The sequence below is a fragment of the Photorhabdus temperata genome (assembly GCF_025384845.1).
In the GTDB taxonomy this organism is placed as follows: Bacteria; Pseudomonadota; Gammaproteobacteria; order Enterobacterales; family Enterobacteriaceae; genus Photorhabdus; species Photorhabdus temperata.
In genome coordinates, this window is the sequence record NZ_JAJAFX010000043.1 from 1 (window position 1) to 43250 (window position 43250).

Here is a 43250-nt window from a genome sequence, read left to right on the forward strand (position 1 = left end):
TGATGAATACATAACTGTTCCGGATAGGTGTGCTCCGTTGCATTCCACGTCTCCAGCTGTAACCTGCGCTCTTCTGATGTCAGAAGATCCACTTCATCTACCCGTTGATCGTGCTCTGCTACCATCGCTTTCAGCATTGTCTGCAAATACCCAGCATGCCGCTCTATTGTTGTGCGATCAAACAATGCTGTTGCATATCCCATACCGCCAACAATCTGACCATCCTCCTCGGATAAAGCCAGTTCAATATCGAATTTGGCAGTATCATGCACTTGCTCTACCGGAGAAATAGCGATACCAGGAAGATGCAGTTCCGCACTATCATTGTTCTGTAAAACAAACATAACTTGAAACAGCGGGGTATGCGCCAGACTTCTTACGGGTTGCACCACCTCGACAATTTGTTCAAACGGCAGCATTTGATTATCCTGTGCCGCCAGCACAGTACACCGCACCCGATTCAGTAACTCAGAGAGACTTGGGGAACCTGTTAAATCTATACGTAATGGCAACATATTGACAAAGAAACCTATCAATGACTCAGTTTCCAGCCGGGACCGATTCGCACTCGGCGTGCCAATAATCAAAGCCTCTTGCCCTGACAAACGAGAGAGAACGGCTCCCCATGCCGCCAATAGTGTCATAAATAATGTGCATTCATGCTCTACACTCAGGTGTTTTAACGCTTGAGTCAGTTCCCTGTCTAAATTGATCGGAACCATATTCCCGGTAAATGACTGTTCAACAGCGCGTTCCCTGTCCGTTGGTAAATCCAATAATGCAGGAACCTCTGACAACTCACTGCGCCAGTAGTCTGACAGTTGTTTTCCTCGTTCAGCCGAGAGCCATTCACGCTGCCAAACTGCATAGTCCGGATACTGAATATCCAGTAATGGCAGTGGATCAGGTTCCCCCTGTAAGAAAGCGGTGTAAAGTACGCTAAATTCCCGCAGCAATATCCCATACGACCAGCCATCCGACACAATATGATGCTGAGTCAGTAAAAGAATACTTTCATTCTGATGCTCAAGGATCAACCGGCCCCGAATAAGTGGACCATGGCATAGGTCAAACGGCGCATGGGCTTCTTCTTCAATGAAATGTGTTATTTTAGTTGCCGCATCCTTTACACCCCGCAAGTCATGCAGGTGTAGAAGAAAACCCCTATCCGGCGATAGAATCTGAACCTGAGGCTCCCCCCCGACACTGACGAATACAGTGCGCAAACTTTCATGCCGGGCAAACAAAGTATCTAAAGCCCGCTGTACAGCTTCAACATCAATATTTCCCTGTAAACGTAAAGCCAGAGGAATATGATAAGCCTCGCTGCCTCCTTCAAGTTGAGCCAGAAACCATAACCGTTGTTGAGCAAATGAGAGTGGTAATACACCGCCTCGCTTAACCGGCTTAATCGGTGGCAATATCTCCTCTGTCGGTTGCTGTTGTTTTCTAAAGAGTTCAGTAAACATAGCCAAAGAAGGCGCTGAAAATAATGAGGCTAATGGTAATTCCACGCCCAGCGCATTGGCACGATTCAACATTCTGACTGCAAGTAATGAATGCCCTCCCAGCACAAAGAAGTTATCATGCCGGCTTATTTGTTCTACCCCCAGCAACTCACACCAGATAGCGGCCAATGTACACTCTATTTCTCCCTGTGGTGCTTCATAAACCTTATGAGCCAAGGCAGTCTGCTCAGGAACCGGCAGCGCCCGGCGATCCAACTTGCCGTTTCGGGTCAGTGGGAAAGCATCCAGCCTGACAAACGCTGACGGTATCATATATTCGGGTAATCGGGCTGACAGATACAAACGCAAGTGTTGAGCAAGTTCTTCCTCAGCCTCGGCGACCACATAGGCCACCAGGTGTTTCTCTTCTCCTTCACCGAGGAGGATAACCAGTGACTCCCGAACCGAAGGATATTCCATTAAACAGGCTTCTATCTCTCCCGGCTCTATACGGAACCCGCGAATTTTCACTTGTTGATCATTGCGCCCGACATAAACCAGGTTGCCATCAGGCAGATAACGGGCAAGGTCACCTGTCCGATACATGCGGGCGCCCGGCATCGCTGAAAATGGGTCATCCAGGAAACGTTCTGCGGTCAGATCCGGTCTGTTCAGATAACCACGGGCGACACCCGTTCCACCGAGATATAACTCACCCACTGCACCCAGCGGCACAGGCTGCCCCTGTACATCAAGCAGGTAGACCCGCGTGTTGTCTATCGGTTTGCCAATTGGCGGTGTATGACGCCAATGTGTCAAAGTCCCATCCAATCGATAGTCTGTAGCAACATGCGTTTCTGACGGCCCATATTGGTTGTATAAATAACATTGGTGCTGCAAAACAAATGATTTGATTTCCGGCGAAATGATTAGCTGTTCGCCAGAAGCAATCAATTCTTTCAGGCTTGGGATTGAGATCTGCGCATCAATAAATGTGCTGAGAAAACCAGCCGGTAAATAAACACGTTCAACAGCATGTTTATTTAAATAATCAAACAGCTTTTTGATATTTAGTTTTATCTCAGAGGGGATCATGACTAACGTCAAACCAAAAGAAAGTGCAGTCAGGACTTCCTGCAAAGAGACATCAAATCCCTGAGCCGCAAATTGCGATGAGGATTTCACTTTCTGATAGCGTCGGTGCTGCCACTGCACCAGATTACTCAAGACCTGATGGTGTACCATGACACCCTTCGGCTGCCCGGTTGATCCTGACGTGTAAATCACATAGGCCAGATTTTGTGATGTTAACTCAGCCAAAACCGGATTACTCTCTGCCATGTCTGCAATAGCCGGACTGTTGATCGCCAGACCTGTCGCCACATCATCAATGGCTTCTCCCAAAACCTCTTTGCCCAGTGCATCGTACAGCACCAAAACCGGTTCTACATCATGAAGAATATAATGTAAGCGTTCTTGCGGATAAGTCGGATCGAGAGGGATATAGCCTGCCCCGGTTTTTAATATTGCCAATAGACCAATCACCATTGTTACACCGCGATCAACGCAAATTGCGATCCGTTCTTCGGGCTTCACACCCTGTGCAATTAAATAATGGGCCAGTCGATTAGCTTGTTGATTTAATTCAGCGTAAGTCAACCGCTCATCGTTATAGACAACCGCGATCGCCTGTGGTGTTTTAACAGTCTGTTGCTCAAATAAGTAATGTATGCAGCCATCGTAATCATTATCAAAACAGGTCGCATTTTGTGCTTCCAACAGAAACTGGCGTTCTGCATGAGGTAAAATATCCAGTGTGTTTACTGCTCGAGCAGGTTCCCTGTTTAACCATAAGGCAAGCTGAGTCAACGCTTGCTGCATATAGCGACAAATTCTCTGTGCATTGAGAGAATTCACCGTTTGTGCCGTTAGTGCCAGTGTATCGCCATCATCATCAATGGAAAGAATAATGGGGTAATTAGTTTTGTCCTCACCATCGATAATATCAATTCCCTGTAAAGATTGAGTGTCCAACTCGCTGTCACTTCGATTATTGCGATAGTTCAACAATGCCGTGAATAGTGGTGTTGATGCACTGACACCACTGCAACGATGGGCTTCTAATAACGGCGTATGTTCATAGGAAAGTAACTCAGATAACTGTTCATGAGTTCGGTAAACTGCATCAATGACTGTCATATCATCAATATCCAAACGCAAGGGAAGCGTGTTAATAAACAGTCCCATTCCCTGACCATTCCCATCTTCACCAAACAGACGACCAAATAAAACGGTCCCCGTGACTACGGCCTCCCGTGCACTGCATTTAGCTAATACCACTCCCCAGGCTAAATGACATAAACTGGCCAGACTAACACCTAATTGACGTGCTTGATTGCGTAACTGTTGGTTCACCTCTTCAGATAGGGCGATACGATCTTCATTAACTTTTCCCATATCGCCTTTTTCATCATAGATATTGAATGGTGCTGTTGGCTCATCAATATCACCGAGCATACGCTGAAAATAGGGCTCATAAGCTTTTTCTGCGTTAGCTTGATTGACATAAGCAATAAAATGGCGAAAAGGAATAACGGGGGGCAGCGCTTCTGTCTTTCCTGACAAGATAAGGCTAATTTCCTTATGCATTATCGCCAGCGTCGTATGGTCACCAATTAAATGATGCAAAATTTCTAATGCAAACCAACATTGGCTTTTAGGATCTTGAGCAATAAAAAAACGTAACAACGGCGGTCGGGATAAATCCATTCGATGCCGGTTTAAATCATAATATTCAGCTAATTGGTCAATGTAAGGTTCAGTACCTTCAGGATCAAGCGTCACTTCTGTCACCGACAGAATCGCCGTTCTTTGTACCACCTGCAATGACCCACACGTTAGATTTTCCCAAAAAAAGCCGGTACGTAAAATATCATGCCGTTCGACAACCTGCTGAATTGCTTGTAAATATGCAGTCAGACGCTGACGATCACTGAATTCCATTTTAAAGATGACCTGATAGGGGTCACCCTGTTTAGCTAAAAGATGATGAAATAGAATTCCATCCTGTAATGGAGAGAGTGAATAGATATCCTGAATATTGTTAATTCCGTTATCCACCAGAGAAACAACCGTGTCGATATCAGTTTGAGTCACTTGAACTAACGGCAGCAATTCCGGTGTGATATGCGTGGTTTCTGGCCCGATCTGATTTGGGGGGAGGGATATCTGCTGCGCTTTCCTGAGTAATGCAGCCTGCTGGGACAAGATCGGAGCTAAAAAGAGATCGCCTGCATTGATAGTATAGTGCCGCTGTTTCAACATGCTCATGAGTTGCACAACCAACAGGGAATGTCCGCCCAGCGTGAAAAAGTTATCGTGCCGGCCAATATTCTGTATTTTCAGCAACTGGCGCCAAATCGTTGCCAGCATGTATTCGGTATCATTGATCGGTTCTTCATACGTTTGATGTTCATAATCCGTATCCGCTGGCGCTGGCAGTGCATGGCGATCCAGTTTGCTATTTGACGTCAGAGGCAAATTATCCAGCACCACAAACGCCGACGGCAGCATATAATCAGGTAGTGTCGCTGACAGGTAATTTCGCACCCGTCCCGCTACCGGCTCCTTTTCCTCAGGAGATTTAAGCGTAATATAGGCAATTAAACGAGGGATATTATCATTTTCAAGCGTAACAACTGCCGCTTCGCGAATGGCCGGATGGGTAACCAGCCGATGTTCAATCTCCCCCAATTCGATCCGGAAACCCCGCACTTTTACCTGATAATCGTTACGCCCAATGTATTCAATACTACCGTCCTGACAGTAACGCGCCAAATCACCACTTTTAAACATTCTGGCACTTGGCTGCGGATTAAAAGGATCAGGCATAAAACCTGCCGCTGTCATCTCAGGCTGGTTCAAATATCCTCGGCTAACACCACTACCGCCAATATACAGTTCTCCTGTCACCCCTAAAGGCACTGGGCGTCTCTGTTTATCCAGTAAATAAATACGCGTATCGGCAAGCGGCCTGCCAATACAGTCAATATGTCTATCCTGTGATTTGGGAAAGTGTAATGTTGCTGTGATTGTTGTTTCCGTCGGTCCATAGCAGTTGACTAGTTTTATCCGGCTGGCACGGCTATTCAGCCAGGCTTTGATCGCACTGGCTGAAACTTTCTCTCCACCGATACAGATACACTGTAAACTTGAGTGTTCTTGCGGAAATCCTGTTTCAATCAGCTTTTTCCAAAATTGAAATGGCAGTGAAACATGGGTAATGGCGTATTTTTCACACTCCTGCCAGAATTGTGTCAAATCACGTCTATTCTGATTATCAATCAGGTAAAGTGTGCCACCAGCAATCAATGGACCAAAGAATTCGGATACAGACACATCAAACGAGAAATTACAGAATTGCAGCACTTTGCTGGCGTGATTAATGGCTAATGCTTTTCCCAGTGTCAGCAATTTTCGCGCCGCAGAGACATGCTCAACCATCACGCCCTTAGGCTGCCCGGTCGATCCGGAAGTGTAGATAACATAGGCCAGATGGCGTGGGGTCAATAAGCTGATATCCGGGTTTTTCGTTGGCGTTTGTATTGCGGGAAAATGACGCAGATCCAGCATGGTCAGCTCTTGCCTACAAGTTAATGCCAGCGCTTTTGCGCCTGCATCATCATGTAACACCAATCGCGGAGCCGCGTCCTGGATAATACAGTCCAGCCGTTCCTGGGGAGATGCCGGCTCCAAAGGAATATAAGCCCCTCCCGCTTTCAAAACCGCCAACAGACCTATCACCATTTCCGGACTTCTGTCAGCGCAAATCGCCACCCGATCATCCGGCCTTATACCCTGAGAAATCAGAATATAAGCCAGTTTATTAGCTCTATCATTTAATTCCGCATAGGTTAACGTTGTGTCATTAAATACTAAAGCGGCTGCATCCGGTTCAATAGCAACACGCTGTTCAAATAGAGAATGAATAGTCTGTTCATTCGAATGGATCACCACATGATTCCACTCGTTTAACAATAGATTGCGTTCCTGATCGGAAAGAAGATTAATATTTTCGATATATTGCTGGCTATCCTGTGTAAGCGCCTTGAGTACCGCATAATAATAACCAAGATGTCTGGCAATTATCTCCTTATCAAAAAGATCAACAGCATAATTGATGCCGCCACTGATGCTACCAGTCTGATGAGATAAAAACAGTTCCATATCAAACTTGATGCTTTCAGCGCAATCTTCACAAGCGACGACATCAATATCATTAAAAGTCATTTTGCCTTCGTCAAACTCTTGCCAGGAAAACAGTACTTGAAATAATGGTGAAAAAGACAAGCTCCGTTCAGGATTAATCAATTCTACGATACGATCGAAAGGAATATCTTGATTATCCTGCGCACTAATAATGCGGGTCTTCACCTGCTGCAAAAGCGTGCCTATCGTCATTTCCTGACTGAAATCAATACGAACTGGCAAAGAATTGACAAAAAAGCCGATCATATTCTCAACTTCACTCATCCCCCGATTAGCTGAAGGTGTGCCAATAACAATACTATCCAAACCAGAAAGACGATGAAGAACAATTGACCAGGCAGCCATCATGATCATAAACAACGTCATTCCCTGTTGCTGACCGAGTTGCAATAATTCTTCGCTCAAATGCTTATCGAGAGTAAAAGGAAGTGTCTCCCCCCGCTGTGAAGGCTTCTCTGGCCGGGCTGAGTGAGTAGGTAAAGTTAATAATGGAGGAATATCAGCAAGTTGAGACTGCCAATATTCCAGTTGGCCCGACAATCGTTCATCAGTCAAATAACGGTTTTGCCAAATTGTATAATCTGTATACTGTAATTCTACTGGAGCCAGTGAAATCTCTTTATGGTGAATAAGGTCATGATAAAGAATACTAAGTTCGTTGAAGAAGATACCGATAGACCAACCGTCGGTAATGATATGGTGCTGATTTAATATAAATAGAAAATTCTCATCAGACTCTTTAATAAGGTGAGCCCTGATTAAAGGCCCTTGTGTAAAATCAAATGGCTCAGATATCGTCTTCTCAATAATCTCCTCTATTAATACCTGTCTGTTTTCTTCATGGCTTAGGTTTGTAAACGCCAGAGGAAAACAGATATTCTTGTTTAACAGATTAACAAACGGAACACCTTTTTCTACCTTAAAGTAAGATCGTAACGAATCATGCCTTCTAATAAGTTCGTCAAGTGATTTCCTAAAAACATCAACGTTCAGATTACCACCAAATTTATAGATTGAAGGTACATGGTAAGCGACTGAATGCTTATCCATTTCATAAAGTAACCACAATCTTTTTTGAACAAAACTCAAGGGAATATTAGTGACCACATTTGTTTTATTTATTATATTTATTTCATTACGTTCAATATTGAAATCGGTTTTATCATCGTAAAGTTTAATGTTATCTTGCTGTACTTTTTTCAATAGCGTACCAAGTTTAAATTTCTTCATTCCGTCATTCTGCATAATATTAAACACCTTACTTATAGAATATAATTGACATAGTAAAACAATATCCATTTATCCAATGGGTAGTTTATTTTTCAAATTAAAGAGTGCGATGAATTAATAATTGAAAATTATTCACCACCATGAACAATTGACAACCGATATAGATATTCAGACATGCTTTTCAGCGTGGAATATTTAAATAAATTACTCATTGAAATTTTATATCCAATTTCACTTTGTAAAATAGATATCAGTTTTACCATGCTTAAGGAATGACCACCCAGTACAAAGAAATCATCATTACGCCCAATTCTTTCTATATTAAGCAGAGTACTCCATATTTCAGCCAATATTTCTTCTAATTCGTTTTGAGGCGCCTCGTAAACTTGTTGTTCATAATCAGCATCAGTGGGTATCGGCAACGCTTGGCGGTCTAATTTACCATTTGGTGTCAATGGTAAATGCGCCAGGACGACAAACGCTGATGGAACCATATAATCAGGTAATGACGCAGATAAATACTTACGCAATATTTCAGCAACTTGTGGTATTTCTTCTCTTTGCTTAAGCGTAAGATAAGCGACAAGTCGAGGAATATCATCAATATCACGACGGGCAATAACGGCAGTTTCATAAACGACGGGATGTGAAGTTAACAGTTGTTCGATTTCACCTAACTCGATCCTGAAGCCACGTATTTTTACCTGGTGATCATTACGCCCAATATACTCTATGCTGCCATCCGGATAGTAACGGGCTAAATCACCGCTCTTATACATACGGGCCCCCAGCTGAGAGCTGAAAGGATCTGCCATAAAATGTTCAGCCGTCATTTGTGGCTGGTTTAGATATCCCCGGCTGACACCGTTTCCGCCAATATAGATTTCCCCGATCGCCCCCAATGGCACTGGTCGCTGATATTTGTCTAACAGATAGATACGGGTATCATCAAGGGGCTTGCCAATACTGTCGATATATTTATCGTGTCGCTCAGGGCAGTATAATGTTGCTGTAATGGTCGTTTCAGTCGGCCCATAACAGTTAACCAATTTAATGCTGCCGGCACGACTCTCCATCCACCTGTTGATGGCATCAGCCGGAATCTTTTCACCACCAATACAAATAGATAATAAGCTTGAGTTAGGCTCAGGGAACCCGATCTCCGTAAGACTATTCCAATACTGAAACGGCAACGACACATGAGTAATTCCCTGTTGCTTACACAACGCCCAAAATTGTGTCACATCCTGACGCGACTCGTTATCAATCAGGTGAAGCGTCGCGCCATTGATTAACGGACAAAACAGCTCAGAAACGGATACATCAAACGAAAAATGACAAAACTGTAGGATATGGCTGGCCTGGTTGATACCCAACGAGTGACTCAACGTCAGCAACTTTGGCACTATAGACGAATGTTCAACCATGACGCCTTTAGGCCGTCCGGTCGAGCCCGAAGTGTAAATAACATAAGCCAGATGATGCGGCAAAAATGAAGCAATCTGAGGGTTATGTTCTAATTCGGTGGTTTCTGCATGATCATCAAGCGACTGCATTGGCAATCCATGTTCCAGCAACTGTAACGCGCTTTTACCGACTTTATCGTGCAGTATCAGTACTGGAGCCGCATCCTTAACGATAAAATTGAGTCGATCCTGTGGATAATCAGGATCAAGGGGAACATACGCTCCACCTGCTTTCAAAATAGCTAATAAACCCATCACCATTTGCGGATTTCTGTCAGCGCAAATCGCTATCCGGCTATCAGCCTTGACGCCTCGGGCAACGAGTTGATGTGCCAGCCTGTTTGCCCGGCGATTCAGTTCTTCATAAGTGATGACCCGATCTTTAAAAGCAAGAGCGACAGCATCCGGCACAGCAGCGGCTTGCTGTTCAAACAGGAAATGAATACCACATTTGCGATAATCATTGGTCACCGGCGGATTCCACGTCTCCAGCAATAACGTCTGTTCCGCAGGCGGTAACACATCGATCAGACAAACCGGCTTATCCGGCTGCTCCTTCAACGCCCACGCTAACTGTGCTAAAGATTGCTGTAAATAACCACATAAACGAGAAGCTGAAAGCGGGGCTATCACTTGGGCAGTCAATGCCAAACTCTGACCATCATCATCAACGGAAAGCCCGACAGGATAATTACACTTCTCCTCTCCACCCTCCAGCATTTCAATATTTTTCCATCCTTCAGACGCGGTATCTTCGGTGTTGATTGCTCGGTTATGGCGATAATTGAGCAAGGCCGTAAACAGTGGCGCCGGAGCTGCTACATCACTGCATCGCTGGGCAGCGGCCAGAGGAGTATGTTCATAGTTAAGTAATTCCGACAAACGCTGGTGGGTTTGTTCTAACGCTTGCACCACACTGCTATTGTCAATGTCCAACCGTAGCGGCAACGTATTGATAAACAGCCCCACTCCCTGTTCAGCGCCACTCTCACCGCTTAAACGCCCAAACATTACCGTCCCGGTCACCACGTTGGTTCGCCCGCTGCTTTTCGCCAATACCACTCCCCAGCCTAAATGAATCAGGCTTGCCAAGCTAACGCCATAACGACGTGCCAATCCACGCAGCTCAGTATTAAATTCTTCGGAAAGTTCAAGATGATATTCATCAACCGGACTATTCGCCTGCATGACGTTATAAAGCCCAAACGGGGCTGTAGGTTCATCTATATCCGCCAACATACGCCGAAAATAAGATTCATAGGTTTTATGCTGGTTAGCCCTACGCGCATAAGCAATGAGATTACGGTAAGGTACCGCTGGGAGAAGTTGTTCTGCACGACCTGATAAAATATACCCTATCTCATGATGCATAACGTCCAAAGTGGTATGGTCGCCGATGAGATGGTGCATAACTTCCAGCGCCAGCCAGCGTTCACTGCCCGGTTCCTGTGCCACGAATAAACGCAGTAATGGCGCATCGGAAAGTGTCAGACGATGATCTGACAGCGTATGATGCGCAGCTAACTGTTCGATAAACGGTTTAGATTTATCTGTTGAGAGTGTTATTTCGTTGACCGGCAATAACGCCTTCTTTAATACAACTTGTACTGGGCCACCGGATAGCCCTTCGCTAAAGAAAGCCGTTCGCAAAATATCATGACGATTGATGACTTGTTGCAGTGCATCAATATAAGCATCCAAACCCGCCCGATTGTTAAATGCCAGACGGAATATCACTTGATACGAATCGCCCTGATTTTCCAACAAGTGATGAAACATAATTCCATCCTGCAACGGCGAAAGCCCATAAATATCCTGAACATTCTGGAGCCCTCCCGCAATCTGGCTGATCAGTCGATCAATGTCAGATTGATTTATTTCCGCCAGCGGCAGCATTTCTGGTGTAATGCGTTCAATATTTCCGGTAATTTGATTCGTCGGGATCTCGGGGACGTCATCATTCTTCTTAATGAGCGCTGCCTGTTCAAACAATCTCGGCGTAGAAAATAGAGCGCCAGCCGACACCGTATAAGCGTGTTTTCTGAGTAAGCTCATGAGTTGTATGACCAGCAAAGAGTGACCGCCCAAAGCAAAAAAGTTATCATGCCGGCCAATTTTATCCGTTCCAAGCAGTTCTCCCCAAATTTCGGCCAGTAACATTTCCATCTCATTCTCAGGTGCTTCATAACGCTGATGTTGGTAAGCCAAAGCATCCGGTGCCGGCAATGCTCGACGATCAAGCTTACCGTTTGGTGTTAATGGAAAGTGAGCTAATGCCACAAAAGCAACAGGAACCATGTACTCCGGCAGACCAGACAGTAGATATTGGCGTAAAACTATCGCTGCATCATCGGCACTCAATTCAGCAGCCAGTACCAGATAAGCAACTAAACGTTTGTCTCCTCCTGCGCCTTCACAGACAATCACAACCGATTCCTGCACCGCAGGATGCGATTCAAGATGAGCTTCAATTTCACCCAGCTCAATACGAAAACCACGGATTTTTACTTGGTGATCATTACGACCAATATATTCAATATTACCGTCATAATTACCGTTATAGCTATAACGAGCCAGATCGCCAGTTCGGTACATTCTGGCGTTGGGTTGGTTACTAAAAGGGTCAGCAACAAAACGTTGTTCTGTCAAATCAGGGCGATTTAAATAACCGCGGGCTACCCCCACCCCACCAATATACAGTTCACCCACGCCACCTAACGGTACAGGTTGTTGACGGTCGTCCAACAAATAAATACGTGTATTCGCAATCGGTTTTCCGATCGGAATAGTTTGGCCGTTGAAATTTTCAGGACAATGCCAGTAGGTCACATCGATTGCAGCCTCAGTTGGACCATATAAGTTATATAACCTGGTCCAGGGCAGCAAAGCCTGACATTGTTTAACCGTACTGGGATGTAATACTTCTCCGCTACAGAACAGATGTTTTAACGTTACACAACCAGACAAGTTAGGCTGTTTTAAGAAGGCATTTAATACAGAAGGGACAAAATGCAGCGTCGTTACCCCGTTTTGACGGATAACATCAGTTAGTTGAGAAAGATTTTTTTGCTGATGTTCAGTTGCCAGAACCATACTCGCCCCAACCATCAACCCCCAGAAAAACTCCCACACCGAAACGTCAAAACTAAACGTTGTCTTTTGTAATACAACATCATTTTGTGTCAATAAGTAGGTTTGCTGCATCCAATGCAGCCGGTTTATGACGCCACGATGTTCGTTCTGAACGCCTTTGGGGTTACCGGTAGAACCCGAGGTATAAATAACATAAGCAAGATGACGCGAATTCATCCCAGGGATGTGTGGATTGATCTCTAAACAATCATCAAATGACTCTTTGCTCAGATCTAAACATTGATATCCGGCTAAAACATCTTCCAGTGCCTGCTTTCCTATTTCATCGTGTAGGATCAGCACGGGTTCAGTATTTTTAAGGATATAACCTAATCGTTCCTTCGGATACGTCGGATCAAGGGGAACGTAAGCGCCGCCAGCTTTTAAAATCGCTAATAAGCCAATGACCATATTAGGTGTTCTGCTTACACAAATTACGATCCGGCTATCAGGTACAACGCCAAGATCGATAAGACGATGTGCCAATTGGTTCGCTTTACGATTCAGTTCGTCATAACAGATTATCTGCTGGTTAAACACCAGTGCCGGCGCATCCGGAGTCTCGATCACCTGCCGCTCAAATGTTTCATGAATCAAACACTCAGCCGGAAAGTCACTATGGGTTGAGTTCCAATGATTCAAAAGCAGCTCACGCTCCGCAATAGGCAAGATATCTATATCTTTAATACATTGCGATACGTTATTCGCTATGGATTCAAGCGCCATTAAGTAATAGCCTAAATGGCGCTCTATGGTCTCTTTATCAAATAAATCTGTAGCGTAATTGATTGCACCAATAAGCGTGTCGCCTTTTTTCTGCAACGCAAATTCCAAATCAAATTTGGATTTAACGTTACCAGGCTGTATCGGTTCCAAAATAACATCAGCAAAAGAAACAGGTTCTCCATCATGTGACTCCCAGGAAAACATAACTTGAAAAACAGGCGTATAGGCAGAACTACGCTGTGGATTAACCGCTTCAACAATACGTTCAAACGGCACATCCTGATTATCCTGAGCTGTAATAATTTTATCTTTTACCTGTAAGAATAAATCTGTAATTTGAGTATCATTGTTAATATCAATCCGTATAGGTAACGTGTTGACAAAAAAACCTATCATCTTCTCAACTTCGGCCATTCCCCGGTTAGCCGAAGGGATCCCAATGACAATACTGTTTTGTCCTGAAAGCCGGCTGAGGACGATCCCCCAAACAGATATCAACATCATAAAAAGCGTAACGCCTTGCTGTTGGCTAATTTGTTCAAGTTTTCTTGTCGTATCACTGTCAATTGCAATTGAAACAATCTCTCCTTCCAGCGATTTTTGTTTCGTTCTTGGTCTATCCGTTGGCAACGTTAATAATGGTGGTAGATCAACAAGCTGTGCTTTCCAATAGTCTAATTGTGTAGATAACTTCTCTGCTGTAATACTCTCCCGCTGCCAAACAGCATAGTCTGAGTACTGCAATGGCAAAGGTTCCAGTGAAATTAACTGCTTATTAATAAGCTTATTATAAACGTGTTCCATTTCTTTGAGAAAAATGGTGATAGACCAACCATCAGTAATAATATGGTGTTGATCTAAAATAAATACATATTCATTTTCATCGATATGGAGCAATTCAGGACGAATTAAAGGGCCGAGACTCAGATCAAAGTCCAAATTAATGATCTTATCGATGATTCTTAAAATATCCTCATCTCGCAGGGTTGAATTGCGCAAATCGCTAACAACCAGCGGCACATGGGTATCCACAGATAAAAGATGCACATTAGGTACCCCATCGTTTAAAACAAACGTAGAACGCAGAGAATCATGCCGCTTGAAAATAAAATTTATGGCTTCTTCAAATAGATCAATATCTAATTTCCCAGTTATTTTATATATAATGGGTATATGATAAGCTCCTCCCCCTTCTTCAAGCTGACTAATCATCCATAATCTATTTTGCGAAAATGATAATGGAAATATCTCTGCTTCAACATTCTTGTGAATGACTTGTTGTTCCTCTTTATTTTTCACTAAAGAATAAAACAACTCCTTTTCATTTTCATCAAGAGCACTTAAATATTCATCTAACATGTTTTTACCTTTAAAATATAAAGAAAATTAAAAAGTGATTATTAACTATAATTCAAATTCAATATTTTTATTAAGTTTAGTTGAAAAATAGCTGATAATACTTCTAGCTGATATAATGTAACCTTTGAATAACTATTACAAATAATAGATTACTTGAAGGAATTCAATTCAATTCGAATTGGGCGAATTGGGCGATTTGTTCGATTGTGATGAGAGAAAATATTCCGGCAGAGAAAAATGATTACCAAAGTTTTTGCAGGAGAGTAGAAAACAGCGGGAAAATATCCAAGCATTTTATTTAATTCATAATATATCCTATTGAAGATTAGCTATTAATGATTTCGTCTCATTATAGAACTTGAAGGAATTCTTTATTATTGCAGGTGATAAACTAACTTAAAATTTCTTTCACTATTTTAAATGTGTTCAAAATTGAATTTTTCAGCTTAACAAGCACAACATCGATATATAAACTAATTGTATGGTTTTATTATTTTATGGATAAATTTTCTCTGCCTTTATGATTTCCTTACTCTGTAAAAAAAAGCCTATTTACGTTCTCATTAAAACTATTTATTCTGTTTACTACTTTTCGTACTTTTAATTTTCTTTTCTAAGTTACTTCCCACGCTACCGCCCTCCTGGTTCTTTAGGATAAATCTTATTAATATTAAAATCGAAAAAATCAACACTATAATAAATTAAAAATTATAGTAACTTATTAATGTTAAATATATGTCATGTCAATTGAAATTATAATGTTATTTGATTTTGATACTGTTTTCCTCATTAAAATATTTCAAAACAAATAAATAGACTCAGTTTATTAAATTGTTATTTTAGTTTAATTATCACATATATTTATTTTTTAACTTTAACAGAATGTTAATATTTGTTTTATTATGATTAATATTGTAGACCACCAGTAAACCGGAGGTTACTTAGGCCAGAAACTAGTCGAGTTGGCTTTTGATCCGCTCTGCTTAGGCAGCGCACTTTCAACTTGAAATTCCAATGAAGGTGCCAGACCTTCCATTACCGCATTAAAATTATCTTTATCAAGCTTACGTTGAGTATTCATGGCATCTTTATATATGACAGGAAGTGCAAACTTACGTTAAACCACACCAAACCTGATTAAATAATCGAACAAGATGAAATAAACGAAGGGAAAAATTAACGTCTATTTATAGCAATCTAATATGTTGTGACACATTTAATGATATTTAAAAACCACCGCAGGCCAGCTGGTAAATAAGTTCTCATACATATTAATTTAATGCAACATCTTACTGGATTAAATATAATATCAAAAACCCTTTGGATTAATTTAACTGTTTGTATTTAAAGGTTAAGTTAAAAATTGTGCATTGTAGTTAAAGCGTGTTTTCGTACTTGTCCTATTTTTCAAACTATTATTTTTAGCAGTGAAGTTCTGATTAGTCAGAAAAACTAAAATATAGGTGTAATTAAAGGATTAATTATGATCTTTATCATGATTAACCTGAAATAGTTGTATTGATTATCGATTTGTTAGATTTTAAAGTGTTTATTGCAACCACAAACCAATATATTCTTAACATTGTGTTTTTTATTTAGTATTTTTTTAATATTTTGCTTTCTATAGGCGGAAGTTTTAACCATGGAAGATAAGTGCAATGATGTCATTTCATCAAATTAATTTTAATGGAAATACAAAATGGTTATGAACAAACCCTAGTCATAAAGGAGATAAATTCAATAAGTAACAAATGCTCATTTGGCATACAGCGGTGAAGCTTAATCACCTGATTTAACAACCCTTTTTATTCTTTCAGCATAAACAGGGATACTTTGCATAAGAATAATCATAAGTTATATGAAATCTATGCAAAATATCCGCCCCGTAAAATTTGCCAATTAACACTGAGTTATTAAATGGCTTATCAGAAACAACTAGAGCTCAGAATCTCTATACGCCTGATTAATAATGGCTTTTGCCACCCATTTAGTAATTTCAATAACCTGATCGTCATCCATATTCCAAATATCTTTCATTACCAGAAAGACTTCAGAGCCATAAACCAAGGAAAAAGAACGAATGACATTTTCCAAAGTTTCCGGTGGAAAATGCCCTTTTAGTGGGTCAACCACCATTGCAAGGATCTCCTTACGATGCCCGCGTACCAGTTTCTTTTCCTGCTTATCCGCAGATAAATCGCGCCCATGAGCCCATTGCTGTAAAGAAACCAACAGAGCCGCCCGCAATGCACCTTCATGTTGAAACATTCGGGGATAGGCAAAATCCAACAGCTCAATAATCCGCTCTTCGGTTTTTTCACTGGAAGGCTTCCAGGTGAGAATTGGCCCAAGGCTGGCACCAACAATTGCATCAATTAAATCGCTTTGGGTCGGAAAATAGCGGTATGCCGTTGCTCTGGAAACACCAGCATACTGCGCCAATTCGGAAACCGAAGGTATCGCTCTCTGCTCAAAAAGTTCCAGTGCAGCATTTATCAACAATGCATACGTTTTTTTCCGGGTCCCGGTAAAGTGAGGTTTAGTATTCGAATCCATCATTGCCACAACTCTTTCACAATAAAAATCTCTAGATAAAGCTTATGGTTAAAATTCTTTTTCGCTATCATCACTCTACTTAACTATCTACAAAACACCCAAATTGATTCAGTTTATTTATGGGTAAAATGAGATGACAGTCTCAATTTGGTAATATAATAGTGATACTAGAGTCTCATCTTGTCTATAATCTATCCATGAATTAGTAGTCAGCACCAGGGAAATATTCATAATTATAATGAAAAAAAGCCAAGGCTATGTCTATATCGCCACTATTTTTGATACCAAGAGCGCAGAAATCTTCTACGTCAGGGATCTGATAGAAAAAGCTGGCCTTGCTGTTCGTACTGTGGATTTAACTACTAAATCTGGCCCGCTCGAAAGAGGTGCGGACATCACTGCATTAACAGTAGCAGAGCATCATCCACAAGGCAAAGATGCCATTTTCTGTGGTGATCGGGGGAAAGCAATTTCCGCAATGTCAGTCGCTTTTAATATTTTTTTATCAAGACAAACTGATGTTTTAGCGATTCTGGGTCTGGGGGGATCCTGCGGGACAGCACTGATTACACCCGCGATGCAATCTTTGCCTGTAGGTATACCAAAACTGATGGTTTCTACTATGGCCTCCGGTGATGTTTCAGGTTATGTCGGTGTCAGTGATATTGCCATGCTCTATTCAGTCACTGATGTGTCCGGCCTTAACCGTATCTCCCGTCAGGTATTGAAAAATGCGGCTAACCAAATTGCAGGTGCAGTTTATTTCTACCAAGAGAACAATGTTGAAGATAAGCCAGCTATCGGTCTGACAATGTTTGGTGTCACAACACCTTGCATACAATTACTGACCAAAGAGCTGGATCAGCAGTATGACTGTCTGGTTTTTCATGCAACCGGCAGCGGCGGCAAAACAATGGAAAAACTGGCCGAAAGCTGTCTGTTGAATAGCCTGTTGGATATCACTACAACCGAAGTCTGTGATTATCTGTTTGGTGGTGTTCTGGCCTGTGATGCAGACCGTTTGGGTGCGATAGCCCGGACACAAATACCTTATATTGGCTCTTGCGGCGCGTTGGATATGGTAAATTTCGGGCATCTGAATACTATCCCGGAACGCTACAAATACCGGCAATTTTACCGCCACAATTCTCAGGTAACATTAATGCGCACCGTACCAGAAGAGAACCGTCAAATGGGGATTTGGATTGCTGAAAAGCTTAATCGGTGCGAAGGAAAAGTAAAATTTATTATTCCTGAAGGCGGTTTTTCCGCTCTGGACATTGAAGGTGGTCCCTTCTGGAATCCTGATGCGACTCAGGCCTTTATCAACGCTTTTGAGTCTGCATTTATAGAAACGGAAAACAGACAACTAATTAAAAGCCCTCATCACGTGAATTCACCTGAATTCTGCCAACAGGTGATTAGCGAATATCAGCAGATGATGATGGCTTAAGTTGTGACTCAACACAAACAACCACTGAAGCAGGAGCAAGTATTAATGAGTCTGACCAGCAACGATAATACCGGTTCAGAAGCAGTACTGACACTGAAAGATTGTATACAACTAATTAATGACTAGGCAAAAAGTTGTCAAAACAGTGCATTCTGATGCTATTGTTCTATTAGTCACAACTTCTTACGATACATCTGTCGGGATGTTGTACTAAATAAAGCAGTTAGGTGCTCGTGTTCTAAAGGGAAGCCATAAGAACTTCCTGTTAATAACCTTGCTGTAAGATGTTGGGAGTTAACAAACTAAATTAAAACATAAATACACCTGCTTTGTTTTCTTCCTTTTCGGAGCTTATCTCCGTCAACACCAGGCTCCTGCGGCACCCACCGCAGGAGTTTTTTTATGAATAAACGGGCAGCAGATTAAAACTTGATAAGATATGAGCAGTGACATTCAACATGCCAAACAGCAAAATCAAGCCGATCATCGCATTGCCGCCCCAAACCCGGTAAGCAGGGCTGCCAAACCGTTTACGGGATGCTCTGGCGAGTAAAGCGGGAACGATAGCAGCCCAAACTGTCGCAGCAAGGCCAGCGAAGCCAATCGCATAAATAAAACCATTCGGGTAAATCATCCCACCAACCATTGGCGGAAGAAACGTCACCAGTGCAGTTTTAAAACGCCCCAGTTTGGTATCATCAAATTTGAACAAGTCAGCCAAGTAATCGAACAGCCCCAGCGTGACACCAAGAAATGAGCTGGCAACAGCAAAGTTAGAGAAAAGGGTCAGCAATAAATTCAGTGTTGCACTATTTAAGCCGCCACTTAATGACTGGACCAGAACATCAATATTTCCCCCTTGTTCCGCAATTTTAATAAAACCTGGCCGTGGAATATTTCCCATTGTTCCAATCAACCAAACCAGATAAAGAACTAACGCCATTAACGTCCCAATAAACAGGCATTTTTTTATTTTTTGTGGTTCTTTTCCATAATATTTCATTAGACTAGGAACATTGCCATGATATCCAAAAGAAGCCAGACAGAAAGGTAAGGTTGCTAATACATAGGGCCAATAAGTTGGATTAATCTCAGCGGTATTAAATAAAAAAGCAGATTCAACGTTATAAATCAAGCCACCAAAAGTCATAAAGAAAGTTAATATTTTGGCACCAAGAATAATAGACGTTATCCGGCTGACCGCCTTTGTACTTAACCAGACAATAAACGCAACGGCAAAAGCAAACAAAAAACCGGCAAGTTGCGGCGAAAAATCTATCGACATTTCCTGCATGACATGCTGAATAATCGATCCGCTGGCAGAAATATAAGCATAAGTTAGTATATATAAAACAAAAGCAATTGTAATACCATTAATGATATTCCAGCCGTTGCCTAAAAGATCTTTTGTTATAGTCCCGAAGCTTGAACCAATCCGATAATTAAGATTGGCCTCCAATATCATTAACCCTGAGTGCAGCATGCAAAACCAGGTAAAAACCAAAGCAGCGATTGACCAGTAAAACCATGCTCCTGACATTACAACGGGTAAGGAAAACATGCCTGCGCCAATAATCGTTCCGCCAATGATCATTGCGCCGCCAAGTAAAGATGGAGACGATTTTTTTATTGGTAAAGTAGCCATGTGCGTGATCCTCGCGTGGCTTTATAATATACGAAATAAAATTTGGGATGCTTTCAGATAGAAGCACCCCGTTTTTTATTATTTAATTGGCTTTAATCTTGCAACAAAATGCCGTAATACTGAAGGCTCATAGGTAAATGTTAATCCTCTGATTTGAGTCGCTCTCTCTTTCAGGGAAATAAAAGCCTCCGCAATATAATCCATATGATCATTGGTATATACCCGGCGAGGAATAGTTAAACGTAAAAGTTCCATTGGTGATTCTTTTTGCTTTCCGGTTTTCGGATCACGACCTAACAATAAAGAGCCAATTTCGACACTTCTTATTCCCGCATCCAGATACAGTTCATTATTCAATGCATGAGCAGGAAACTGTTCTCCAGGAATATGCGGCAATAATAATTTAGCATCAACGAATACAGCATGACCACCCGTTGGGTACTGAATAGGAATACCTGCATTTCTTAATCTGTTACCTAAATAAGCCACCTGATTAATACGATATGCCAGATAATCTTCATTCATACCCTCTTCAAGACCAATTGCCAGAGCCTCCATATCACGCCCGGCAAGACCACCGTAAGTGACAAACCCTTCCATTGGCACACAGCGGGTACGTACTTCGTTAAATAGATCTTCATCATCACGGAAACAGCAAAGACCACCGATATTGACCATCGGATCTTTTTTAGCTGACATTGTCAGCATATCACCATATTGATACATCTCCCTGACAATCTCTTTGACTGATTTATTCTCATAGCCTTTTTCTCTTTGCTTAATAAACCAGGCATTTTCACAAAAACGGGCGGAATCAATCACCACAGGAATATTGTATTGCTTCGCAATCTCATACACAGACTTCATATTAGCGATAGAGACAGGTTGACCACCAGAACTATTACAAGTCACGGTTGTGATAATTGCCACAATATTATCAGCACCCTGTTCGGCAATCGTTTTTTTCAATTCATCAATATCAAAATCGCCTTTCCAGTCATAATACGTAGTTGTATCAAAGGCTTTTGGTGTAACAACGTTAATCGCTTTCGCACCATTTAATTCAACATGGGCAGCTGTGGTATCAAAATGGAAATTAGAAATAAAGACCGGATGTGTTGCACCCCCTTGCGCTTTTTTGCGGGCAATCAATGACGGGAATAAGATTTGTTCTGCGCCACGACCTTGATGAGTTGGAATAGTATATTGATAGCCAATCAGCGCATTAACTTTATCACATAAATGATAATAGTTACGGGAACCCGCATAAGCTTCATCACCCATCATCATTCCCGCCCACTGGCGATCACTCATTGCACCGGTACCGGAATCTGTCAGCAAATCAATATAAACAGCATCACTTGGCAACAGGAATGGATTATATCCAGCCTCTTCTAATGCTTTTTCACGTTCCGCGCGTGTAGTCATACGGATATTTTCTACCATTTTAATACGGAAAGGTTCTGGAATACGTTTCATGAATATTTTATCCAATAATTGTCTATACTGCGTAATTCAGGAAAACTCCTGAAAAACACACAAAAATACGCCACAATAAATGCAGTGATTAAAAATAAAGATTTAATTATAGATACAATTAAAGGAATTAATTAGGGAAATAGTTAGAAATACGGTGATCGACATTAAACCATGCCTGTATATTACAAGAATAAATAAAATGATAATGTAAAAATATAGAAGTCATATAATGAATTTATTCCACAGTTAAAACCCGTCACTAAGATATAGATAATACTTAAATTATCTGTGACCAATCACGCAAAAAATAAAAAGCATCAAAAATAAAGATCTATATATACTCAAGTAAATTGATTGTGTACCTACAAAAAAGTTAATAAGCGGCGTATAAAAAATCAACATAAAAATTATAACCACACAATTAATCCCAATCAATAAAGCAACATGCTAACACAATAAGAATATTATTAATAAATAAAAATAATTCTACAGTTAACATAATGAATTAATTAATCGAATTTATTATGAAAATATCGTCATTAAAAAAATTTTCTAAATGTCGTGCCGGATAAACCAAAACAGCAAAAACAATCTGTCGAGCTTACCAAAAACACCTTCAAATACCGTGGCAGCCAACCATACATTGCCAAAAGCAACGAACTGTTGGCACCGCGCTGATCACACCCTTTTACCATTTCTCCCTCGATTATCCACCACCCAAAATGCCACCGGACGATATTTTATTTTCTGCTTGTGTGAATTTGAGCCTAAATACTGCCAGTCATCCCAAAAATGGTTGGCATTGATGTAGGCTTAAAAGATTTATTTATTACGGATACCAGAGGTTAAGAGACAACAACCTTCGCCATACGGCGAAATACGTCAAAACCCTGGGAAAAACTCATCGTATTTATTCAAGTTGATATGCTATATATAGCAATTATCGTAAAAAAATTACCGTAAAAATAGAACAATTTATGGAATGAAAAATACTGATATAATAGAACAAATATCGCAGAGCTAAAGAATAACGTATGAACCAACATAAACCCTATTGGAATCGTATGGTCCCTGAACTGACCGTCACTGATTTTTCTCGATCTTTGGATTTCTATCAAAGAATCCTCGGTTTCCAATTACTTATTCGCCGAGATGCCCCAGATTTCGCCTATCTAGAATTAGGCGAAACACAGTTAATGCTTGAAGCACTACATGATGATGGTTGGAATACTGCCTCACTAAATTATCCTCTGGGAAGAGGTGTGAATTTTCAAATTGAAGTTGATGATTTAACTCCTCTGCTTAACAACTTAAAAGCTAATGGCATAACACTATACCGAGAAGTTAAAAACAATCATTACCGTGTTGATGAAGCACTGGCTTGCCAAAGAGAATTCCTGGTGCAAGATCCGGATGGCTATCTGCTACGTTTCAGCCAATTTATAGAAAACATAATGACATATTGAACGGTATATTCTTTTATGCCTGACCGTTCTTTTCACTTTTTTGACTCCTAAATACTATTATGACCCTGGAAAATATAAAAAATATACTAATAAACACATTTCTTGTTATTGATTAATTATAGTTAAGTTTAGTAAATCGTTTTAATTACCTAAATCTAAAACCAACTAACTTAGATTATTTTCATATTCATTATCTTAAATAAGAAATCTTAGAGTTTAGTTTACCTATAAAAACCCGCCCTTATTAAAGGGCGGAATAAAAATAACAGAAATAGAATTCTGTATAACACAATAGCTGTGCCATCTGAAAATAAATTAATTCAAGACTAGATTAATTATTTATTCTTAAATACAACAGGGGTTGATTGATCAGGAGTAAAATTATCAGGACTATCAGAACCAATAAGACATGTCGTAGTGTGGGATGAAAAAATAACACATTTTATTGCACATATGGGGAAATGTGGCTTTAATACACAAGCATAGATAGATGTAGAAAAAGTAGAAAAGAAAGTTAACATCAAAATTGTCATTATTAACCGACGCTGTAATCTATTTATCATCATATCACCTCGTTAAATGGTATATTTTTATTTCCATATATTTTACTCCTGTAACTGATTATAGAACAAGATTTAACCAAGTAAGTTCTTTTATCTTTTCGTTGATGAAGCGTTTAAGTTTTAATGAATAAATAAAATTATTTAGATAAATTAAACTTTAAATATCACCCAAATACAAAAATATAGGCATTATTGGGAAAATTTATCCAAACATAAGAAAAAATAATCTCTAACTGTATCAATCTATATATTAGCGTTAATTATATGAAAAAATTACCAAGATAATTAAATAAAACATGTGGAATTTTCCACTACCTCTATTATCAGATAATAATCTACTTGATACAGCTCCGAAATTATTCACGAATCGACCTGATATCTCAGCAGTCAGATGCCATAACCAACATTCAGATACAGACAAATTGAAAAATAGCATTCACCTTTTTATTCTTATCCTCTCTCTGTTAACCGATGAATAAACCATGTACAATGCATGAATATTTTCTGAGTACGCCGCATCTTAAGAAACTATTTATTTTACCTTTTTTAATAAGCAGGTTTTTCAAATGCATCAAACTGATGTTACGGAGCGTTCGCTCTTTTCTCTAAGCTGGCCGATTTTTATTGATATTCTCCTCCATCTGGCCACTTTATTAATTAACACTTATATGGTGAGCCATGTTTCTACTTCTTACCTGGCTGCTATGGCTGTAGGTAATCAGGTCTTTGACTTGTTTATCACTATTTTCAGCTTTATCAGTGTCGGTTGCAGTGTTGTTATTGCGCAATACATTGGTGCCGGCAAACAGGGTAAGGCCAGTCAGGCGATCCATATTGCTATCGCATTCAACTTTTTACTTGGGTTTAGTTGTGCGCTGATTACCATCTTCTTCGGCTATAAGATCTTGCATATCATGAATATGCCAGAACACCTGATGAAAGATGGTTTCGACTATCTGCACATTCTGGGGATCTGTCTGATCCCGGAAGCCATTTCGATTATCCTGGCGACTTGTTTACGGGTTTATGGAAAATCCAAGCCGGCAATGTATGTCACGCTGATTGCTAACTTGCTGACGGTGCTGGGTAATATGATTGTCCTGTACGGTTTCTTTGGATTGCCTCAATATGGTCTGGAAGGTGTTGCCTGGTCTACCGTCTTTGGCCGGATTGTTGCCGTTATCCTGTTATTCTGTCTGCTAAGTTATGGCCTGCGGATTAAATTTAAACTGACAGGTTTCCTGCTCTGGTCAAAAAGTATATTGGGCAAAATTTTACATATCGGCTTGCCCGCTGCGGGCGAAAATATGGTGTGGGTCCTGCAATATATGGCCGCCATAGCATTCATTGGATTGATGGGTGAAATTCCACTGGCAGCACAAACACTCTATTTCCAGCTATCACTATTTGTCATGTTGTTTGGTATTGCCACCAGCATTGGTAATGAAATTATGGTTGGTCATCTGGTCGGCGCCAAACGGTTTGAAGATGCTTATATTCGTGGCTTTAATAGCCTGAAAATTGGCTGTATCGTGACCGTGGGGGTTGTCGCCGCCTTCTGGCTATTCAGAGTACCGATTCTGCATTTCCTGACGCAAGATGAATCCATCATCAAACTGCTGTTGCCACTATTCTTGCTGTCTGTTTTTATGGAGCCAGTCCGTACCGCCAATATCATTATGGTGAACGCATTGCGCGCTTCCGGTGATGCCCGTTTCCCGCTATATACTGCAATGTTTTTTATGTGGTGTGTTGCTATTCCAGTAGGGTATTTCCTGGGTATCAAGATGGAAATGGGGATTTTAGGTATTTGGATCGGTTTCTTCTGTGATGAATGGCTACGTGGATTAGTTAATACTTGGCGTTGGAAATCTAAAAAATGGCAAACAAAGCGATTAGATCTTTAATCAACAGATTGTTGATGATTGAAATATTCTCCTAATCCCAACACTGAGGTTCCCTTTATCGGGAGCCTCAGTGTTGTATCTCTCCCAATTGATGATCTTATACCCTCTGTATAATATGAAAGACACTCTTTGCATTAGGGTATTTCGCTATCTGATTCGCTTCGGGGATAAAGCGTACTCTATCGCCTTTTTTATATTGAGCAGCACCATTCGAGATATCCCTTTCTGAGGCGTAAAATATGCCTTTATCTTTTTCGCTTTTTATCATCATCCAATGATTCTTATCATCAATTTCAATCACTTCTCCTATATGTTCAGTATTGATGTGATTCATTATTCCCCAGTTTGTTGTAATAGGTAAATCTTGGAGTCCTGCTGGCAGTTGCTTATTTCTCCACAGGGCATGAACACTGCACAGCCCACTCATTTTGCTATTATTTTCGATAATTGTGAGTAGCTTCAGATTTGAAGGGTTAATCCAATAAATAATCATTAAACAGCGGTCATAAACTTTCACCACTTTATTGATAATATCTTCAATAGTATAAGCTTTTTCTGTTCTCCATAATGGCTCATGATGTGATAACCTGTTTCTTAAGTTATTGATTTCTTTTAGTTCATTACCTATGCTGTTAATGGAAAGTGGAGTTTCCTTCTGAGTTCTAGCATAAGGAAACACCCGCCCACGCAGGTGAGGCCATAGTGATAAATACGATTGCTGCTGAATATCGAATTTTTTATCGACCAGAGAAACCCAAAACCCCAACGTTAATTTGGCAATATAATTTTCAGGGGTGAGAGGTTTTCCTTCCTTACGTAACTGGTTCTCAGCGGTTATAATATTACGATTTGCTATCTTGTTATTTTGTGCTGTCATCGCCGTTTTAAACCAAAGTGTATCTATGGCCTGCTTTTTTTCAGGCCATAGATATGGGGAAAACGTTCTTTCTATTTCTTCCTTAGCATGTTTAATCCATGATTGATAAATAGCGTTGCGGAGAGAAACTTCAATAATCTGTATAACCGGAAGAAATGTGCTTGCCAGTTGTTTATTCCATAAATAAAGGCCTAAACATTGTTCAGGTGTTGTCCCGCCCATAACCTGATTCTGATAAGTTGAAAAGCGTTGATTTGATAATGAATCCAAGATCGCTTGTATCGTCATTGTGTTTCCTTCATAATTTTTGCACAATATACAAATGCATATCCAACTGATTACACTGAGATAAACTTTAGGTATGTATTGACATATTACTCAAGAAAGTTCATTATCCTCTATAGAGAAATTCTCTACTTGTGTAAGCGTCCATCCCGACTCAACGATGGCTGGATTGCGAAGAAATTTTTCAAAAAAGGCTTCCGTAAAGGGGCCTTTTTTGATCCTTCCTTGAAGATATTCCGTCAATCTACGCCTTAAGCTGTATTCATCTATTTCTCAAGCTGACACTTAATTAAGAAGTACAACCTAACATCAGACAAGCAACAAAATATCCATTTGATTTAAAAAAATAAAAAACTACATCTATTAACCGAACTTATTTACAGACTTATATTAAAGAAACACGGATGTTTTTGGAAAACAACTTAAATAAAAATATAATAATGAGCAGGATGTTATACCTGCCCACCATTACCATTCACACTAATCAGAGATTAATGCTTTTCTTTACCATAATGTTCAGAACGGGGACCATAAAGTAAATCGTGGCTACCGCCGGCTGTCAGTAAACGATGACTTGTAATGCCGGCAATTTCATGGCCTTTATCCGTAATGGTATTCGCGATCTGTGAAACGACCGCAGATACCAAGATTCCAATAAGACTACTATTCGAGTTATTTTGATTTTCAGTCGATGAGGCAATTGCCCGACCATTCCACAGTTGTTTACCACTGCGTAGATCCACCAGTTTAGCGGAAGCCGTTACACGGGTATCGCTGTTGATAACCTGATACTGCGTGCCGTACTCTTCAATATCCAGATAGAGCGCGGAATCTGCACCAAAAATATCATGCAGTTTTTTATAACTGATATTCTGAACATCCTGCGCCACTGTCACACCATTTTGCTGAAATGTCTCTTCCACCACAGCAACCGGAAAAACATAATAGCCCGATTCCGCCAATGGATAAGTCACTTGAGAAATCAGGCTGTGACCTGCTTTTATTTCCACAGATTTATTCACTGCCGGCAAAACCAGAATGGATTTTGGCTTGCTCTCTTTAAATGCAGTGTAGTCATAAGGCGTAGTCTTGGCACATCCTGTCAGCACAAGCGCAGCTAATAAACTTAACGCTACGAGAATACGGTTCATTGCATAGTTCCTTTATTTTTACTTAATAAAAAGTCCATAAATGGCGCTGATTCAGGAAACAGTTTTTTCTCTGCTTCAAACTGATGGAACGCTTCTGAAACACGACCAGTTTTGCTATACAGCAAACCCATCTGTGCATGTAACCCAGGCGGTACAGGTTTATCTTTCGCTTTCGCTTTTTCAATCACTTTCTGCAAAGCCTGTAACTGCTCTTCAAACCCCATCTTATCCTGCTGATAATACTGATAAACTGTAGGTTCGTACTTATCCCATTCATAAATCGTTTTTGGCTGAGTCGCACAACCAGCCAGGGCCATAGCTGCCAGCAATAAACCCGCTTTTTTCATTAATACCATGAGAATATATCCCTATATTTCTTAGTTAGAAGGTTTCCATGCACCAGTTTCAATATTTTCAACCAAGCTGTTTACTGCTTCACGAATTGCCAGATCCAACACTTTACCATTCAGCGTGGAATCATAGCTGGCAGTCCCACCAAAGCCGATAATTTCACGGTTGGATAATTTATATTCACCTGCGCCTGCCACAGAGAAAACCACTTCAGAAGTTTCCACATTCACCACATTCAACATGACTTTAGAATAGGCTACTTGTGATTTACCGCGCCCCAATAGGCCCCATAATTGATGATCGCCGACTTCTTTGCGGCCAAATTCAGTCACATCACCGGTAATAACGTAGCTAGCACCTTTCAGCTTCTGTGATTTACCCTGTAAACCCGCTTCCGCTTTCAGTTCCGCCATGTTGGTACGTTCCAGAACGGTAAAGCGTCCGGTCTGCTGTAAGTGTGTGATTAAAATCGTTTTAGATTGATTACCGAGACGATCAACGCCGTCAGAGAAAATCCCATTTTGATAACTGGAACGGTTTTCAAATTTACCGATAGCAATTGGACTACGAACACCTTGATATACGGTGTTATAAGAATTTACTTTTTGCACCTGAACGGTATTGGAAGACTCAGTTGCACACCCTGATAATATTGCCGAAGCCAAACAAATTGAAGATAAAACCAACTTACTCTGCATAAAACCTATTCCTACAAAAAATGATTAGTCTATCCGCCTAAAATACAAAAACAGGCAGATTACACATTCCATTAAAGATTTATTTACATCAGAAATTATTATGAATAAACCTGAGCGGTGTGACCAGCATTTTATGCTAAAAAGATAAAAAACTATTTATTACATCACACTTTCATTATTAAATTTTATTTCCCCAGCGAATAAAATTACATTAACTTAAATTATACTTTAAATATTTTATTAATATTTATACTGTTAATTAAATTATTGGCATTTGATATCAAAAACATCTATTTGTTGATGGTTGAATATCGCTCAAAAATAATAAATTAATTAAGTTAAACAAGTAAAACAGGCATATTTCTGTATATAGCAAACATAATGGAGAAAAACATGAATATTGTTGATCGTTTTATTTCTTATACCAAAATCAATACCACCACCAATAGCAAGCAAGGGGCAGCAGGTATTATGCCTTCCTCGGAAGGTCAGAAGGTATTAGCTGAAAAATTAGGGAAAGAGCTCGAACAACTGGGATTACAGGATATTATTGTGCGAGATACCGCAATTGTCACTGCAACTCTGCCCGCCAATGTTGACTATTTCGTTCCGACGATCGCATTTTTTGGTCACCTTGACACCAGTGCCGAGCTGACTAATGATACCAAGGCTCAAGTCTTACCCTATAACGGCGGAGATCTATGCCTGAACAACGAGCTAAATATTTACCTGCGCCAAAATGAATTCCCTGAGTTAGAAAACTACATTGGTGACGATATTATTGTTACTGACGGCACCAGCTTGTTAGGTGCAGATGATAAAGCTGCTCTGGCCGCCATTGTGAACATGTTGCAATACTTCCAGCAAAATCCTGATGTTAAACATGGCACAATAAAAGTGGGTTTTGTTCCTGATGAAGAACAAGGGCTGCTGGGTGCAAAAGCTTTTGATGTCAATGCATTTGGTGCCGATTTTGCCTATACCCTTGATTGCGGAGGGATTGGTGAACTGGTTTATGAGAATTGGAATGCCGGTGATGTAGAAATTATCTTCACCGGACAACCGGCACATCCAATGTCTGCTAAAGGCAAACTGAAAAACTCACTGCTGATGGCACACAAATACATTGCCATGTTGCCAAGCGGTGAGGCCCCTGAATATACCGAAGGCCGGGAAGGTTATTATTGGGTAAAACAGATACAAGGAAACAACGCCCGTACTGCGCTGAGACTGGATGTTCGTGATTTTACTGAAGCGGGTTATGAACATCGGATGACGTTCCTGAAAAATCTGTCAGATAGCTGTGCCGCCCTGTGGGGAGAAGGCAGTGTGCAATTCAAGATGACTGCTCGTTACACCAACGTTTACAATAGCCTGCAAGGGGAAAACCGTTATCCAATTGATATCGCTATTGCCGCTTATGAAAAATGTGGTATTACCCCCAGCCCAATTCCCATGCGCGGCGGCTATGATGGCGCCGTTCTTTCCCAGAAAGGTTTACCTTGCCCGAATCTCTTTACCGGCGCGCATAATTTCCATTCAATTTATGAATATTTGCCGGTGAAATCCTTGTATACGGCCAGCGAAGTTGTGAAAACGATAGTGGTACTAACCGCAGCCCGGTTTGCTCCAGGAGCGGATATATGATGCCAATCCTCTCGATATTGACAGAATAATTTACTGGGGATAAACATCGAACAACTCGTCTGGTTAAACTGCCCAAGTTTTTTTGGGGGCAGTTAACCACGGTCGGGAGCAAGTGCTACCCGGCTATCTCCTGCATGGATTGCTTCACAAATTCCGCAAATGGCCTCACGTTCCTTCCTACTGAAGCCGATTCCAGCGCTGATAGATACTGCGTTCTATGTCTAAGCTTAATCACCGTCCAGGGGTATCCACCAATTACCAGCAAGAAGTTCATTAAAAATCTGGCAGTGCGGCCATTACCATCAGGGAACGGGTGAATGTAACCCAGGAAAAGATGACCCAAGATGGCCTTTACCGCAAAATATTCCTCATTAGCGATCAGCTCTTTCAGTATTTCCATACAATCCATTAGTTGCTCGCTGGCTGGCGGTACATGCATTGAAGTACGGATATAGATCGGCCCTTTCCGGAATCCCGCCAAATCCAGCCTGTTGATAATTCCGGCATCCACACAGGGGTTAAACAATGCCGTGAACCAGTCAGTCAGGCCAACATCGACCAGATAACGGATGTCTAGGTTCTCCCTATCCTCATGCGCTTCATGCAGCAACTCTTTGACCTTATTGAAAGCATCGTAATAGCCTCTGGCAGCCAGTGCGTCCTTTTGTTCCTTATCCCTTTGGATGGTATCCGGCGACCAGTCACCATTAGATAAGCGCTCGATTAACTCTGGCGTAACTTTGTAACCTTCGATAGATAGCGAGTTGTAGGCATCGCTCACGTAGAGACTGCTCATCATCGCGTGCGTCTCTTCGATTGAGCGCACAAAGAAGTCAAAAGGGGGTAGGAAGCCATCAAACACCTCAATCACATCCTGTCTCATCTCCTGCCACAGAATCCGCACACGAACTGCGCTTGGGGATTCTCCCCGACCAGCACCGACAATTATCGGAGCATGGTCAAACGGGTTAACCCGCTTAACGCCTTCAAAACCGGCTCCCTCCATGATGGTTTGTAGTTTCCGGCTTTCGGCTTTCATCTTTAACTGTTCATAGGCACCAATTAACCTGTTTCCCGATGCAAGGTTCTTGGTTGTCAGCAACGCCTCTGAAAGTAAACTCAGATCAGCATTCTGGAGCGCCAATTGAATATTCAAGGGATTAGCTCTGAAGGTTTGTGGGCCAGTTTCAACTAGTGCACTTTCCAATGAATGAGCATTAATACCGTTCACCTTGGCAGTCTTACAGGGAATTCTTCCCTTAATGATCACCATGCTCATGTTATTAGGCAGGTTAAGCGTGCGCGGCGTCGTGTCTGTGGTGTAGACGATCACTTGGTTTGATAAGGCGTTGTTTGCGGTATGCAAGTCGAGAGAGGCTTCTGGACTCAGCCAATAATCATCCCCGAAGATACTTTCAACGTATTGCCCTACAAACGACCAAATAGACTCGTACCAAAGCACTGAGTCGCCAGCTTTCTCAGTCGTGAGGTCTGCATCCAGGAGATACCACCCCCTGATAATTTGCTTAAGATAGCCTTTCTTGACGAGAAAAGTGCGTTGTTTATCAGTGATTGATCTGGAGTTGAGCACATTGCCCACAGCCGCATTACTCGCCGCCTTCAGTGCTTCTGCTAACCTTTCGTTTCCAGTTTTTGCCATATTTTTTCCCCGCCAGATGCTTAATAATTAGCTGTTATGAGAATGCAAAATTAGTTTTTACGCTATTACATTTATAGCTTTTATGATCTTATATTTCTAGCTTTTACGCTCTTGCATTTCTAGCCGTTGCGCTAAGATTCAGTAAACAAAGGGGGTTTGGCGTGCGCTGGAACACGAGCTTCTGACGCAAATATATCGTAATCTTGCCACTAATAATTTCATAACATAATAATAAATCTAAATTAACATTATTGCTCATATTACAACTATTTTATCCATATTTAGAAACATAATACGCTTTATGATACTATGGATAATGATAACCTCAGGTAGTTTATAACTCATCAATGCAGTGGGTTCTCCGCGATACCCAGGAATGTTTTGAATGAAAAACGAGCCGGGCTATGAAAGCAATTTCGCCTGATTCGTCAAGGCGTTATTGCATCAGAAGTAAAGCAATGTCGTCATTCAAAAAAATAAGGAGAAGACCGATGCAAGTTAGCAGAAGAGCTTTCTTCAAGATCTGCGCAGGTGGTATGGCGGGAACAACAGTCGCCGCGCTGGGATTTGCTCCTGCCATTGCGCTGGCTGAAACTCGTCAGTACAAATTACTGCGCTCGCGTGAAATTCGTAATAACTGCACTTATTGTTCCGTTGGCTGTGGCATTCTGATGTACAGCCTGGGTGATGGTGCGAAAAACGCCAAAGAAAGCATTTTTCATATCGAAGGTGATCCGGATCATCCGGTCAGCCGGGGTTCTCTGTGCCCGAAAGGGGCTGGAGTGCTTGATTATATTCGCAGTAAAAACCGCCTTCATTATCCCGAATACCGTGCTCCAGGTTCTGATAAATGGCAACGCATCAGTTGGGATCAAGCGATTGAACGTATTGCCCGTCTGATGAAAGATGACCGTGATGCCAACTTTATTGAGAAGAATGAAAACAATGTCACTGTCAACCGTTGGCTGACAACGGGTATGCTCTGCTCCTCCGCTGCCAGTAATGAAACCGGTATTCTCGATCAGAAATTCACCCGCGCAATGGGCATGATCGCCATTGATTGTCAGGCGCGCCTCTGCCACGGCCCGACGGTATCGGCCCTGGGGCCAACATTTGGCCGTGGAGCCATGACCAACAACTGGGTCGATATCAAAAACGCTAACGTTGTTTTGATCATGGGCGGAAACGCCGCTGAAGCGCATCCGGTAGGTTTTAAATGGGTGATTGAAGCAAAAATCAAAAACAATGCTCAAGTGATTGTAGTTGATCCGCGTTTCAATCGCAGTGCCGCCGTAGCTGATTTTTACGCGCCGATCCGTGCCGGCTCAGATACCGCGTTCTTACTGGGTGTGATCCGCTATTTGATGCTCAACAACAAAATCCAGTCTGAGTATGTTAGGGCTTACACCAATGCGGGTTTGATTGTCCGTGAAGATTATCAGTTTACAGACGGTTTATTCAGCGGCTTTGATCAAGCCACCAAAAGCTATGACAGATCTTCATGGCATTACGAAACCGATGAACAGGGTTATGCCAAACGGGATGACACTTTGTCTCATCCACGCTGTGTATGGAACTTACTGAAAAATCACGTTGAACGTTATACCCCGGAACAGGTTTCTAATCTGTGTGGGACTTCAAAAGAGGATTTCCTCTATATCTGTTCTCAACTGGCAAGTACCTCGGTCACTAACCGCACGGCAACCATTCTCTATGCACTGGGCTGGACTCACCACACCGGTGGTGCTCAGATTATTCGTGCCGCTGCAATGGTTCAGTTACTGTTAGGTAACGTGGGAATGCCGGGCGGCGGTGTTAACGCATTGCGCGGTCACTCCAATATTCAGGGCTACAGTGACCTTGGTTTGTTGTCGCTTAACCTGCCCGGTTATCTGCCTCTGCCGAGCGAAAAACAGGAGAACTTGGCAACCTATCTGGCGCAAATCACACCGAAAGCTCTGGTACCAAATCAGGTTAATTACTGGAAAAATACACCAAACTTCTTTATCAGCTTGTTAAAAGGTTTCTGGGGCGAACACGCCACAGCAGAAAATGACTGGGGTTATGACTGGCTGCCTAAATGGGATAAAAGCTACGATATCCTGACTCAGGCCGAATTAATGACTCAAGGCAAAATGAACGGTTACATTGTTCAGGGTTTTAATCCGCTGGCGGCATTCCCGGATAAAAATAAATCAAGTAGAGCACTATCAAAACTGAAATATCTGGTGGTGATCGATCCACTGGTCACAGAATCATCTAACTTCTGGCAGCACCACGGTGAGATGAATGATGTGAATCCGGCGGATATTCAAACCGAAGTTTTCCGCCTGCCCTCTTCCTGTTTTGCCGAGGAAAACGGATCGATTGCTAACTCAGGTCGTTGGCTGCAATGGCACTGGGCAGGTGCTCATCCACCGGGAGAAGCCCTGCACGACGGTAAAATTCTTGGCAAGCTGCTGATGCGTCTGCGTGAACTCTACCGTGAAGAAGGTGGTGCTTATGCCGATCCTATTATGAATCTGTCGTGGGATTACCAAAATCCTGAAGATCCGACACCGGAAGAGATTGCCCGTGAAGCTAACGGTAAAGCATTAGCGGATATTAAAGACGAAAACGGCAATATCATGCTGAAAAAAGGTCAGCAACTTTCCGGTTTCTCTCAACTGAAAGATGATGGTTCCACATCCAGTTTCTGTTGGGTCTACACCGGTTGCTGGACCGAACAAGGCAACCAGATGGCCCGCCGTGATAACTCAGATCCATCCGGTTTGGGCTGTACTCCGGGCTGGGCGTGGGCGTGGCCACAAAACCGCCGGGTGCTCTACAACCGAGCATCGGTTGATCCACAGGGCAAGCCGTGGGATCCGAACCGTGAGCTGATCAAATGGGATGGCAGCAAATGGAGTGGCTTTGATGTTGTTGATTACAGCAATGCCGCTCCGGGAACTCATGTCGGGCCGTTTATCATGCAGCCAGAAGGGGTAGCCCGCCTGTTTTCCATTGATAAAATGGCTGACGGGCCATTCCCTGAACATTACGAGCCGATTGAATCACCTATCGGCACCAATCCACTCCATCCGAATGTGATCTCCAACCCGGTTGCCCGCATCTTTCCTTCCGATGTTGCTTATATGGGAGAAGCAAATGAATTCCCTTATGTCGCAACAACTTATTCCATTACCGAACTGTTCCGTCACTGGACAAAACACGCTCAGCTTAATGCTGTGGTTCAGCCCGAACAATTTATTGAAATCGGTGAAAAGCTGGCGGCAGAAAAAGGCATTATTCAGGGAGATGAAGTCAAAGTTTCTTCCAAACGCGGTTTTATCAAAGCCAAAGCGGTTGTCACCAAACGAGTTCAGCAACTTACCATTAACGGTAAGCAAGTTGAAACCATTGGTATTCCTTGCCATTGGGGTTTCACCGGGGCTGCCCGGAAAGGTTTTCTGGCAAACACTCTCACACCTTCCGTGGGTGATGCCAACGCGCATACACCAGAATACAAAGCGTTTCTGGTGAATGTGGAAAAGGTCTAACAGGAGCGAATTATGGCAATGCAATCTCAAGACATTATTCGTAAATCCGCCACCCATTCCTTTACCCCGGCACCTCGTGTGCGTGATCATCAGGAAGAAGTGGCAAAATTGATCGATGTTACCACCTGTATTGGTTGTAAAGCCTGTCAGGTGGCCTGTTCAGAATGGAACGATATCCGTGACGAAGTGGGTTTTAACGTCGGTGTTTATGATAATCCAACCGATCTGACCGCTAAATCATGGACTGTGATGCGGTTTTCTGAAGTGGAAGAGCACGGCAAACTGGAGTGGCTTATCCGCAAGGATGGCTGTATGCACTGCGCTGATCCGGGCTGCCTGAAAGCATGTCCGTCAGAAGGTGCGATTATCCAGTATGCGAACGGCATTGTGGACTTCCAGTCAGAGCACTGTATCGGCTGTGGTTATTGTATCGCGGGTTGCCCGTTCAACGTGCCGCGGATCAATAAAGAAGACAACCGGGCATATAAATGTACTCTGTGTGTTGACCGTGTTGGTGTCGGCCAGGAGCCTGCCTGCGTGAAAACCTGTCCGACCGGGGCAATCCATTTCGGTACCAAAGAAGATATGAAAAATCTGGCGTCCGAACGGGTAACTGAACTGCAAGGCCGTGGTTATCAGAACGCGGGGTTATACGATCCCGCAGGTGTTGGTGGCACGCACGTTATGTACGTCCTGCATCATGCGGATAAACCGCAGCTTTATCACGGCTTGCCGGATAATCCGACCATCAGCCCAACCGTGACTTTCTGGAAAGGTATCTGGAAACCACTGGCCGCGGTGGGCTTTGCCGCGACATTTGCCGCCAGTCTCTTCCACTATGTCGGCATTGGTCCAAACCGCACCAGCGAAGAAGACGAAGAACATGCCCGTCAGGATGATGAGTTACCGGCAAAATCAGCTAATCGGGAGGAGTTGTGATGAAAAAGAAAGATACGATTCTCCGCCACTCACCGATTGAGCGGGTGAATCACTGGTCAGTGGTGCTCTGTTTTCTGTTTACTGCTATCAGTGGATTGGGGTTCTTCTTCCCATCCTTTAACTGGTTGATGAATATTTTCGGCACACCTCAGTTAGCGCGGATATTACACCCGTTTATCGGCTCAATGATGTTTTTCTTGTTTATCTTTATGTTTTTCAGATATTTCAAACATAACTTTATCGACAAAGAAGACATTGTCTGGCTGAAAAACATCCATAAGATCCTGAGAAATGAGGAAACCGGCGATATCGGCCAATATAACCTGGGTCAAAAAGGCATTTATTGGTCTATCAGTGGCTGTCTGATCTTACTGGCTATCAGTGGTGTGATTATCTGGCGTCCCTATTTTGCCGACTTTTTCTCCATCCCGCTGATCCGGTTTGCACTTCTGGTGCACTCTCTGGCCGGAGTTGGTCTGATCCTGCTGATTATGATACATGCCTATGCCGCATTTTGGGTAAAAGGCTCTATCCGATCGATGGTGGAAGGCTGGGTAACCCGCGGCTGGGCAAAGAAACATCATCCTCGCTGGTATAGAGAAATTCGTCAAAAAGAGCAGCAGGAAGAGAAAAACTCCTAGCTCAATTTCCTGCTGAATTTACCTGAACCATGCCATTAACTGACAGAGATATTCCGGCATGGTTCTTTATTTGCAATAATGTCCGATATTGGTAGTGAAACATTTTGCTATTTTATATTTAATTGACATAAGTCATTATCTTACTCTGTTATCCCTGTTTAAACTATCTAATGTGAAAGCCACTTACAATTATTTTTATAATTGTTGGTTTTTTTACTCAATTTTATTCTTTTCTCTGTTTATAACAGAATAAAAAGAAATTAAAATTAGTTAATTGCAATACTTCACTATGATTTATCAATTTATGTCATTAAAAAGTAATTTCTATTTTTCACTTATACCTGATCGATTATTCTGTAACGCGAAAATGTTATCCCGTTACCTTCTTACTGACGAATCAAGTTGCATAGTGAAATACACTGACTATACCCTTCATCTTTCACGTTGCTGCTTTGTTGGCTGCGTTCACTTACCCCAGTCACATAGTTATCTATGCTCCTGGGGATGCGTTCACTTGCCGCCGCGCTGCAACTTGAAATCTATTGGGTATATATACAAATCTCAAAAAATAGGGTTGTTGCATTATCATGCTGTATCTCTTCCCTATAACACTTACATTTTTAACGGAAATAATAAGCGAGAGCCATTATGGAAACGGCAAAAAATAACCATATCATGGTCGCAGATTCTCCTGCGGCAAAGCGGGCAAACATGACTGAAAGTGAATGGCGGGAAGCTATCAAGTTCGACAATCTTGATGTTGGCTGGGTCATCATGAGTATCGGCATGGCAATCGGCGCCGGTATTGTCTTCCTGCCGGTTCAGGTTGGTTTAATGGGATTGTGGGTTTTCCTGCTATCCTCGGTGATCGGTTATCCGGCGATGTACCTGTTCCAACGTCTGTTTATCAACACACTGGCAGAATCCACCGAATGTAAAGATTATCCCAGCGTTATCAGCGGTTATCTTGGTAAAAACTGGGGCATTCTGCTGGGTGCGCTCTACTTTGTTATGCTGGTCATTTGGATGTTTGTTTACTCAACAGCCATCACCAATGACAGCGCTTCCTATCTGCAAACTTTCGGTGTCACTGAAGGTCTGCTATCTGACAATCCTCTCTACGGGCTGGTACTGATTTGTATTCTGGTTGCGCTTTCATCCAGTGGTGAGCGACTCCTGTTCAAATTATCCAGCTTTATGGTGCTGTCTAAACTGCTTGTCGTCGCGGTACTTGGTTTATCCATGATAGGCATGTGGCACTTATATAATATCGGCGCGTTGCCACCAGCAGGAACGCTGATAAAACAGGCGATCATTACGCTGCCATTTACTCTGACTTCCATTCTGTTTATTCAAACCTTAAGCCCAATGGTTATCTCTTACCGCCATCACGAGAAAAATCGTGAAGTTGCCCGCTATAAAGCATTAAGAGCGATGAATATTGCCTTTGGCGTCCTATTCTGTACGGTCTTCTTCTATGCAGTTTCATTCACCTTAGCAATGGGACATGATGAAGCGGTTCAAGCTTATGAACAAAATATCTCTGCTCTGGCGATTGCGGCAAAATTCTTCCCCGGTGGCTGGGTAACGGTTATTAGTGTCTTGCTGAATATCTTTGCTGTGATGACCGCCTTCTTTGGCGTTTATCTTGGCTTTCGTGAAGCAACCCAGGGCATGGTGATGAATATTCTGGCGCGTATCATGCCAGCAGAAAGAATCAATAAAAACTGGGTACAAAAAGGCATCATGATTTTCGCTATTCTACTGGCTTGGGGAGCGATTATTCTGAATGCACCGGTACTGAGTTTTACTTCAATCTGTAGCCCAATATTTGGTATGGTCGGTTGCCTGATCCCCGCTTATTTGGTCTACAAAGTACCAACGTTGCACAAATATAAAGGAATATCTCTGGTCTTGATTATCTTTACCGGACTTCTATTGTGTATCTCACCATTGTTGGCATTTTCCTGAATTGAAACAAAAATATTAATTAAGTGAATCGCAGTCTGGTAACAGACTGCATTTACTCAATTACACTGTGTTTTAATTCTTGATAATAAAATTCAATTATAATTAATCTTTCTAATAAGATTATTTCATATTATACATTTAGAATTATATTAATATCAATGATGAAATAGGTGTCTGTCATAATATGCATGAATATAAATAAACAAAGCAACCAACAGAATTAACTTATCTTTAGCTGATCATTATCTTGATTAATCGTAAATCAATTTGCCTATTTGAAATAAAGTCAGAGTTGATTCCCTGCATATTTCAACCGAACTTATATTTTTTCAATGAAAAACAAACTCTTATTAAGTAAATTATTAATTAAATATGAGATTCAGCAACTGAATAAAGCCATCTAAGTTATCAAATTCGTTATAATTATATTGAGAAATTTTTTCTTTTCATTACTATTGAGATTATGAACGATTAACTTAAACCATTAAATTAATCCGTTCATTTTCAAAGAACCAAGAAAAATTTCTGTTAATTAAGTTACAACCTATAATTGAATTAGTAACATATTGTTATTAATTTATAAATTATATATTTGGGATTATTTAGGTGCATCCAATGATAAGTAAGGAAACATTTGAGGTCTTCCCCTCTGTTGATATTGTTGACGGCATAGCGATGACATCGAATTCTGCGATTCGATTAACCCGTGGTGAAAGTTCAACATTACGGAGACCTTTAGGTACCCCGGTAGAGGTCGCTCTGGCCTGGCAAAATGCCGGGGCGAAATGGATACATGTTGTTGATCTTGATGCTGCATCAGGGCGAGGCTCAAACAGCCATTTGATTGCTGATGTTATCGCCGCAGTTGATATTCATGTCCAGGTCTGTGGTGGGATCAGAGACGAAGCGATTTTGAGCAAAATATTAGCAACCGGATGCCAGAGAGTTAATTTGGGAACCGCGGCACTAGAAAAACCAGATTGGTGTGCCCGTGCTATTGCAGAACATGGCGATAAAATCGCAATTGCTCTGGATGTAAGAAGCACATCAGAAGGTTATCAACTGGCAACCCACGGATGGAATGTAAACAATGGCAATCTCTGGGATGTACTTGAACGCCTTGATAAACAAGGTTGTCAGCGCTACGTCGTGACCGATGTTGAGCGGGGCGGTATGATGAGTTCACCAAACTTCACCCTATTACGTGAAGTCTGTGCGCAAACTTCATCACCAGTGATTGCTGGCGGCGGGGTATCAAGCATAGATGATCTGCGTGCTTTGGCGGACATGTATACTCTCGGTGTTGAAGGTGCAATTCTTGGTCAGGCTTTACATATCGGTAAAGTTTCTCTTGAAGATGCCCTTGCCGCAACGCAATCGCCGAGGAGTTGAATATGTCCGGGACGTTCTCTTTATCTCCTGATTTGGATCTGCGCGCTATTGGTTTATTGGGTGAGTTACGCGGCATACCTGAAGCAGGCTATTTAGCGAAAGAAGTAGTATCGCTTCCGGGCTTACTTACAGAGATATCGGAATTCGTCGGTTCCCGCGGCGTTGCCTATTACGAACAAAAATCTTGCCGGGAGCTATTGGCTACAGCGAAAGATTACGCGGAGCACATCACTCAACTCCAATGTACAGATGAGCTGTGCGCCACACCATCAAAATATATATTAGCCGATCATATCCTGGCAAAGTTGCTCAGAGTTATTGATAGCTTATTAAGCTCTCCGCAGATTGTTAACGAAGATATCGTGCCGTTCATTGATGGGATCAAACAGTGCTCTAAAGTCGTCAGCTCAACACTGACAGGCACAGCATTCACTTTTTCACCCTCTTCAATCCGTGACCTGAAATTGCCGTTTTCTTCGGAACACAAAGTGCCCAGACCGTATATTGAAGGGGATAATCACCTGTTAACCTTAGCCGCGGCACAAATTGATGCATGCCCAAACTCCCCGGTTGTTGGCATTATGTTGGGAGGCGCGGCGGCAGCGGCAGTAACCGCGGCAGCATGGGGCAGCGATTTAAATTTAGTGAAAGTTTCACGCTACGACGATGCATCTAATAAGAGCAATCGTCTGTGGGGACATGACATTCCGTCTGGGCAAACAGTGACGATTATTGATGATAATTGTGGAACAGGCGATACCTTACGTCAGGCGATCAACCTGGTGATAGCGGAAACCGGGCAACGTCCGAAAGCACGAGCCGTCGAACTGCACTGGGAAAAACTATTACGTACCCGTACTTATGGGCATCCTGATCGTGTATTCAGCCCGGAAACTTTAGATGTATTGACACCTTGGTGTTTCAGACATCATCGGGTACTAAACAGTTTGGTTAACCAGCTCTTAACTGATGGTAAATACGCTCATACAACCACTGCGGATTGGGTCGCCTATTCATACAGTTTGTTATCTGTCCTTCATGACACCCTGGCAGACTCAACATGGGCAACAAAATTATTGCGTTTTCTATCAAATCTGAAATCACAAACAGCGTTGAATTGTGAGCAGCTAATAGATGCATTTAAGACTCTGGCACATCAATGCCCTGAATGTTCTGCTCGGAAAATTAATTTAGAAAAGGGAAATAATTGATTATGGCAACAGCACATATTATTTGGGATTGGAATGGAACATTGCTTAATGATGTCAATGTCTCATTAAGTGCAACCAATTTTGCACTCGCAGAAATTGGTATTGAACCTCTGACCTTAGAACAATATCGGGAATATTATTGTGTTCCAGTGCAAATTTTCTATAAACAAGTGATTGGACGTGAACCATCATCTTCTGAATGGTCAGTGATCGGGAAGACGTTTAATTTCCATTATCGGCCAGGGATTCAGAAAGCCAGTTTAACTCAAGGCGTGAGCCAGCTCCTTGCTTCCCGGTATCAAACAGGGGCAACTCAATCATTATGTTCATTGATGCAACATGATGAGTTAGTACCTATGCTCGATAATCATGGTATTGGCAAATTCTTTACCCAGGTAGATGGAAGAAATACGCCACTGTTAACAACCGGCAAATCAGAGCAATTGGCGGGTCATCTAAAAAAACTCAATGTTTCTCCTGAACAAAGTGTGGTTATTGGTGACGCTACTGATGACGCAATTGCGGCATTAGCGACAGGTACCCATGCCATTCTTTATACCGGGGGAACCCACAGCCGTATAAGTCTTGAAACCGCAGGTGTTCCCGTTGTTGATACCTTAAGCGAAGCACTATTAATAGCAGATTCTCTGGTATATAAACAGTAAAAAGGAATTTATTAAAAATAACTGTCCAAAATAACCATAATAAGAAGAAATCTGTTTGGTCATTTAAAAACAAATGATTAATAACAACATATGAATAGCCATTTAACACACCAAGTTAAAATGGGCCACTTCATATTTTTCAAATAAATGATTAAAGATAAAGTTTAACTATTATCTATGCTAACCTCATAAATAAAAGGAATAAATTTATGTTAATTTCTGTCGTTGGGCTACAATTCGGAGATGAAGGAAAAGGGAAATTTGTTGACTATTTATCTGTTAACACAAATAACATCGCCAGATTTAATGGCGGAGCAAATGCCGGCCACAGTGTACAATGTGGGAACATAAGAGGATCATTTTCCCAATTACCCTCATCACTGAATGAAAAAAATTTGTATATATGTCAAGGAGCTTTAATCAGCTTGCCGATACTCATTAGAGAGATTGATTTTATACAAAAAGAAAACATTAACTCTAATATATTTATCGACCCCCGATGCCATATCGTTTTACCATTACATG

General features: G+C 41.8%; 25 protein-coding genes. 13 read left to right on the forward strand and 12 right to left on the reverse strand.

Translation table 11 applies throughout. From position 1 onward, the window contains the following. From LGZ99_RS16285 to LGZ99_RS16300, 4 genes are all read right to left on the reverse strand, one after another. Window positions 1–7961, reverse strand: a 7961-nt coding sequence (locus tag LGZ99_RS16285; RefSeq protein ID WP_262979348.1) for a non-ribosomal peptide synthetase, incomplete at its 3' end; no start/stop codon positions are given. A 113-nt stretch (window positions 7962–8074) separates the two neighbouring features. Then, entirely contained in the window at window positions 8075–14629 is a 6555-nt protein-coding gene (locus tag LGZ99_RS16290; RefSeq protein WP_051769648.1) for a non-ribosomal peptide synthetase, read from the reverse strand. 937 nt (window positions 14630–15566) lie between these two features. Next, on the reverse strand, window positions 15567–15710 hold the full coding sequence (locus LGZ99_RS16295) for a type VI secretion system contractile sheath small subunit (RefSeq protein ID WP_235184794.1): 144 nt from the start codon (window positions 15708–15710) through the stop codon (window positions 15567–15569). An 854-nt stretch (window positions 15711–16564) separates the two neighbouring features. Further along, complete coding sequence (locus tag LGZ99_RS16300; RefSeq protein WP_023043649.1) at window positions 16565–17188, reverse strand: TetR/AcrR family transcriptional regulator; 624 nt, start codon at window positions 17186–17188, stop codon at window positions 16565–16567. Between the two features lie 235 nt (window positions 17189–17423). Here LGZ99_RS16300 and LGZ99_RS16305 point away from each other — a divergent pair, with 235 nt between their 5' ends. Continuing rightward, window positions 17424–18638 carry a Tm-1-like ATP-binding domain-containing protein gene (locus tag LGZ99_RS16305; protein ID WP_036840625.1) on the forward strand — a complete coding sequence of 405 codons (1215 nt, stop codon included), beginning with the start codon at window positions 17424–17426 and terminating at the stop codon, window positions 18636–18638. A gap of 3 nt (window positions 18639–18641) precedes the next feature. After that, entirely contained in the window at window positions 18642–18764 is a 123-nt protein-coding gene (locus LGZ99_RS16310) for a hypothetical protein (protein WP_262979349.1), read from the forward strand. 274 nt (window positions 18765–19038) lie between these two features. Here LGZ99_RS16310 and mtr read toward each other — a convergent pair whose 3' ends face one another. From mtr to tnaC, 3 genes are all read right to left on the reverse strand, one after another. Further along, a complete protein-coding gene (mtr, locus tag LGZ99_RS16315) occupies window positions 19039–20283 on the reverse strand; it encodes a tryptophan permease (RefSeq protein ID WP_036840627.1) in 1245 nt (414 codons plus the stop codon). Window positions 20284–20361: 78 nt separating this feature from the next. Beyond that, complete coding sequence (tnaA, locus tag LGZ99_RS16320; RefSeq protein ID WP_036840629.1) at window positions 20362–21762, reverse strand: tryptophanase; 1401 nt, start codon at window positions 21760–21762, stop codon at window positions 20362–20364. A 127-nt stretch (window positions 21763–21889) separates the two neighbouring features. Beyond that, complete coding sequence (tnaC, locus tag LGZ99_RS16325; protein WP_071789441.1) at window positions 21890–21988, reverse strand: tryptophanase leader peptide; 99 nt, start codon at window positions 21986–21988, stop codon at window positions 21890–21892. A gap of 808 nt (window positions 21989–22796) precedes the next feature. Between tnaC and LGZ99_RS16330 the strand changes: the two genes are divergently transcribed. Together LGZ99_RS16330 and LGZ99_RS16335 are read left to right on the forward strand one after the other, a co-directional pair. Further along, on the forward strand, window positions 22797–23228 hold the full coding sequence (locus LGZ99_RS16330; RefSeq protein ID WP_036840631.1) for a bleomycin resistance protein: 432 nt from the start codon (window positions 22797–22799) through the stop codon (window positions 23226–23228). 1129 nt (window positions 23229–24357) lie between these two features. Next, entirely contained in the window at window positions 24358–25698 is a 1341-nt protein-coding gene (locus LGZ99_RS16335) for an MATE family efflux transporter (RefSeq protein WP_023043643.1), read from the forward strand. Window positions 25699–25795: 97 nt separating this feature from the next. Here the strand turns inward: LGZ99_RS16335 and LGZ99_RS16340 are convergent, their stop codons facing one another. From LGZ99_RS16340 to LGZ99_RS16355, 4 genes are all read right to left on the reverse strand, one after another. Then, window positions 25796–26863, reverse strand: coding sequence for an Abi family protein (locus tag LGZ99_RS16340; protein WP_036840632.1), 1068 nt, complete (start codon window positions 26861–26863; stop codon window positions 25796–25798). A 488-nt stretch (window positions 26864–27351) separates the two neighbouring features. After that, window positions 27352–28011: a DUF799 domain-containing protein gene (locus tag LGZ99_RS16345; RefSeq protein WP_021323204.1), complete on the reverse strand. Its 660-nt coding sequence runs from the start codon at window positions 28009–28011 to the stop codon at window positions 27352–27354. Then, window positions 28008–28367, reverse strand: coding sequence for a DUF4810 domain-containing protein (locus LGZ99_RS16350; RefSeq protein ID WP_021323205.1), 360 nt, complete (start codon window positions 28365–28367; stop codon window positions 28008–28010). Before LGZ99_RS16350 ends, LGZ99_RS16345 begins: the two co-directional genes overlap by 4 nt. Before the next feature lie 21 nt (window positions 28368–28388). Continuing rightward, window positions 28389–29060 (reverse strand): CsgG/HfaB family protein, encoded by a 672-nt coding sequence (locus LGZ99_RS16355; RefSeq protein ID WP_023043642.1) that lies wholly within the window; start codon window positions 29058–29060, stop codon window positions 28389–28391. A gap of 393 nt (window positions 29061–29453) precedes the next feature. Between LGZ99_RS16355 and pepT the strand changes: the two genes are divergently transcribed. Then, window positions 29454–30707 carry a peptidase T gene (gene pepT, locus LGZ99_RS16360; RefSeq protein WP_036840634.1) on the forward strand — a complete coding sequence of 418 codons (1254 nt, stop codon included), beginning with the start codon at window positions 29454–29456 and terminating at the stop codon, window positions 30705–30707. Between the two features lie 115 nt (window positions 30708–30822). Here the strand turns inward: pepT and LGZ99_RS16365 are convergent, their stop codons facing one another. After that, on the reverse strand, window positions 30823–32298 hold the full coding sequence (locus LGZ99_RS16365; protein ID WP_262979350.1) for a Fic family protein: 1476 nt from the start codon (window positions 32296–32298) through the stop codon (window positions 30823–30825). A 560-nt stretch (window positions 32299–32858) separates the two neighbouring features. On the opposite strand from LGZ99_RS16365, the gene fdnG reads away from it, so the two are divergent. The 8 genes from fdnG to LGZ99_RS16405 form a co-directional block, all read left to right on the forward strand. Beyond that, complete coding sequence (fdnG, locus tag LGZ99_RS16370) at window positions 32859–35906, forward strand: formate dehydrogenase-N subunit alpha (RefSeq protein WP_072008872.1); 3048 nt, start codon at window positions 32859–32861, stop codon at window positions 35904–35906. 12 nt (window positions 35907–35918) lie between these two features. Beyond that, window positions 35919–36845: a formate dehydrogenase subunit beta gene (gene fdxH / locus LGZ99_RS16375; protein WP_021323210.1), complete on the forward strand. Its 927-nt coding sequence runs from the start codon at window positions 35919–35921 to the stop codon at window positions 36843–36845. Beyond that, window positions 36845–37486 carry a formate dehydrogenase cytochrome b556 subunit gene (gene fdoI, locus LGZ99_RS16380; RefSeq protein ID WP_021323211.1) on the forward strand — a complete coding sequence of 214 codons (642 nt, stop codon included), beginning with the start codon at window positions 36845–36847 and terminating at the stop codon, window positions 37484–37486. Before fdxH ends, fdoI begins: the two co-directional genes overlap by 1 nt. Window positions 37487–38134: 648 nt before the next feature. Beyond that, window positions 38135–39457 carry an SLC5/6 family protein gene (locus tag LGZ99_RS16385; RefSeq protein ID WP_036840641.1) on the forward strand — a complete coding sequence of 441 codons (1323 nt, stop codon included), beginning with the start codon at window positions 38135–38137 and terminating at the stop codon, window positions 39455–39457. 615 nt (window positions 39458–40072) lie between these two features. Continuing rightward, entirely contained in the window at window positions 40073–40849 is a 777-nt protein-coding gene (locus tag LGZ99_RS16390) for a HisA/HisF-related TIM barrel protein (RefSeq protein ID WP_036840642.1), read from the forward strand. Window positions 40850–40851: 2 nt separating this feature from the next. Further along, complete coding sequence (locus LGZ99_RS16395) at window positions 40852–42060, forward strand: phosphoribosyltransferase (protein ID WP_036840645.1); 1209 nt, start codon at window positions 40852–40854, stop codon at window positions 42058–42060. 2 nt (window positions 42061–42062) lie between these two features. Beyond that, the gene (locus tag LGZ99_RS16400) at window positions 42063–42725 is read left to right on the forward strand and encodes an HAD family hydrolase (protein ID WP_036840648.1); all 663 of its coding nucleotides are present in this window, start codon (window positions 42063–42065) and stop codon (window positions 42723–42725) included. A gap of 209 nt (window positions 42726–42934) precedes the next feature. Further along, on the forward strand, window positions 42935–43250 hold a 316-nt coding region (locus tag LGZ99_RS16405; RefSeq protein ID WP_262979351.1), incomplete at its 3' end, for an adenylosuccinate synthetase.

Excerpts from the sequence above, each read along its gene's own strand:
- LGZ99_RS16290 (WP_051769648.1), bottom strand. The coding sequence starts at position 14,629 with ATGTTAGATGAATATTTAAGTGCTCTTGATGAAAATGAAAAGGAGTTG.
- LGZ99_RS16295 (WP_235184794.1), bottom strand. The coding sequence starts at position 15,710 with ATGAATACTCAACGTAAGCTTGATAAAGATAATTTTAATGCGGTAATG.
- LGZ99_RS16300 (WP_023043649.1), bottom strand. The coding sequence starts at position 17,188 with ATGATGGATTCGAATACTAAACCTCACTTTACCGGGACCCGGAAAAAA.
- LGZ99_RS16305 (WP_036840625.1), top strand. The coding sequence starts at position 17,424 with ATGAAAAAAAGCCAAGGCTATGTCTATATCGCCACTATTTTTGATACC.
- mtr (WP_036840627.1), bottom strand. The coding sequence starts at position 20,283 with ATGGCTACTTTACCAATAAAAAAATCGTCTCCATCTTTACTTGGCGGC.
- tnaA (WP_036840629.1), bottom strand. The coding sequence starts at position 21,762 with ATGAAACGTATTCCAGAACCTTTCCGTATTAAAATGGTAGAAAATATC.
- tnaC (WP_071789441.1), bottom strand. The coding sequence starts at position 21,988 with ATGACTTCTATATTTTTACATTATCATTTTATTTATTCTTGTAATATA.
- LGZ99_RS16330 (WP_036840631.1), top strand. The coding sequence starts at position 22,797 with ATGAACCAACATAAACCCTATTGGAATCGTATGGTCCCTGAACTGACC.
- LGZ99_RS16335 (WP_023043643.1), top strand. The coding sequence starts at position 24,358 with ATGCATCAAACTGATGTTACGGAGCGTTCGCTCTTTTCTCTAAGCTGG.
- LGZ99_RS16340 (WP_036840632.1), bottom strand. The coding sequence starts at position 26,863 with ATGACGATACAAGCGATCTTGGATTCATTATCAAATCAACGCTTTTCA.
- LGZ99_RS16345 (WP_021323204.1), bottom strand. The coding sequence starts at position 28,011 with ATGAACCGTATTCTCGTAGCGTTAAGTTTATTAGCTGCGCTTGTGCTG.
- LGZ99_RS16350 (WP_021323205.1), bottom strand. The coding sequence starts at position 28,367 with ATGGTATTAATGAAAAAAGCGGGTTTATTGCTGGCAGCTATGGCCCTG.
- LGZ99_RS16355 (WP_023043642.1), bottom strand. The coding sequence starts at position 29,060 with ATGCAGAGTAAGTTGGTTTTATCTTCAATTTGTTTGGCTTCGGCAATA.
- pepT (WP_036840634.1), top strand. The coding sequence starts at position 29,454 with ATGAATATTGTTGATCGTTTTATTTCTTATACCAAAATCAATACCACC.
- fdnG (WP_072008872.1), top strand. The coding sequence starts at position 32,859 with ATGCAAGTTAGCAGAAGAGCTTTCTTCAAGATCTGCGCAGGTGGTATG.
- fdxH (WP_021323210.1), top strand. The coding sequence starts at position 35,919 with ATGGCAATGCAATCTCAAGACATTATTCGTAAATCCGCCACCCATTCC.
- fdoI (WP_021323211.1), top strand. The coding sequence starts at position 36,845 with ATGAAAAAGAAAGATACGATTCTCCGCCACTCACCGATTGAGCGGGTG.
- LGZ99_RS16385 (WP_036840641.1), top strand. The coding sequence starts at position 38,135 with ATGGAAACGGCAAAAAATAACCATATCATGGTCGCAGATTCTCCTGCG.
- LGZ99_RS16390 (WP_036840642.1), top strand. The coding sequence starts at position 40,073 with ATGATAAGTAAGGAAACATTTGAGGTCTTCCCCTCTGTTGATATTGTT.
- LGZ99_RS16395 (WP_036840645.1), top strand. The coding sequence starts at position 40,852 with ATGTCCGGGACGTTCTCTTTATCTCCTGATTTGGATCTGCGCGCTATT.
- LGZ99_RS16400 (WP_036840648.1), top strand. The coding sequence starts at position 42,063 with ATGGCAACAGCACATATTATTTGGGATTGGAATGGAACATTGCTTAAT.